The sequence below is a fragment of the Pseudomonas sp. MWU16-30317 genome, from assembly GCF_020515695.1.
In the GTDB taxonomy this organism is placed as follows: Bacteria; Pseudomonadota; Gammaproteobacteria; order Pseudomonadales; family Pseudomonadaceae; genus Aquipseudomonas.
Window position 1 is genome coordinate 168,489 of record NZ_JAIWJA010000002.1, and the last position, 57,671, is coordinate 226,159.

General features: G+C 60.2%; 49 protein-coding genes and 1 pseudogene (2 of these 50 cut by a window edge). 39 read left to right on the top strand and 11 right to left on the bottom strand.

The annotated features are described in order from the left end of the window. Both LIX93_RS05520 and yaaA read right to left on the bottom strand, forming a co-directional pair. Positions 1-729: the 5' portion of a nucleotide sugar dehydrogenase gene (locus tag LIX93_RS05520; protein WP_226503009.1), read on the bottom strand. Its footprint begins 588 nt before the window's first position; only the first 729 of its 1,317 coding nucleotides appear in the window; it begins with the start codon at positions 727-729; its stop codon lies off the left edge, out of view. A gap of 827 nt (positions 730-1,556) precedes the next feature. Next, complete coding sequence (gene yaaA / locus LIX93_RS05525; RefSeq protein WP_226503010.1) at positions 1,557-2,336, bottom strand: peroxide stress protein YaaA; 780 nt, start codon at positions 2,334-2,336, stop codon at positions 1,557-1,559. A 247-nt stretch (positions 2,337-2,583) separates the two neighbouring features. Here yaaA and LIX93_RS05530 point away from each other — a divergent pair, with 247 nt between their 5' ends. The 5 genes from LIX93_RS05530 to moaE all read left to right on the top strand — a co-directional run bounded on the left by LIX93_RS05530 (position 2,584) and on the right by moaE (position 6,783). Next, a complete protein-coding gene (locus LIX93_RS05530) occupies positions 2,584-3,699 on the top strand; it encodes a polysaccharide deacetylase family protein (protein WP_226503011.1) in 1,116 nt (371 codons plus the stop codon). 339 nt (positions 3,700-4,038) lie between these two features. Beyond that, on the top strand, positions 4,039-5,433 hold the full coding sequence (locus tag LIX93_RS05535) for a PhoH family protein (RefSeq protein WP_226503012.1): 1,395 nt from the start codon (positions 4,039-4,041) through the stop codon (positions 5,431-5,433). Positions 5,434-5,619: 186 nt separating this feature from the next. Then, positions 5,620-6,093 (top strand): cyclic pyranopterin monophosphate synthase MoaC, encoded by a 474-nt coding sequence (gene moaC, locus LIX93_RS05540; protein ID WP_226503013.1) that lies wholly within the window; start codon positions 5,620-5,622, stop codon positions 6,091-6,093. Then, positions 6,090-6,332, top strand: coding sequence for a MoaD/ThiS family protein (locus LIX93_RS05545; RefSeq protein ID WP_226503014.1), 243 nt, complete (start codon positions 6,090-6,092; stop codon positions 6,330-6,332). Before moaC ends, LIX93_RS05545 begins: the two co-directional genes overlap by 4 nt. Before the next feature lies 1 nt (position 6,333). Next, positions 6,334-6,783, top strand: a complete 450-nt coding sequence (gene moaE, locus LIX93_RS05550) for a molybdopterin synthase catalytic subunit MoaE (RefSeq protein ID WP_226503015.1) — start codon at positions 6,334-6,336, stop codon at positions 6,781-6,783. A 63-nt stretch (positions 6,784-6,846) separates the two neighbouring features. Here the strand turns inward: moaE and rhlB are convergent, their stop codons facing one another. Further along, on the bottom strand, positions 6,847-8,376 hold the full coding sequence (gene rhlB / locus LIX93_RS05555; RefSeq protein WP_260524684.1) for an ATP-dependent RNA helicase RhlB: 1,530 nt from the start codon (positions 8,374-8,376) through the stop codon (positions 6,847-6,849). Between the two features lie 146 nt (positions 8,377-8,522). Next, entirely contained in the window at positions 8,523-9,188 is a 666-nt protein-coding gene (locus LIX93_RS05560) for an alpha/beta fold hydrolase (protein WP_226503017.1), read from the bottom strand. 499 nt (positions 9,189-9,687) lie between these two features. On the opposite strand from LIX93_RS05560, the gene LIX93_RS05565 reads away from it, so the two are divergent. From LIX93_RS05565 to LIX93_RS05600, 8 genes and pseudogenes are all read left to right on the top strand, one after another. Then, on the top strand, positions 9,688-10,716 hold the full coding sequence (locus LIX93_RS05565; RefSeq protein ID WP_226503018.1) for an amino acid ABC transporter substrate-binding protein: 1,029 nt from the start codon (positions 9,688-9,690) through the stop codon (positions 10,714-10,716). A 67-nt stretch (positions 10,717-10,783) separates the two neighbouring features. After that, positions 10,784-11,962: an amino acid ABC transporter permease gene (locus LIX93_RS05570; RefSeq protein WP_226503019.1), complete on the top strand. Its 1,179-nt coding sequence runs from the start codon at positions 10,784-10,786 to the stop codon at positions 11,960-11,962. A gap of 10 nt (positions 11,963-11,972) precedes the next feature. Next, positions 11,973-13,070, top strand: a complete 1,098-nt coding sequence (locus tag LIX93_RS05575) for an amino acid ABC transporter permease (protein WP_226503020.1) — start codon at positions 11,973-11,975, stop codon at positions 13,068-13,070. A 10-nt stretch (positions 13,071-13,080) separates the two neighbouring features. Then, the gene (locus LIX93_RS05580) at positions 13,081-13,845 is read left to right on the top strand and encodes an amino acid ABC transporter ATP-binding protein (protein WP_226503021.1); all 765 of its coding nucleotides are present in this window, start codon (positions 13,081-13,083) and stop codon (positions 13,843-13,845) included. Between the two features lie 132 nt (positions 13,846-13,977). Continuing rightward, on the top strand, positions 13,978-15,324 hold the full coding sequence (locus LIX93_RS05585; RefSeq protein WP_226503022.1) for a CynX/NimT family MFS transporter: 1,347 nt from the start codon (positions 13,978-13,980) through the stop codon (positions 15,322-15,324). 209 nt (positions 15,325-15,533) lie between these two features. After that, positions 15,534-16,010, top strand: coding sequence for a nuclear transport factor 2 family protein (locus LIX93_RS05590; protein ID WP_226503023.1), 477 nt, complete (start codon positions 15,534-15,536; stop codon positions 16,008-16,010). A gap of 13 nt (positions 16,011-16,023) precedes the next feature. Then, positions 16,024-16,308 (top strand): annotated as a pseudogene (locus LIX93_RS05595) (GIY-YIG nuclease family protein); the annotation flags it as partial. A 215-nt stretch (positions 16,309-16,523) separates the two neighbouring features. Beyond that, on the top strand, positions 16,524-17,459 hold the full coding sequence (locus LIX93_RS05600; protein ID WP_226503024.1) for a glutathione S-transferase family protein: 936 nt from the start codon (positions 16,524-16,526) through the stop codon (positions 17,457-17,459). Between the two features lie 133 nt (positions 17,460-17,592). Here LIX93_RS05600 and yejK read toward each other — a convergent pair whose 3' ends face one another. Beyond that, complete coding sequence (yejK, locus tag LIX93_RS05605) at positions 17,593-18,594, bottom strand: nucleoid-associated protein YejK (protein ID WP_226503025.1); 1,002 nt, start codon at positions 18,592-18,594, stop codon at positions 17,593-17,595. Positions 18,595-19,024: 430 nt separating this feature from the next. Here yejK and LIX93_RS05610 point away from each other — a divergent pair, with 430 nt between their 5' ends. Continuing rightward, a complete protein-coding gene (locus LIX93_RS05610) occupies positions 19,025-19,306 on the top strand; it encodes an HU family DNA-binding protein (protein WP_226503026.1) in 282 nt (93 codons plus the stop codon). Between the two features lie 230 nt (positions 19,307-19,536). Here LIX93_RS05610 and rlmF read toward each other — a convergent pair whose 3' ends face one another. The 5 genes from rlmF to LIX93_RS05635 all read right to left on the bottom strand — a co-directional run bounded on the left by rlmF (position 19,537) and on the right by LIX93_RS05635 (position 26,031). Beyond that, positions 19,537-20,451, bottom strand: coding sequence for a 23S rRNA (adenine(1618)-N(6))-methyltransferase RlmF (gene rlmF / locus LIX93_RS05615; RefSeq protein WP_226503027.1), 915 nt, complete (start codon positions 20,449-20,451; stop codon positions 19,537-19,539). 96 nt (positions 20,452-20,547) lie between these two features. Beyond that, positions 20,548-23,394 carry a valine--tRNA ligase gene (locus tag LIX93_RS05620; RefSeq protein WP_226503028.1) on the bottom strand — a complete coding sequence of 949 codons (2,847 nt, stop codon included), beginning with the start codon at positions 23,392-23,394 and terminating at the stop codon, positions 20,548-20,550. 205 nt (positions 23,395-23,599) lie between these two features. Then, positions 23,600-23,998, bottom strand: coding sequence for a DNA polymerase III subunit chi (locus tag LIX93_RS05625; RefSeq protein ID WP_226503029.1), 399 nt, complete (start codon positions 23,996-23,998; stop codon positions 23,600-23,602). Positions 23,999-24,005: 7 nt separating this feature from the next. Beyond that, positions 24,006-24,434: a DNA polymerase III subunit chi gene (locus LIX93_RS05630; protein WP_226503030.1), complete on the bottom strand. Its 429-nt coding sequence runs from the start codon at positions 24,432-24,434 to the stop codon at positions 24,006-24,008. 112 nt (positions 24,435-24,546) lie between these two features. Further along, positions 24,547-26,031: a leucyl aminopeptidase gene (locus LIX93_RS05635; RefSeq protein WP_226503031.1), complete on the bottom strand. Its 1,485-nt coding sequence runs from the start codon at positions 26,029-26,031 to the stop codon at positions 24,547-24,549. A gap of 403 nt (positions 26,032-26,434) precedes the next feature. Between LIX93_RS05635 and lptF the strand changes: the two genes are divergently transcribed. Then, a complete protein-coding gene (gene lptF / locus LIX93_RS05640; RefSeq protein WP_226503032.1) occupies positions 26,435-27,556 on the top strand; it encodes an LPS export ABC transporter permease LptF in 1,122 nt (373 codons plus the stop codon). Then, positions 27,553-28,614, top strand: coding sequence for an LPS export ABC transporter permease LptG (lptG, locus tag LIX93_RS05645; RefSeq protein WP_226503033.1), 1,062 nt, complete (start codon positions 27,553-27,555; stop codon positions 28,612-28,614). Before lptF ends, lptG begins: the two co-directional genes overlap by 4 nt. A gap of 122 nt (positions 28,615-28,736) precedes the next feature. On the opposite strand, the gene LIX93_RS05650 is transcribed toward lptG, so the two are convergent. Beyond that, positions 28,737-29,219, bottom strand: coding sequence for an RDD family protein (locus LIX93_RS05650; RefSeq protein ID WP_226503034.1), 483 nt, complete (start codon positions 29,217-29,219; stop codon positions 28,737-28,739). A 905-nt stretch (positions 29,220-30,124) separates the two neighbouring features. Between LIX93_RS05650 and tssB the strand changes: the two genes are divergently transcribed. The 23 genes from tssB to LIX93_RS05765 form a co-directional block, all read left to right on the top strand. Next, a complete protein-coding gene (tssB, locus tag LIX93_RS05655) occupies positions 30,125-30,628 on the top strand; it encodes a type VI secretion system contractile sheath small subunit (protein WP_226503035.1) in 504 nt (167 codons plus the stop codon). Positions 30,629-30,662: 34 nt separating this feature from the next. Next, entirely contained in the window at positions 30,663-32,204 is a 1,542-nt protein-coding gene (gene tssC, locus LIX93_RS05660) for a type VI secretion system contractile sheath large subunit (RefSeq protein ID WP_226503036.1), read from the top strand. Positions 32,205-32,226: 22 nt separating this feature from the next. Further along, complete coding sequence (gene tssK, locus LIX93_RS05665) at positions 32,227-33,582, top strand: type VI secretion system baseplate subunit TssK (RefSeq protein WP_226503037.1); 1,356 nt, start codon at positions 32,227-32,229, stop codon at positions 33,580-33,582. Next, positions 33,579-34,259, top strand: coding sequence for a type VI secretion system protein TssL, short form (gene tssL / locus LIX93_RS05670; RefSeq protein WP_226503038.1), 681 nt, complete (start codon positions 33,579-33,581; stop codon positions 34,257-34,259). Before tssK ends, tssL begins: the two co-directional genes overlap by 4 nt. 8 nt (positions 34,260-34,267) lie before the next feature. Next, positions 34,268-35,995, top strand: coding sequence for an OmpA family protein (locus LIX93_RS05675; protein WP_226503039.1), 1,728 nt, complete (start codon positions 34,268-34,270; stop codon positions 35,993-35,995). Positions 35,996-36,010: 15 nt separating this feature from the next. Then, on the top strand, positions 36,011-36,502 hold the full coding sequence (locus LIX93_RS05680) for an Hcp family type VI secretion system effector (RefSeq protein WP_226503040.1): 492 nt from the start codon (positions 36,011-36,013) through the stop codon (positions 36,500-36,502). A 142-nt stretch (positions 36,503-36,644) separates the two neighbouring features. After that, a complete protein-coding gene (gene tssH / locus LIX93_RS05685; protein ID WP_226503041.1) occupies positions 36,645-39,293 on the top strand; it encodes a type VI secretion system ATPase TssH in 2,649 nt (882 codons plus the stop codon). 2 nt (positions 39,294-39,295) lie between these two features. After that, positions 39,296-41,701, top strand: a complete 2,406-nt coding sequence (gene vgrG, locus LIX93_RS05690) for a type VI secretion system Vgr family protein (RefSeq protein WP_226503042.1) — start codon at positions 39,296-39,298, stop codon at positions 41,699-41,701. Continuing rightward, the gene (locus tag LIX93_RS05695; protein ID WP_226503043.1) at positions 41,698-42,498 is read left to right on the top strand and encodes a DUF4123 domain-containing protein; all 801 of its coding nucleotides are present in this window, start codon (positions 41,698-41,700) and stop codon (positions 42,496-42,498) included. The genes vgrG and LIX93_RS05695 overlap by 4 nt, the downstream gene beginning before the upstream one ends. Beyond that, on the top strand, positions 42,495-43,025 hold the full coding sequence (locus LIX93_RS05700; protein ID WP_226503044.1) for a DUF3304 domain-containing protein: 531 nt from the start codon (positions 42,495-42,497) through the stop codon (positions 43,023-43,025). The genes LIX93_RS05695 and LIX93_RS05700 overlap by 4 nt, the downstream gene beginning before the upstream one ends. Continuing rightward, positions 43,013-45,331 carry a DUF2235 domain-containing protein gene (locus tag LIX93_RS05705; RefSeq protein WP_226503045.1) on the top strand — a complete coding sequence of 773 codons (2,319 nt, stop codon included), beginning with the start codon at positions 43,013-43,015 and terminating at the stop codon, positions 45,329-45,331. The genes LIX93_RS05700 and LIX93_RS05705 overlap by 13 nt, the downstream gene beginning before the upstream one ends. A 67-nt stretch (positions 45,332-45,398) precedes the next feature. Next, positions 45,399-45,902, top strand: a complete 504-nt coding sequence (locus LIX93_RS05710) for a DUF3304 domain-containing protein (RefSeq protein ID WP_226503674.1) — start codon at positions 45,399-45,401, stop codon at positions 45,900-45,902. Further along, a complete protein-coding gene (locus LIX93_RS05715) occupies positions 45,890-46,408 on the top strand; it encodes a DUF3304 domain-containing protein (protein ID WP_226503046.1) in 519 nt (172 codons plus the stop codon). The genes LIX93_RS05710 and LIX93_RS05715 overlap by 13 nt, the downstream gene beginning before the upstream one ends. Beyond that, positions 46,396-46,914, top strand: coding sequence for a DUF3304 domain-containing protein (locus tag LIX93_RS05720; RefSeq protein ID WP_226503047.1), 519 nt, complete (start codon positions 46,396-46,398; stop codon positions 46,912-46,914). The genes LIX93_RS05715 and LIX93_RS05720 overlap by 13 nt, the downstream gene beginning before the upstream one ends. 28 nt (positions 46,915-46,942) lie before the next feature. Next, entirely contained in the window at positions 46,943-47,200 is a 258-nt protein-coding gene (locus LIX93_RS05725) for a PAAR domain-containing protein (protein ID WP_226503048.1), read from the top strand. A gap of 71 nt (positions 47,201-47,271) precedes the next feature. Further along, entirely contained in the window at positions 47,272-48,330 is a 1,059-nt protein-coding gene (locus LIX93_RS05730) for a hypothetical protein (RefSeq protein ID WP_226503049.1), read from the top strand. A gap of 94 nt (positions 48,331-48,424) precedes the next feature. Continuing rightward, positions 48,425-51,679 (top strand): ImcF-related family protein, encoded by a 3,255-nt coding sequence (locus LIX93_RS05735; protein ID WP_226503050.1) that lies wholly within the window; start codon positions 48,425-48,427, stop codon positions 51,677-51,679. After that, positions 51,676-53,262, top strand: coding sequence for a type VI secretion system protein TssA (tssA, locus tag LIX93_RS05740; RefSeq protein WP_226503051.1), 1,587 nt, complete (start codon positions 51,676-51,678; stop codon positions 53,260-53,262). The genes LIX93_RS05735 and tssA overlap by 4 nt, the downstream gene beginning before the upstream one ends. Before the next feature lie 19 nt (positions 53,263-53,281). Beyond that, on the top strand, positions 53,282-55,051 hold the full coding sequence (tssF, locus tag LIX93_RS05745) for a type VI secretion system baseplate subunit TssF (protein WP_226503675.1): 1,770 nt from the start codon (positions 53,282-53,284) through the stop codon (positions 55,049-55,051). Next, positions 55,015-56,112, top strand: coding sequence for a type VI secretion system baseplate subunit TssG (gene tssG / locus LIX93_RS05750; protein WP_226503052.1), 1,098 nt, complete (start codon positions 55,015-55,017; stop codon positions 56,110-56,112). Before tssF ends, tssG begins: the two co-directional genes overlap by 37 nt. Then, positions 56,093-56,629 (top strand): type VI secretion system lipoprotein TssJ, encoded by a 537-nt coding sequence (gene tssJ / locus LIX93_RS05755; RefSeq protein ID WP_226503053.1) that lies wholly within the window; start codon positions 56,093-56,095, stop codon positions 56,627-56,629. Before tssG ends, tssJ begins: the two co-directional genes overlap by 20 nt. A 3-nt stretch (positions 56,630-56,632) precedes the next feature. Further along, positions 56,633-57,073, top strand: a complete 441-nt coding sequence (gene tssE, locus LIX93_RS05760; RefSeq protein WP_226503054.1) for a type VI secretion system baseplate subunit TssE — start codon at positions 56,633-56,635, stop codon at positions 57,071-57,073. A 23-nt stretch (positions 57,074-57,096) separates the two neighbouring features. Continuing rightward, a protein-coding gene (locus tag LIX93_RS05765) for a type VI secretion system ImpA family N-terminal domain-containing protein (protein ID WP_226503055.1) crosses the window boundary here: on the top strand, positions 57,097-57,671 show its 5' portion. It continues 571 nt past the right edge of the window; only the first 575 of its 1,146 coding nucleotides appear in the window; the start codon lies at positions 57,097-57,099; its stop codon lies beyond the right edge, outside the window.

A 57,671-nucleotide genomic window follows, 5' to 3' on the forward strand; every position in this document is an offset into this window, starting at 1 on the left:
GTCCATCACTTCGCGACCATCGACGCCGACCGCCTTGGCGATGTTGCCGATTTCGTTGGCGAAGGTGACCTTGGTGGCGTGCCACACGTTGCAGGTGTACTTGATCATCTCGGCCACTTCGATGTCCTTGCGGATGATCGGAGCGTCGAGTTCTTCGTACAGCGCCTGCAGGACATCGCCTGAAGCCTGGTCGAGTTGACCGATAACGGTCATCGGCGGCTTGTCGTAGTCCTTGATCGCCGTGCTTTCACGCAGGAACTCAGGGTTGACCGCGACGCCGAAGTCGACACCGGCCTTTTTGCCCGAGCAGTCTTCGAGAATCGGGATCACCACATTCTTGACGGTGCCCGGCAGCACGGTGCTGCGCACCACGACGGTGTGGCGGGTCGCTTTGTCACGCAGTACCAGGCCGATTTCGCGGCAGACGGATTCGATGTAGTCGAGTTCCAGGTCGCCGTTCTTCTTGCTAGGGGTTCCCACGCAGATCATGGAAAGGTCAGTAGCGCGGATGGCTTCGGCGAAGTCAGTTGTACCGCGCAGGTTGCCCTTCTTGATCCCTTGTTCCAGAAGTTCTCCCAGACCCGGTTCAACAATTGGCGATTTTCCGTTATTGATCAGATCGATCTTGGCTTTGGAGACATCCACGCCAACAACGTCGTGACCACGTGCAGAAAGGCAACCGGCGCAGACTGCACCGACATAACCCAGACCAAAGATGCTGATACGCATCGCATTCACCTCATTGTTTATCACGCCAGCTCTACTGACAGAGCCAGACTGGGGGTTTGAATAACCAGCAGTTTTCAGGCACTCGAAAGTGCAACAACTTAATGCTGCAAATCACGGCGCAGGCATAATTAAGAACCCGGTGCCCAAGAAGGTGCACCTAAGTTGGGCGCTCAGGACCCGTAGAACACGGGCTCGCCCTAGAATGTAGCCAGCCTTTATTACAATTAATCTCGTTGTTATTCTTGTACGTGTTTTCAGTCCGGTTATATACCTTGTGAATCAAGCACTTGAGACGTCATGTTTGAGCTCTGTAGTGCAGCTCGGGCTTGGCCAGATGCTGAGGATAATTGGGTGCGTTCTCTCCTGAGAATAACCTGCCGACCCGTTTGGGATCGACTGAGTCAACTTCTTCCGGCGCTGCCGCCGGTGCCCTTGCGAGTCGCTGTGTACGTCATCTCTCACACGCTGCAAGAGAATCGTTACGGGTGGTATGAGCGACATATCCCCTATGAAGTTCCTGAGCAGGATGACCGCTGGTGAATTTTTTTTCATCGCCACGATTATTTTGGGTAATGGCATTGAGCCACCAATGGCTGTTTCGTCCTTTAGAATTGGGCGGTTAGAGGGTCGCGATATTTTTGTGCCAGCACTAAAAAATATTTGGTGAAAAGGGTAAAAAAAATGTGAAGTGCGAGTGCTAATACAATTAGCAAGTGCACCAGTAATATTAACTTGGCGTCATGAAACTGTCAGTTGGGGGTTGTGCACGATGATTTTGCAGCAATAGGGCGGCGTGCCCGGGCGGCCACGCCGATGAGCGGTCACGATTATTCGTCGGGATGGTCGCGCAGAAACACCAGATTGTCGGCAGTGGAGTCCTTGGCGTTGAACCGGTAGCCCTGGCTGTCGAATGCCTTGAGGTGTTCAGGATCGTTTATGCGCTCGGTAATGACGAAGCGGCTCATCAAGCCCCGGGCTTTTTTTGCATAGAAGCTGATGATCTTGTATTGGCCATTCTTGAGGTCGCGAAACTCGGTATTGATCACCCGTGCTTGTAGCGCCTTGCGTTTGACCGCGCTGAAGTACTCGTTGGAAGCCAGGTTGAGCAGTACGTCGTCGCCTTGTGCGGCCAGAGCCTGGTTGAGCCACTCGCTGATGCGCTCGCCCCAGAAGGCGTAGAGGTCCTTGCCGCGCGCATTGGCCAGTTTGGTGCCCATCTCCAGGCGATACGGCATCATCAGGTCGAGCGGGCGCAGCAGGCCATAGAGGCCCGAAAGCATGCGCAGGTGTTGCTGGGCGTAGTCCAGCGCCTGCTCGTCGAGGCTGGTGGCATCCAGACCGGTGTAGACGTCGCCCTTGAACGCCAGCAGCGCCTGCTTGGCGTTGTCGAGGGTGAACGCCGGATTCCAGCTGCCGAAACGCGCGGCATTGAGGCCGGCGAGCTTGTCGGAGAGGTGCATCAGCTCGCTGATCTGCGCCGGGCTGAGGTCGCGCAACTGGCCAATCAGTTCCTGAGAGTGGTCCAGATACTGCGGCTGGGTGAAGCGCTGAGTCGTCGGCGGGGTGTCGTAGTCGAGGGTCTTTGCGGGTGATATCACCATCAGCATGTCGGTGTCTCCTTCGGGTCGTGACGGGATTCTAGGGAGATAGACACGCAAACTCTAGCTATAGGTGGGATAGAAGCTTTAGCATCGGGCAATAACGTTGCGGTGAATGCACCGGCTTCTTCGCCGCCGACCGCGCAACCTTGCCCCCTACAATGGATGTGTTTGCACCGTTGGAGCAAAGCTTGCTCGCGAAGACGATATTTAAAGCGCCACTGAACCCGATCCTTATATACCCGGAGAACTGCTTTTGCGTTTCGCCCTGTCGTTGGCTTTTTTACTGATCTGCCTGAACGTCGCCGCCGCGGAACCGCCGGCCGCCGTGCTTGATCGGGCCAATTGGCCCGAGGCACTCACCACCCCGGTGTTGTTCGACGTCGCCTCGCGTGCCGAAGTACTGGGTTTCGCCCGTGAACTGAGCGATACCGAGCTGCTGAGCGAGGAGGCTCTGGCCCAGCGCCTGGACCTGCGACAGATCAACATGGAGGCCATCAACGCCCTGCGCCAGCGCCTGTGGGATCGCCTTTGGGAAAACTACAACAACGCTCAACAAAGTTGCGAGCAGGACGCCTCGTTCTGTTACCTCATCGAGGATGAGACCGCGTTGCGTCGCGAAGCGGCGACGTTCCAGGTGGCCAACGATTCCTTTTATGCGAAGTGGCTGATACCCGGCAAGCAGTTCAACGTCGACTACATCGACGAGCTGCTGCACATGGCAGCGTTGTTTCCGCAGATCAGCAGCGAGGTGACGCGCTTCAACGATCAGGAACGCAATGGCGATGATTTCAAGGACCGGGTGTTCTTGCTCACCTTCGACGGCGGTCCCAGCCTGGCCCCGGGCGGGACCGACTGGATGACCGATTATCTGCGCAAGCAGAAGATGTCGGCGACCTTCTTCGTGCTGGGCAACAGCGTCGAGCTGCGCCGCGATCACCAGCCCGACGAGGATCTGCAGGCCATCTACGCCGATCAATGCGTCGGCGTGCAGGGCTGGCAGTATCGCTCGCACAGCCAGTGGAACGACTGGAAAGACTCGATCCAGCGCAGCGTTGCGCTGGTCCGGGCGCAATTGCCTGGCAGTTTCGTGCCGTTGTTCCGACCTCCGTATGGCCAGCGTCGTGCCGACAGCGGCGCCTTTTTTGCCGCGCAACAGCTGCAGGTGGCGTTGTGGAATATCGACTCGGAAGACGGCCAGTTGACTGCGGCGCAGTCAGCGGATCGGGTGATCACGTTGATGCTGTTGTGGCGCAAGGGGATCATTGCCTTTCACGATGTCCAGGACCGCGCCAAGGTGGCGGTGCCGTTGATTCTGAACCAGACGGTGGAAAGCGGAATTGCCTGGGAAGAGTGCCATCAGTTTGACTGAAAGCCACGTTCCATATGGCGTGCGCGGTTTTTTGCAGAAAAATATTCTGGCGGTGCAGGTGGGGTGGACTTCCGACTGTAGCGGCGCTTTGGGCTGACGCCAAGCGCTATTCGTCCCATCATCAAATAAACTTCAAAAAACTGTCAAAGTGCTTTTTATCGTCATGGGTTTTGCGGTATCAAGACGTCAGACCGCCGAAACCTGCAACACAGGTGGCGTCTTCAACCGGACCATACCTGGTTAGTGGTGCCCTGCCTCAAGGGCATCGTTCGGCGGCTACTTCGCGGCGCAGCACCGTTCAGGTCCTGCGTTGACTGGCTCCCACACAGGTGACCGAGTATGGATGATCAAGGACGCAGCACTTCCTCCACCCAGCCAATCCTTTATGTGCTCGATACCAACGTACTGATTCACGATCCCAACGCGCTGCTCAACTTTGAAGAACACCACGTCGCCATCCCGATGACCGTTCTGGAGGAACTCGACAAGCTTAAAAGCGGCAAGCATTCCGTGGCTGCCGAATGTCGTCAGGCCATTCGCCTGATCGACAAGACCCTCGGTGAAGCTTCCCCTGCGGACGTCGAAAAGGGCGTGCCGATCCAGCGCGGCAAGGGTGACCCCAAGGGGTTCCTGTCGATCCTCATGAACAAGCGTGCCGAACCGGACAGCCTGCTGCCCGAGCACCTTAACGACAACATCATCATCAACCAGTTGATCGACCTGCATGCAGCACAGCCGCAGCTCAGCGTGATCCTGGTCACCAAAGACATCAACATGCGCCTCAAGGCCCGGGCGTGCGGGATCGAGGCCGAAGATTACAGTACCGATCAACTGGTCGACGACGTGTCCTTGCTGTCGCGCGGCTATCACACCCTCACCGGATCGTTCTGGGATCGTGTCGCCAAGGTCGACACCCGCCAGGACCACGGCCGTACCTGGCACCGTGTACAGCTCACCGAAATGCTGCCAGCGGTCCACATGAACGAGTTCATCATTGACGAGCAAGGCTTCGTCGGCTGGGTCAAGGGCGTCAAGCCGGACGAGCTGCTGATCCTCGACATGCACCAGGAACCTTTGCTGCACCAGGAAGCCTGGGGCCTCAAGCCGCGGGATATCTACCAGGGCCTGGCGCTGTTCGCCTTGCTCGATCCGGATATCCATCTGGTCAACCTGTCGGGCGCAGCAGGCTCGGGTAAAACCATCCTGGCGCTGGCGGCGGCGATCGAACAGACCATGGTCACCAAGCGCTATCGGCGCATCATCGCCACGCGCAGCGTGCAGGGCCTGGACCAGGAAATCGGCTTTCTGCCGGGCACCGAAGCGGAAAAAATGGAGCCTTGGCTGGGGGCCATTACCGACAACCTCGAAGCCTTGCACATGGATGACGAGAACACCCATGGCAGCGTCGATTACATCCTCAGCAAAGTGCCGTTGCAGTTCAAGTCGCTCAACTACATCCGTGGCCGCAGCTTCCAGCAAAGCCTGATTCTGATCGACGAGTGCCAGAACCTCACGCCGCACCAGATGAAAACCATCATCACCCGTGCCGGCAGCGGTTCCAAGGTGATCTGCCTGGGCAACCTGGCGCAGATCGACACGCCTTACCTGTCCGCCACCAGCTCGGGCCTTACCTATCTGACGGAGCGCTTCAAGGATTTCCCGCAAGGCGTGCATATCACCCTGCAAGGGGTACCGCGCTCGATTCTGGCCGAATACGCCGAGTCGCATCTGTAACGAGCCTGGCTTGCCTGTGAGGGTGAGTTGGATGGCCTCTTCGCGAGCAAGCTTTGCTCCCACGGGTGTACGCCTGTGGGAGCAAGGCTTGCCCGCGAACGCGGCATTCGATCCGGCGCTATCTTACGATTCGCATCGACTTGGCATCGGGGGTAAAATCCCCCGACTTGCCCAGGAATACTCATTGTGCTCACTCATCTCGACGCCCAAGGCCGTGCCAACATGGTCGATGTCACGGATAAAGCCGTGACCCATCGCGAGGCCGTGGCCCAGGCCTTCATTCGTATGCTGCCGCAGACCCTGCAGATGATCGTCGACGGCGGCCACCCCAAAGGCGACGTCTTTGCGGTCGCGCGTATCGCTGGCATTCAGGCGGCGAAAAAAACTTCCGATCTGATCCCGTTGTGCCATCCGCTGATGCTGTCCAGCGTCAAGGTCGAGCTCAGTGCCGAAGGCAGCGACCGAGTGCGGGTGGTGGCGCGCTGCAAGTTGTCCGGGCAGACCGGCGTCGAGATGGAAGCCCTGACGGCAGCCAGTGTCGCCGCGCTGACGATCTACGACATGTGCAAGGCGGTGGACCGCGGCATGGTCATCGAGCAGGTCCAGTTGCTGGAAAAAGTCGGTGGCAAGAGCGGGCATTTCCAGGCGGATCCGCTGTGAGCATCAAGGTGCTGTATTTCGCCCGTTACCGTGAAGCGCTGGGGCTGGGGGAGGAGGTCGTCGAGGGCGACTTTGCCACGGTCGGTGCGTTGCGCGAGCATTTGCTTGGCCGGGGCGATCGCACGCTGCTGGGCGAGCGCACTCTCATGTGCGCGCGCAATGAAGAGCTGTGCGGGCTAGGGGAGCCGCTGACACCCGGCGATGAAGTGGCGTTTTTCCCTACCGTCACAGGGGGCTGAGATGGTGATCAGGGTGCAGAGTGCCGTGTTCGACCCCGGAGCCGAGCTCAACGCGTTGCACGCCGCCAATACGGGCGTGGGCGCCGTCGTCGGCTTCGTGGGCTATGTGCGCGACTTCAACGATGGTCTGGATGTGCGCGGGATGTTCCTCGAGCACTACCCCGGGATGACTGAAAAGGCCCTGGCGAAGATCGTCGTCGAAGCCGAGCAGCGCTGGCCGCTGCTCAAGGTAGAGGTGTTGCATCGGATCGGGGCACTGGCGCCGGGTGAGCCTATCGTCTTCGTCGGTGTCGCCAGCGCGCACCGGCAGGCGGCGTTCGAGGCGTGCGACTTTGTGATGGACTATCTCAAGACCCGCGCCGCGTTCTGGAAGAAGGAAGACACCGCCGATGGCCCGCGTTGGGTCGAGGGGCGGGACAGCGACAAGGCTGCGGCCAGGCGCTGGGACTGACCGCCCGTGTAGCGAGGGGCTTGCCCCCGACGCTGGATCAGCCCCCCTCGCTACAGGTTGGAATCAAGCGTCTGCGGCTGGCGGTGCCGGGCGCTTGCGCTCCACCGGCACGAGCAACTCGGCCGGCGGCGTTTCGCAGCTGATCTTGTGTCCCAGCAGCGCCTCGATGGACGGTAGCTGGTAGGAGTCGTCTTCTCCGGCAAAGCTGATCGACACGCCGCTGGCGCCCGCCCGACCAGTACGACCGATACGGTGCACGTAGTCATCCGGGACTTCCGGCAGGGTGAAGTTGATCACATGGCTGATGCCGTCGATGTGAATTCCGCGGCCCGCCACGTCGGTGGCCACCAATACGCTGATGCGGCCTTCGCGGAAATTTTCCAAGGTCTTGATGCGTTTGTGTTGCGGCACATCCCCCGACAGCTGCGCGGCATTGACGCCGTCGCGTACCAGTTTCTCTTCGATACGGCGCACTTCGTCCTTGCGGTTGGCGAAGACGATCACCCGTTCCCAGTTGTTCTGGGTCACCAGGTTGTACAGCAGGCGGTACTTGTCGGCCCCGGCCACGGCATAGACATGCTGCTCGACGGTGTCGCTGGCGACGTTCTCGGGCTCGATCTCGACGATGGCAGGGTCAGTGGTCCATTGCTTGGCCAGGTTCATCACGTCTTCGGTGAAGGTGGCCGAGAACAGCAAGGTCTGGCGTTCGGCCTTGGGCGGTGTCTGGCGGATGATCTGGCGGACTTGCGGAATGAAACCCATGTCGAGCATGCGATCGGCTTCGTCCAGCACCATGACCTCGACCATATCCAGGTGCACTTCACCACGCTGGTTGAAATCGAGCAGGCGGCCCGGGGTGGCCACGAGGATGTCGCAGTGGCGCGCTTCGAGCAGCTTGAGCTGCTTGTCGAACTCCATGCCGCCGACGAACGTCATGACGTTGAGGCCGGTGTACTTGGTCAGATCGGCCGCGTCCTTGGCGATCTGGACCACCAGTTCACGGGTGGGGGCGATGATCAGTGCTCGCGGCTCGCCCATGTAGCGTTCCTTGGGCGGGGGCGTCTGCTGCAGCTGAGTGATGATCGAGATCAAAAAGGCGGCGGTCTTGCCGGTGCCGGTCTGGGCGCGGCCGATGGCATCCTTGCCCTTGAGCGTAAAGCCAAGCACCTGCGCCTGAATCGGCGTGCAGTAAGGGAAGCCGAGGTCATGGATGGCATGCATCAGGTCGGCTGACAACGGGAAATCGTGAAAGCGGGTCTTGCCCTCTTGCGGCTCGACGGCGAAATCTTCCAGCTTCCAGGTGCTGGCCGCAGGTTTCGGCTGGCGTCGAGGGCGCTGCGCTTGGCGCGGCGCGTGGTCCGTCAGCAATGGGCTGGCGTGCACCACGTTGCTCTCTATCACGCTGCTCTTGATTACCGACGCGCTGACATCCCGGTGCCCGGCGGTCGGCAGCGCCGTCTCGGGCGCGGCGGCGACGTTCAGCTCGGCCGTGGTTTTGGGCACGTTCTCGGCGGGCTGATCAAGGGCAACGGGGGAGCGGGTGGAAGCAGTCGTTACGGGGGCGAGCGGCTCAGCCTCGCTTTTACCGAACATTTTCTTGAGTGCTTTGAGCACGGTCTTCTCATCGGTTGGTTAAGGAATGTACGCCGGGCAGTGTAATGCAAGAATCGGGCTCGGCGTAGTGGCTGGCGCATTGCGCTACAGCCACCGGGGCCATTGCTGCGATGCGGTACGGCGATTCAGCCTAACCGCGCGGCCAACCAGGCAGCGATGTCCTTGATTTCTTTGGGTAACACTTCATGGCCCATTGGGTATTCGTGCCAGGTAACGGTGACGTTCTGATCTTTTAGCCAGTCATGCGCCGTGCGGCCCATGGAATAGGGCACTACAGTGTCCTGTGTGCCGTGCAGGCAAAGCGCCGGAATGGCCCGTTGGCTTTCGGCCACTCTGCCGCCGGCGGCGAAGGTCGGTGCGTAGGTCGAGAGGGCGATGACGCCGCCGAGTGCCTGCTGTGCTTTCACGAAGGCCGTGTGATAGACCACGGCGCCACCCTGGGAAAAACCGGCAAGGAAAATCCGCTGGGGCTGGATGCCTGCCTGAATCTGATCTTCAATCAAGTCCAGGACGTGCTGCGCAGAGCCTTCCAGCTCGTCCTCATCAATGGCGCGGCTGCCGGGGCTCATGGCCTTGATGTCGTACCAGCTGGGCATTTCATAGCCGCCATTGACGGTCACTGCACGGGTCGGTGCCTGGGGCAGGATGAAACGCGTGGTGGTCAGGCTGGCCATCAGCATCTGAGCGACCGGCTCGAAATCGAACCGATCGGCGCCCAGGCCGTGGAGCCATATGACACAGGCATCGGCGGTGATCAGGTGCTTGGGTTGCAGGATAAGTGGCTCGGTCATGACTGCTCCTTATTGGTGCGCACGGCATTTTTGAGTGCGTTAGAAAAGTGCGTGCGGTATCGATTTGAAATGTTGACGTGTCAATTTGAAAAGAGAATGTCGCAAGGCTACAAGTTTTGCGCTTGACGCGCACTTAAACGCTTCGGCTCTCAACTATGGTATGCCCTTTGCTACACAACCCCTGAATGAAGGCGCGCTCCTCGTTGGTAACACCCGGCGGTAGAAGCCGCAGGGGGACGCATAACCCGTCATGCAGATGTTCTACCTTTGTCTGACGGATGGTTGCGAATGGCCGCTCACACAGAGTACCTGCGCTTCGGTCCGGCAAACGATAGGGAATGGTAAGTTTCAACCCGGCACGTAGTTTACGCGTTTCGGATTTTAATCTTGCTGGTTGCGGCGCTCGACCCAAAAAAAAGCCAGCACCGGTCGATTTCGCCTCATAAAGGTGCGGCGCAACTCAAGCTCAGACACAACAAGAGCACATTGGAGGTTTTGAATGAAGATGTTGAAATCCACCCTGGCCGTACTGACCGCTGCAACCGCCCTCGGCGTTGCCAGCTTCGCTCAGGCAGGGACTACCCTTGATGCAATCCAGAAGAAAGGCTTCATCCAGTGCGGTGTCAGCGATGGCTTGCCTGGTTTCTCGGTAGCGGATTCGACCGGCAAGATCAACGGCATCGACGCCGACGTCTGCCGCGCAGTGGCCGCCGCTGTATTTGGCGACGCCACCAAGGTCAAGTTCAGCCAGCTGAACGCCAAGGAGCGCTTCACCGCTCTGCAATCCGGCGAAATCGACGTGCTGTCGCGTAACACCACCTGGACCAGCTCCCGTGACGCAGGCATGGGCCTGGTGTTCGCGGGCGTGACCTACTACGACGGCGTCGGCTTCCTGGTGAACAAGAAGCTGGGTGTCAAGAGCGCCAAAGAGCTGGACGGCGCGACCATCTGCATTCAGGCCGGTACCACTACCGAACTGAACGTGGCTGACTACTTCCGCGGCAACAAACTCAAATATACCCCGATCACTTTCGACACCTCCGATGAAAGCGCCAAGTCGCTGGAAAGCGGCCGTTGCGACGTGCTGACTTCCGACAAATCGCAGCTTTACGCACAGCGCAGCAAGCTGGGCTCGCCGCAGGACTACGTGGTTCTGCCGGAAACCATCTCCAAGGAGCCCCTGGGCCCTGTGGTTCGTCGTGGCGACGAAGACTGGATGGCGATCGTCAAGTGGACCCTGTTCGCCATGCTGAACGCTGAAGAAGCGGGCGTCACCTCGAAGAACGTCGAGGAAGAAGCCAAGTCGACCAAGAACCCGGACGTGGGTCGTCTGCTGGGTGCTGACGGCGAATACGGCAAAGACTTGAAGCTGCGCAAGGACTGGGTCGTGCAGATCGTCAAGCAGGTCGGCAACTACGGTGAAGTGTTCGAGCGCAACCTCGGCAAGAGCACTCCGCTGGCCATCGACCGCGGTCAGAATGCCTTGTGGAACAACGGCGGTATCCAGTACGCACCTCCAGTGCGCTGATCGGCTGAACGCCCGGTAGCTTGAAGGCTACCGGGCGTTGCTCGTTTCATTTCTCCTGGGGCATTCAATGCAAAATCAAATCGGCGCACCCAAAGGGTTTTCCCTGACCGATCCACGTGTGCGTGCGTGGCTATTCCAGATCATCACGGTGCTCGCGGTGATCTCGCTGGGCTGGTTTCTGTTCGACAACACACAAACCAACCTGCAACACCGAGGCATCACCTCGGGCTTTGGCTTCCTGCAGAACAGTGCCGGTTTCGGTATTGCTCAACATCTTATTGACTACAAAGAATCGGACAGTTACGCACGGGTCTTCCTGATCGGGCTGTTGAACACTTTGCTGGTCACCTTCATCGGCATCATCCTGGCGACCTTGCTGGGTTTCGTGCTCGGTGTGGCGCGGTTGTCCAAGAACTGGATGATCAACAAGCTGGCGACGGTCTACATCGAAATCTTCCGTAATATCCCGCCGCTGTTGCAGATCCTGTTCTGGTATTTCGCGGTGTTCCTGACCCTGCCGGGGCCGCGTGCAGCGCATAGCATCCTGGGGTACTTCTTCGTCAGCAGCCGCGGCCTGAACATGCCGGCGGCGATTCCTGCTGCGGGTGTATGGCCCTTCGTGATCGCCGTGGTCATCGCCATCGTCGCGATCGTGGTGATGTCGAAATGGGCCACCAAGCGCTTCGAAGAAACCGGCGTGCCGTTTCACAAGTTCTGGACCGGTCTGGCCTTGATCATCGTGATCCCCGCGCTGAGCACGCTGATCTTTGGCGTGCCGTTGCACTGGGAGCTCGCCCAGCTGCAAGGTTTCAACTTCGTGGGTGGCTGGGTGATGATCCCCGAGCTGCTGGCGTTGACCTTGGCGCTGACGGTATATACCGCGGCCTTCATCGCCGAAATTGTGCGTTCGGGTATCAAGTCGGTCAGCCATGGCCAGACCGAAGCCGCGCACTCTTTGGGGCTGCGCAATGGTCCGACGCTGCGCAAGGTCATCATTCCGCAGGCGCTGCGGGTGATCATCCCGCCGCTGACCAGCCAGTACCTCAACCTGGCGAAGAACTCGTCGCTGGCCGCCGGTATCGGTTACCCGGAAATGGTCTCGCTGTTCGCCGGTACGGTGCTCAACCAGACCGGTCAGGCGATCGAAGTGATTGCCATCACCATGAGCGTCTACCTGGCCATCAGTATCAGCATTTCCTTGCTGATGAACTGGTACAACAAGCGCATTGCGCTGATCGAACGGTGAGGATGCGCCCATGAGCACTCATAATTTCAAACCTGACATGCCGCCACCGGGCAAGGTCTTCGGGCCGATGGCCTGGATGCGCAACAACCTGTTCGATGGCTGGTTCAATACGCTGCTGACACTGGTCGCGGTGTACCTGATCTACCTGATCATCCCGCCACTGCTCGAGTGGGCGATCTTCAAGGCCAGCTGGGTCGGTACGACCCAGGCCGATTGCAACAAGGAAGGCGCGTGCTGGGTGTTCATCATCCAGCGCTTCGGTCAGTTCATGTACGGCTACTACCCGGCGGAATTCCGCTGGCGCGTCGACCTGACCGTGGTCCTGGCAATCATCGGCGTGGTGCCGCTGTTCATCGCCAAGGTGCCGAAGAAGGGCTACTACGGGCTGGGCTTCATCATCCTGTACCCGATCATCGCGTACTTTCTGTTGCACGGCGGCGCTTTCGGCCTCGAGAACGTCGCGACCAGCCAATGGGGCGGCCTGATGCTGACCCTGGTGATCGCCGTGGTCGGTATCGCCGGCGCCTTGCCGCTGGGCATTCTGCTGGCGCTGGGCCGTCGTTCGAACATGCCGGCGGTGAAGGTGGTCTGCGTGACCTTCATCGAGTTCTGGCGTGGCGTACCGTTGATCACCGTGCTGTTCATGTCTTCGGTGATGCTGCCGCTGTTCCTGCCTGAAGGCATGAACTTCGACAAACTGCTGCGGGCACTGATCGGTGTGATCCTGTTCCAGTCGGCCTACGTTGCCGAAGTGGTCCGTGGTGGCATGCAGGCCATTCCCAAGGGGCAGTACGAAGCCGCGGCCGCCATGGCGCTGGGCTACTGGCGCACGATGGGCCTGGTGATCCTGCCGCAAGCCCTGAAGATGGTGATCCCGGGGTTGGTCAACACCCTGATCGCGCTGTTCAAGGATACGAGCCTGGTGATCATCATCGGCCTGTTCGACCTGCTCAACAGCGTCAAGCAAGCGTCCGCCGACCCTAAATGGTTGGGCATGGCGACCGAGGGCTATGTATTCGCCGCCCTGGTCTTCTGGATTTTCTGTTTCGGTATGTCCCGCTACTCCCAGTATCTGGAGCGCAAGCTGGACACTGGCCACAAGCGTTAGGAGTTATCCCATGAGCGAAGCGATCAAACAGCCAGCGGGCGCCCCGGGCATCATCCAGATGCAAGGCGTCAACAAGTGGTACGGCCAGTTCCACGTACTGAAAGACATCAACCTCAATGTGCAACAGGGTGAGCGGATCGTGCTGTGTGGGCCTTCGGGCTCGGGCAAGTCGACCACCATCCGTTGCCTCAATCGTCTGGAAGAACACCAGAAGGGCACCATCATCGTCGACGGCGTCGAGCTCACCAACGATCTCAAGCAGATCGAGTCGGTGCGTCGTGAAGTCGGCATGGTGTTCCAGCACTTCAACCTGTTCCCGCACCTGACCATTCTGCAGAACTGCACCTTGGCGCCGATGTGGGTGCGCAAGATGCCCAAGCGCCAGGCTGAAGAAATCGCCATGCACTACCTGCAGCGCGTACGGATTCCGGAGCAGGCCCACAAGTTTCCGGGGCAGCTGTCCGGCGGCCAGCAGCAGCGTGTGGCGATTGCCCGAGCACTGTGCATGAAGCCCAAGATCATGCTGTTCGACGAGCCGACTTCGGCACTCGATCCGGAGATGGTCAAAGAGGTACTGGATACCATGATCGGCCTGGCCGAAGACGGCATGACCATGCTCTGCGTGACCCACGAAATGGGCTTCGCGCGCACCGTGGCCAACCGGGTGATCTTTATGGACAAGGGCGAAATCGTCGAACAGGCAGCGCCTAACGACTTCTTCGATAACCCGCAGAGCGACCGTACGCGGATGTTCCTCAGCCAGATCCTGCATTGATTGGTTGAAGCGCATCGTCATGATAAGCCCGGGCTCAGGTCCGGGTTTTTTTCGGCCCGTTAAAACAGCTCGGGTTGACCGGGCAGGGTGCAACTGCCACAGTTGATTGCTAGCCATTCTTGCGAGCCCCCCATGTCGATCCAACCCCAGCAGGCCGCCTCGGTCCCCGAGCCTGTGTCGATAACGACCACTGAAGGCCCTTTGCCTGCCACTGCATCTACTATTGCTTCTGAACCTGTCACGACTCCTGGGTCTGCTCCCGTGGAAGCGAGCTCTGCCTGCGAAACCCTCCCTGCAAACCCGATAATTTCCCGCCGCTGGCTGCTCTTGCTCGGCCTGGTGCTGGTCGCGCTCAACCTGCGTCCGGCGCTGTCGAGCATGGCGCCGCTGCTGGGCGAAGTGTCTGCCGCCTTGGGGCTGTCTGGCACCCAGGCGGGTTTGCTGACCACTCTACCCGTGCTGTGCCTGGGCCTGTTCGCGCCGCTGGCACCGTTGCTGGCCCGGCGCCTGGGCAGTGAGCGGGTAGTGCTGCTGATCTTGCTGGTACTGGCGGCGGGCATCGGTTTGCGCAGCCACTTTGGCGTGGCCGGGCTATTCGCCGGCAGCCTGGTGGCCGGGGCCAGTATTGGGATCATCGGCGTGTTGCTGCCGGGCATCGTCAAACGCGACTTCGCCCGGCAGGCCGGGATGATGACCGGCGTCTACACAATGGCCCTGTGCCTGGGGGCGGCGTTGGCGGCAGGCAGCAGCGTACCGATCAGCAAGGTGCTTGGCGGGCATTGGCAGTTGGGGCTGGGTTTCTGGCTGCTGCCGGCGCTGTTGGCGGCGGTGGTGTGGTGGCCGCAGACGCGTACTCTGCATGCCTCGCACCAGGTCGCCTATCGGGTGAGCGGGCTGTTAAAGGATCCGCTGGCCTGGCAGGTGACGCTATTCATGGGCCTGCAATCCTCGCTGGCCTATATCGTCTTTGGCTGGCTGCCGTCGATTCTGGTGGGCCGTGGCCTGTCGGCTGAGGACGCCGGGCTGGTGATGTCCGGGTCGATCATCGTGCAATTGGCCAGTGCGCTGACGGCGCCGTGGTTCGGCACCCGCGGGCGGGATCAGCGGCTGGCGATCGTGGTGGTGATGGCGCTGTCCATGGCCGGCCTGTTCGGTTGCCTGTATGCGCCGCTAGGCGGTTTGTGGGGCTGGGCGGTGGTGCTGGGATTGGGGCAAGGCGGGGTGTTCGCTCTGGCGCTGACCTTGATCGTGCTGCGCTCCCGTGATGCCCATGTGGCGGCCAATCTGTCGAGCATGGCGCAAGGCGTTGGCTACACCATCGCGTCCTTGGGGCCGTTCGCGGTGGGCCTGGTGCATGACGTGACCGGCGGCTGGAGCTCGGTCGGGTGGGTATTCGCGTTTATCGGTATCGCGGCGACGATCGCTGGCATGGGCGCCGGGCGGGCTTTGCAGGTGAATGTAAGCAGCGAGCGGGTGTGATTCTACGGTTGATTGGGTGTTGAAGTTGCTGGCCTCTTCGCGAGCAAGCTTTGCTCCTACAGGTGCAGGACTCAGGATCTGCTCGCACTGTGCAAGCAAGGTTGCGTGTTCGGCCGCGAAGAGCCCGGTGATATCGACACAAATAATATGGCAATCCCTGCGCCGCACCTGCTAAAACTCCCCGCACAACAACTGCTGGACGACCCCTGATGAGCGAAGCCCTGATCCGCGAATTCTATACGGCGTTCAGCCGCCTCGATGCCGAGGCCATGTGCGCCTGCTACAGCAAGGATGTGCTGTTCAGCGATCCGGCTTTCGGTACCTTGCGCGGCGACGATGCCAGGGACATGTGGCGCCTGTTGGCGTCCCGCGCCCAGCAGTTTTCCTTGAGCTTCGATCAGGTCCGCGGCGATGAGCGCGCGGGCGCGGCCCATTGGGTGGCGACGTACCTGTTCAGCCAGACCGGCCGCACGGTGGTCAACGATATCCAGGCGCGCTTCGTGTTTCGCGACGGCAAGATCAGCGAGCATCACGATCAGTTCGACTTCTGGCGCTGGTCGCGTCAGGCGCTGGGAACCCCGGGGCTGTTGCTGGGTTGGACGCCGATGTTGCACCGCAAGGTCAACCAGCAGGCGCTTAAGGGGCTGCGCAGCTTCCAGGCCGGGCGCGCGGGCACTGCGCTCTGATATCCTTCGCGGTATGACTGATCCGATCTGCGCGGCGTTGGCTGCGCCCTCTCCCAAACCCTGGGCCGTGTATCTGGTACGCGCGGCCAACGGTGCCCTGTATTGCGGCATCAGTGACGACCCGCAACGCCGCTTCGCCAAGCATCAAAGTGGCAAGGGCGCACGGTTCTTCGCCTCCAGCCCGGCGGTGGCGCTGGTGTACGTCGAAGTGTGGCCCGACAAGGGCGAGGCGTTGCGCCAGGAGCGGCTGATCAAGCGCCTGCGCAAGAGTGCCAAGGAGGCGCTGGTGGCGGCCTACAGTATTGATCCCGATGGCCCCTTCGCGGGCAAGCCCAGCTCCCACAGGGGGACGACCCCAGAGCCGGCTCCACTGTGGGAGCAAATCTTGCCCGCGAAGAGGCCGGAACAGCCGGTAAATACGCCAGACTGAGCTCGTATCCAATCCCATGGGTAGGCCGATGCTCCGCACGCGGGTAAGCTGAGGAAACAACTTCCAACAGCGGACCGCTGCCCATGTCAGAGCTCATCCTCCACCATTACCCCGCTTCGCCTTTCGCCGAAAAGGCCCGCCTGATGCTCGGCTTCAAGGGCTTGTCCTGGCGTTCGGTGGTGATCCCGCCGATGCTGCCCAAGCCCGATCTGATGCCGTTGACCGGTGGCTATCGCAAGACGCCGGTGCTGCAGGTCGGCGCCGACATCTACTGCGACACGGCGCTCATCGCCCGCCGCCTGGAGCAGGAAAAGGCCCAGCCCGCGCTGTTCCCGGTAGGTCAGGAAATGATCACCGCGACTTTCTCGGCCTGGCTCGATTCGTTCGCGTTCGCCAACTGTGTGGCCCTGATATTCCAGCCGGAGTCGGCGGCACTGCGGTTTGCGCGCTTCTCGCCTGAAGCCCGGCAGGCGTTTATCGAGGACCGCATGAAGCTGTTTTCCGGCGGCACGGCGGTGCGCGTCGCCGTGGAACAGGCCAAGCAGCAGTGGCCGGTGATCATGGCGCGCTTGGAGCAGCAGTTACAGCGCGAGGCGGGCGATTACCTGTTCGGCGAGCCGAGCATCGCCGACTTCTCCATGGCGCACCTATGCTGGTTCCTCAAGGGCACCCCGGTCACCGCACCGCTGGTCGACGCCTATCCGGCCGTGAGCGCCTGGTTCGCGCGAGTTCAGGGCTTCGGCCATGGCGCATCGAGCGAGCTGAGCGCCGAGCAGGCCCTGGATATCGCGCGGGACGCATCACCAGCGCCGTTGCCTGCCGAGCCGTTCGATGACCCTAACGGCTTGCAGGCTGGCGATCTGGTGACGATCGCGGCGGTTGATTACGGTGTCGATGGGGTGGAAGGGGAACTGGTGTATGCGGGCGGTGAGGAATTTATCCTCAAGCGCCAGCATGATCGCGTTGGCACTGTGCATGTGCACTTTCCGCGGCTGGGCTTTCGCGTCGAGAAGCGCTGAAATGTGCGTCGCTTGAACCGGCCTCTTCGCGGGCAAGCCTTGCTCCCACAGGTGTAGGGCTCAGGAGCGGTTAACACTGTGGGAGCAAAGCTTGCTCGCGAAGACGGCAGTCAGACCGCCGCTTATGTCAGTCTTAGCGGCGCTTTAGCTGATCGGTCAGCTGAGTCGGCAGGCCTTTAATGATCAAGGTGCCGGCCTCTTCGTCATATTCGATCTTGGAGCCCAGCAAGTGGGCTTCGAAACTGATCGACAAGCCCTCTGCGCGGCCGGTGAAGCGCCGGAATTGATTGAGCGTACGCTTGTCCGCCGGGATCTCCGGTGACAGCCCGTAGTCCTTGTTGCGGATGTGATCGTAGAAGGCCCGCGGACGCTCCTCGTCGATCAGCCCGGAAAGCTCTTCCAGGGCCATCGGTTCGCCCATTTTCGATTGGCTGCTGGCGTAATCCACCAGGGCTTGGGTTTTCTCTCGGGCGTCTTCCTCGGGCAGGTCCTCGCTCTCGACGAAATCGCTGAAGGCCTTGAGCAGGGTGCGGGTTTCGCCCGGCCCGTCGACGCCTTCCTGGCAGCCGATGAAGTCGCGGAAGTACTCCGACACCTTTTTGCCGTTCTTGCCTTTGATGAACGAGATGTACTGCTTGGACTGCTTGTTGTTCTGCCATTCGGACAGATTGACCCGTGCCGCCAGGTGCAGCTGCCCCAGGTCCAGGTGCCGCGAAGGGGTGACGTCGAGCGCGTCGTTCACGGCAACGCCCTCACTGTGGTGCAGCAGGGCGATGGCCAGGTAGTCGGTCATGCCTTGCTGGTAGTGGGCAAAGACCACGTGGCCGCCGGTGGAGAGGTTGGATTCCTCCATCAGTTTTTGCAGGTGCTCGACGGCGGTGCGGGTGAACCCGGTGAAGTCCTTGTCGCTGTCGAGGTATTCCTTGAGCCAGCCGCTGAATGGATGCGCGCCGGATTCGGCGTGGAAAAATCCCCAGGCCTTGCCCTGCTTGGCGTTATAGCTTTCGTTAAGATCGGCGAGCATGTGCTCGATGGCTTGCGAGGCCTGCAGCTCGGTGTCGCGGGCATGGAGCACAGCGGGGCTGCCGTCGGGTTTCTTGTCGATCAGGTGGACGATGCAATGACGGATCGGCATAGGCTTCTCGGCTGATGAAAAGGGTGCCAGCGTAGCGGGGCGGGCGCTCGCTGCAAAGTCGCCAAGTGTAGCGCAATGGGGAGTGAGACGGTCCATGACCGCCCGGCAATAGGGCCCGGAGCGACACTTTTGGATGTTTTTTGGCCAAATGATCAATAAACCTGACTATTTGCGCCATCAGTGGCGGATATTTATCCGTTGCTGTGCTAGTTTTGCCCGGTCTTGCGCCCTGTTCGGTATCGAACATCGACTGAGCGGCGCGCATCACTCGCAGCTAACTGCTGTCAGGTCGAACCAAACGCCGATTTGCGTATCTACAGTTGCGATTGGCGTGGCATCAATACCCTTGCCAGGCCCCTGCCGGGTCTGGTCCGACGACCGACATTGCACACTGCAATCCAAATGAATTTGATAGGGAAGGAACACCACCATGGCATTAACCAAAGACCAACTGATCGCCGACATTGCTGAAGCCATCGACGCGCCTAAAACCACCGCGCGCAATGCTCTCGAGCAACTGGGCCAAATCGTTGCTGATCAGTTGGAAAATGGCAGCGAGATCACTCTGCCTGGTATCGGCAAACTGAAAATCACCGAGCGTCCAGCTCGCACTGGCCGCAACCCTTCGACTGGCGCTGCCATCGAAATCGCTGCCAAGAAGGTCGTCAAGTTCGTGCCAGCCAAAGTGCTGACCGACTCTGTTAACAAGTAATTGTAAACAGGCTTTCAGAGACCGCGCCGTGGGGTGACCCCGGCGCGGTTTTTTATTGTCTGGTGAAAAGATCAAAAGCTTCGCGGGCAAGCCTTGCTCCTACAGGCGCACGACTCTGGATCGGCAAAACCCTGTGGGAGCCACCCTTGCTCCACAGGCGTACGACTCTGGATCGGCAAAACCCTGTGGGAGCGAGGCTTGCCCGCGAAGAGGCCGGCAAGACTGGCAAATCACTCCGTCTGAAACGTCCAGGCGATAAACCGGCTCTGCTTCTGCCCCTGACCCATCTCGACGACTTTGCTGTTCACCGCCCCGACTTTTTTCAACGCCGCTTGAATGCCCGGCAGGTTGGTGGCCTTCGACACCAGCGTGCTGAACCAGCGCACTTGTTGGCCGAACGCCGCGCTCTCGGCCACTAGTTGGCTGGTAAAGCGAATTTCACCGCCCTCGCACCACAGCTCGTTGTTCTGCCCGCCAAAATTGAGCACCGGCAGTTTGCGCTTCGGATCGGCCTTGCCCAGCGCCCGCCACTTGCGTTCGCTGCCTTTGGTAGCCTCGGCCAGGGAGGCGTGGAAGGGCGGATTGCACATCGTCAGGTCAAAGCGTTCGTCAGGCTGGATAAGGCCCTTGAGGATATGCCTGGGGTCGGCCTGGCGCAGGCTGATGGCTTTTTCCAGGCCGTTGGCCTTGACGATCGCCTTTGCTGAGGCCAGCGCCACAGCGTCGATATCGGAGCCGACAAACTGCCAGCGGTAATCGCTGTAGCCCAGCAGCGGGTAGATCACGTTCGCGCCCACGCCGATATCCAGCACTCGTACGGCGTTGCCGCGTGGGATTTCGCCGCCCTGTTCGGCTGCCAACAGATCCGCCAGGCAGTGCAGATAGTCGGCCCGGCCGGGAATCGGCGGGCACAGGTAGCCTTCGGGAATGTCCCAGTGCTGGATGCCATACAGTGCCCGCAGCAGGGCGCGGTTGAACACCTTGACCGCCGCCGGGTTGGCGAAGTCGATGCTTTCCTTGCCATAGGGATTGATGATCATGAACGCCGCCAGCTCGGGGCTGCTTTTGATCAGTTTGGGGAAGTCGTAGCGGCCCTGGTGGCGGTTGCGCGGGTGCAGGGTGGGTTTGGCGGGAGGGGCAGTCATGGAGAGGTCCGGTGTCTGGGTGGACCTCTTCGCGGGCAAGCCTTGCTCCTTCCTGTGGGAGCGAGGCTTGCCCGCGAAAGGGCCCTCCAGATGTAATTACAAGCTACTGATCCGCGCGTGCTGCTCGGCCAGTTTGCCCAGCGCCTGCTCGGCTTCGGCCAGCTTGGCGCGTTCTTTGTCGATGACCGCAGGCGGCGCCTTGTCGACGAAGGCCGCGTTCGACAGCTTGCCGCCGACGCGCTGGACTTCGCCCTGCAGACGCTGGATTTCCTTGTCCAGGCGCGCCAGTTCGGCGTCCTTGTCGATCAGCCCGGCCATCGGCACCAGCACTTCCATCTCGCCCACCAGCGCGGTGGCGCTCAATGGCGCTTCGGCGCCCGCGTCCAGCACGGTGATCGACTCGAGCTTGGCCAGCTTCTTCAGCAAGGCTTCATTCTCGAGCAGGCGGCGCTGGTCTTCGCTGCTGGCGTTCTTGACGAAAATCTGCAGCGGCTTGCCTGGGCCGATGTTCATTTCGCCACGAATATTGCGAGTACCCAGCATCAGGCCCTTGAGCCATTCGATGTCATCTTCGGCGGCTGCATCGATACGCGACTCGTTGGCCACGGGCCACGGCTGCAGCATGATGGTCTTGCCCTCGGCACCGGCCAGCGGCGCCAGGCGCTGCCAGATTTCCTCGGTGATGAACGGCATGAACGGATGCGCCAGGCGCAGCGCCACCTCAAGCACGCGCACCAGGGTGCGACGGGTGCCGCGCTGGCGTTCGACCGGCGCGTTCTCGTCCCACAGCACCGGCTTGGACAGCTCCAGGTACCAGTCGCAGTATTGGTTCCAGATAAACTCGTACAGCGCCTGGGAGGCCAGGTCGAAGCGGAATTGATCCAGTTGGCGGGTCACTTCAGCTTCGGTGCGTTGCAGCTGCGAGATGATCCAGCGATCAGCCAGCGACAGCTCGTAGGCCTCGCCGTTCTGGCCGCAGTCCTCGCCTTTGTCGAGCACGTAGCGAGCGGCGTTCCAGATCTTGTTGCAGAAGTTGCGATAGCCTTCGACGCGCCCCATGTCGAACTTGATGTCGCGGCCAGTTGAGGCCAGCGAGCAGAACGTGAAGCGCAGGGCGTCGGTGCCGTAGCTGGCGATGCCCTCGGCGAACTCGTCGCGGGTCTGCTTCTCGATCTTCTTCGCCAGCTTGGGCTGCATCATCCCCGAGGTGCGCTTTTCCACCAGGGCTTCGAGCTCGATGCCGTCGATGATGTCCAGTGGGTCAAGCACGTTGCCTTTGGACTTGGACATCTTCTGGCCCTGGCCATCACGCACCAGACCATGCACATAGACGGTCTTGAACGGTACCTGCGGGGTGCGGTCTTCGTTCTTGATCAGGTGCATCGTCAGCATGATCATCCGGGCGACCCAGAAGAAAATGATGTCGAAGCCCGTCACCAGCACGTCGGTGGAGTGGTACTTTTTCAGGAATTCGGTCTGCTCCGGCCAGCCGAGGGTGGAGAAGGTCCACAGCCCCGAGCTGAACCAGGTGTCGAGCACGTCGTTGTCCTGGTTGAGTACCAGGTCATCGCCCAGGCCGTGCTTGGCGCGCACTTCGGCCTCGCTGCGGCCGACGTAGACTTTGCCCGATTCGTCGTACCAGGCCGGAATCCGGTGGCCCCACCAGAGCTGGCGGCTGATGCACCAGTCCTGGATGTCGCGCATCCACGAGAAGTACATGTTTTCGTACTGCTTGGGCACGAATTCGATGCGGCCATCTTCCACGGCGGCGATGGCCGGTTCGGCCAGCGGCTTGGTGGACACGTACCACTGGTCGGTCAACCATGGCTCGATGATGGTGCCGGAGCGGTCGCCCTTGGGCACCTTGAGGCCATGGTCGTCGACGCTGACCAACAAGCCCAGTTCGTCGAAGGCGGCGACGATCTGCTTGCGCGCTTCAAAACGGTCCAGCCCGACGTATTGCGCGGGGATGTTGCCGACGATGCTCTCGTTGAGCTTGCCGTCCAGATTGAACACCTGGCAGGCCGGCAGCACGGCGGCATTCTTGTCGAAGATGTTGAGCAGCGGCAGGTTGTGGCGCTTGCCGACTTCGTAGTCGTTGAAGTCGTGGGCCGGGGTGATCTTCACGCAGCCGGTGCCGAACGCCGGGTCGCAGTAGTCATCGGCGATGATCGGGATGCGGCGGCCCACCAGCGGCAGCTCGATGAACTTGCCGATCAGGGCCTGGTAGCGTTCGTCGTTGGGGTTCACGGCCACGGCGGCGTCGCCGAGCATGGTTTCCGGTCGGGTGGTGGCGACGATCAGGTAGTCATTGCCTTCAGCGGTCTTGGCGCCGTCGGCCAGCGGATACTTGAGGTTCCACAAGAAACCTTTCTCGTCGTGGTTTTCCACTTCGAGGTCGGAGATGGCGGTGTGCAGCTTGGTGTCCCAGTTGACCAGGCGCTTGCCGCGGTAGATCAGGCCGTCTTCGTGCAGGCGCACGAAGGCTTCCTTGACCGCTTCCGACAGGCCGTCATCCATGGTGAAGCGCTCGCGGCTCCAGTCCACCGACGAGCCGAGGCGGCGGATCTGACGGCTGATGTTGCCGCCGGACTGGTCCTTCCACTCCCAGATCTTGTCGAGGAATTTCTCGCGGCCCAGGTCATGGCGACTCTGGCCCTGTGCCTCGAGCTGACGTTCTACCAGCATCTGGGTGGCGATACCGGCGTGGTCGGTGCCCGGCTGCCAGAGGGTGTCGCGCCCCTGCATGCGGCGGAAACGGATCAGCGCGTCCATGATCGCGTTGTTGAAGCCGTGGCCCATGTGCAGGCTGCCGGTGACGTTCGGCGGCGGGATCATGATGGTGTAGGACTCGCCCGCGCCTTGCGGGGCAAAGTAGTTCTCGGACTCCCAGGTCTGGTACCAGGAAGTTTCGATGGCGTGCGGCTGGTAGGTCTTATCCATGCGCGGCGGGACCCTATAGGCATTAATTCAGGAAAGCCGACAAGTATAACGCCAATGGCTGGTCGTGTGGGAGCAGGGCTTGAAGGGAGGGCGAGCTTGCGGACGCCTTCGCCGCCGAACGCGCAGCCTTGCTCCCACAGCGTGAGTAGGCTCCTGTGGGAGCGAGGCTTGCCCGCGAAGAGGCACCTGAGGTCGCTGATATGGCTCAGTTACCCAGCAAACGCTCCAGACGCGCTTCGAGGCGGCGTTTGACTTCGGCTTCTATGTGCGGGGCAAAGTCGTCGATCACGTCTTGCATGATCATTTGCGCCGCAGCACGCAGTTCGGCGTCCAGATGCAGCAAGGTGTCCTGGCGGTTGCGCTCGTGCTGCAAGTCGTCGGCCAGCGGCGCGGCGGCAGGTGGTGCAACAGGCTCGGGGATGGACTGGGCGGCGCCAGGGCGCTCGTCAGCCAGTTCGAACAGCAGCGGGATCTGTTCGTCGTCATGTTTGACCGTTTCGGTCAGCAGCGGCGGTTGCAGGTCGTCATCGCCGAGCAGTTGACGGATCGACTCGAGGTCGTCCAGCAGGTGCGCGGATTGTGGCAAGTTGTATGGTTTGTCCATCGTCGGCTCAAAGTCGCGTCAAGCGGTGATCTTGCAAAGGATAGCCCTTCTCCCGGTACAAACGGAAACTCTCCCTGGCGGCCTGGCGAATCGCCGGGTCTTCGACCACGATCTCGGCAACGCGGGCAAAGCGCGCGAAGTCGGTCGGTATGCTCAGGCCAAGGTTGACCAGCAGGTCGCTGTGCTCGCCGCTCTGGTCATTCAGGCCCAGAACGATCGGTGCGTCGTCGGCGTCCTCGACCAAGCTGTGGGGCACGAAGCTCTCGCCTTTGAAGCTCCACAGGCGCGCATCCAGCGCTTCGCGTTGTGCGTCGTCGGCGCACTGCAGATAAACCCGGTGGCCAAGGCGCCAGGCTTTTTCCGTGAGTTTGCAGGCGAAATCCAGGCGTGCATCAGGGGAGGGACTTGGGAGTATGTAGAAGTCGATTTTGGTCATGGTCACTCAATCGGGCGCTCACCCTCGATCTCTGTGGGAGAGCAGGCTCTGCCCGCGAAGCCGTTGACAGCTTCGCGGGCAGCGCCCGTTCCCTCAGGGGTGGTGTCAGCCTTCAGACCGCTGCGCGATCCAGCAGGTATTGCGTCAGCAGGGGCACTGGACGGCCGGTGGCCCCTTTGTCCTTGCCGCTGACCCAGGCCGTGCCGGCGATATCCAGGTGCGCCCAGTTGTACTGTTTGGCGAAGCGCGACAGGAAGCAACCGGCGGTGATGGTGCCGCCTTTAGGGCCGCCGATGTTGGCGATGTCGGCGAATGGGCTGTCGAGCTGCTCCTGGTATTCGTCGAACAGCGGCAGTTGCCAGGCGCGATCGTCGGCAGCCTTGCCGGCGGTCAGCAGTTGGCCGACCAGTTCGTCGTTGTTGCCCATCAGGCCCGAGGTGTGAGCGCCCAGCGCAACCACGCAGGCGCCGGTCAGGGTGGCGATGTCGATCACCGCCTGTGGCGCGAAGCGCTCGGCATAGGTGAGGGTGTCGCACAGCACCAGGCGGCCTTCGGCGTCGGTGTTGAGGATTTCGACGGTCTGGCCGCTCATGGTCTCGACGATATCGCCAGGGCGCGTGGCGCCGCCGCTCGGCATGTTCTCGGCGCAGGCCATCAGGCACACGAGGTTGATCGGCAGGTTCAGCTCGAGCACGGCACGCAGGGTGCCGAACACGCTGGCGGCGCCGCACATGTCGTATTTCATTTCATCCATGCCGGCAGCGGGCTTGATGCTGATCCCGCCAGTGTCGAAGGTGATGCCCTTGCCGACCAGCACGAAAGGCTTGTCGGACTTTTTTCCGCCCTGGTAGCTGAGCTCGATCATGCGCGGAGGCTGGTCGCTGCCCTGGGCCACGGCCAGGAAGGCGCCCATGCCCAGTTCCTTGAGTTTTTTCTCGTCGTGGATAACCACCTTGAGGTTCTTGTGCGACTTGCTCAGGCTCTTCGCGGCTTCAGCCAGGAAGCTCGGGTGGCACAGGTTGGGCGGCAGATTGCCCAGGTCCTTGGTGAAGCTCATGCCGGTGGCGATGGCCTTGGCGTGAGTCACGGCGCGTTCGACTTCAGGCAGGCTGGCCTTGGTGGTCAGCAGGGTGATTTTCTTCAGGGCGCGGGGTTCGGCCTTCTGGCTCTTGAAACGATCGAACACGTATTCGCCGTCCAGCAAGGTTTCGCTCAGCAAGCGCGCCTTGCCATAGGCGTCGCGGCCTTTGACGGTCAGTTCGTCGAGGGCCACCACGGCGTCACCGCCACCCAGGCCCTTGAGCACACCGAGGATGCTGCTGGCGATCTTGCGAAACGGCCGGTCGCCCAGCTCTTCCTTGCCTACGCCGACCAGCAGGATGCGCTCGGCCTTTACACCGCTGGGGGCATGCAGCACCAGCGTCTGGCCGGGCTTGCCAGCCAGGTCGCCACGTTTGAGCACTGCGCTCAGGGCGCCGTTGGTCAAGGTGTCGATTTTTTGCGCGACGGTGCCCAGGGCGCCGCCTTCGCTGACCGGCACGACCAGGGTGGCAGTCTTGAGGGTGTCGGCGTTGACGCTTTTTACAACCAGTTCCATATTTCGAATCCCTAATTGGTCTGTCGAGTGTGGCGCCGGGTCTGGGCCCTGCGGCGGCCGTGGGTGCGCTGCGCATGCGCATATCGCGGCAAAGCATGCAGTTTGACCCTAGGCGACGGATGCTGACAACCCTCGGTACTCGCCTCTTGGGGGAGTGGGCCCGGCCCGCGCAGGCCGCAGCGCGGTGTGGCGCCAGGCGCTTTCGGTGGCAGAACCCGCTCCCACAGGGCGAGAACGCCTGAAAAATCGATACCTTGAGCGCACCAAGTGACACGGAAGGTCAATCACAGGATAATGCGCCGACTTTTTTCGTTGGCGTGCCCCGGCATGCCGGCCACCGCTGTCTTGACTGCTGCGTTCAATTGTTCGGCTGCCTGAGCCTGACAACCCTGGAGTGTCTGGTTTGATCGTCTTCCGTTATCTATCCCGCGAGGTCATGGTGACCATGAGCGCCGTCAGTGCGGTGCTGCTTGTCATCATCATGAGCGGTCGCTTCATCAAGTACCTGGCCCAAGCGGCGCAGGGCATCATCGACCCGGGCGTGCTGTTCCTGATCATGGGCTACCGCTTGCCCGGCTTCTTGCAGTTGATCCTGCCGCTGGGCTTGTTCCTGGGCATTCTGCTGGCGTACGGCCGCCTGTACCTCGAAAGCGAAATGACCGTGCTGGCCGCCACCGGGATGAGCCAGCAACGTCTGTTGGCCATGACCATGGGCCCAGCCACCGTATTGTTCGTCATCGTTGCCTGGCTGAGCCTCAGCCTGGCGCCGCAGGGCGTGGCACAGTGGATGAAAGTGGTCGACCAGCAAGACTCCATGACCGAGTTCGACACCCTGGTGCCTGGGCGCTTCCAGATGCTGCGCGACGGCTCGCGAGTTACCTATACCGAGAAGATGTCCGACGATCGCGTCAATCTGAGCGGCGTGTTCATTTCCGAGCGCCATGACGTGCAAGCCGGCAAGAAAGACCCCGGCATCGCTGTGCTGGTCGCCGAGAATGGCCGCCAGGAAGTGCGTCCCGACGGCAGCCGCTACCTGATCCTGCAAAACGGTTATCGCTACGACGGCAAGCCGGGCCAGCCCGATTACCGTGCGGTCAAATACGACACCTACGGCGTCTTGCTGCCCAAGCCGGATATCGCCGAAGACTTGTCAGAGCGCGAATCGATTCCGACCTCGCAGCTTTTGGCCAGTACCGATGACCCGCGCTCGCGCGCCGAGCTGCAATGGCGTCTGTCGCTGCCGTTGCTGGTATTCATCGTGACCCTGATGGCGGTGCCGCTGTCGCGGGTCAACCCGCGCCAGGGTCGCTTCCTCAAACTGCTGCCGGCGATTCTTCTGTATATGGCTTACCTGACCATCCTGATCGCCGCCCGTGGCGCCCTTGAAAAAGGCCGCCTGCCGGCAGCGCTGGGGCTGTGGTGGGTGCACGCGATCTTCCTCGCCATCGGCGCCGGCCTTATGCTCTGGGAGCCGATGAAGCTGCGCCGCGCCAGCCAGAAAGCCGTACGGGGTGTGGCACGATGAAAAAGCTCGATCGCTACATCGGCAAGAGTGTGCTGTTCGCCATCCTGGCGGTACTGGGCATCATTCTTGGTCTGGCCTCGCTGTTCTCGCTGATCGACGAAATCAAGGACGTCAGCGATAGCTACACCTTGCTCAACGCCCTCAGCTATGTGGGCCTCACGGCGCCGCGGCGCCTGTACGACATGCTGCCGATGGCCGCGCTGATCGGCTGCTTGATCGGCCTGGGCAGCTTGGCCAGCAGCAGTGAGCTGACCATCATGCGTGCGGCCGGGGTGTCCATCGGCCGTATCATCTGGGCGGTGATGAAACCCATGCTGCTGCTGATGGTGATAGGCGTGCTGATCGGTGAATACGTGGCTCCAGTTACCGAGAGCCAGGCGCAGGCCAACCGCGCCCTGGAGCAGGGTGGCGATCAGGCGCAGACCGGCAAGTACGGCTTGTGGCATCGTGAGGGTGAGGACTATATCCACATCAACGCCGTGCAACCCAATGGCCTGCTGTACGGTGTGACCCGTTATCACATCGATGCAGAGCGCCATATGCAGACTGCCAGTTTTGCGCGCAAGGCTCAGTACGCAAAAGATCACTGGATGTTGAGCGACGTCACTACCACCCACTTCATGGGTGATCACACCGAGATCAAATCCGCGCCCGAAGAGCGTTGGGACGTGTCGCTGACCCCGCAGTTGCTGGCGACGGTCATCCTCACGCCTGACTCGCTGTCGATTACTGGCATGTGGCGCTACATCCACTACCTCGCCGATCAGGGCTTGAACAATGGTCAGTATTGGCTGGCGTTCTGGACCAAGGTCACCCAACCGCTGGTGACGGCGGCGCTGGTATTGATGGCCATTTCCTTTATCTTCGGGCCGCTGCGCTCGGTGACCTTGGGCCAGCGGGTATTCACCGGTGTGCTGGTGGGTTTCACCTTCCGTATCGTGCAGGATCTGCTCGGGCCGTCGAGCCTGGTGTTCGGCTTCCCTCCACTGCTGGCGGTGCTGGCACCGGCCACCGTGTGTGCGCTTGCGGGTCTGTGGTTGATGCGCAGGGCGGGTTGATCCCATCGGCTGCGGGCGCGGCCGATAAAGCTTTCGCGAGCAAGCTTTGCTCCCACAGGGCAAGTCATTCCTTAGGCGGGTGCTTGTGGACGCAAGGCTCACCCGCGAAGAGGCCCTTGCGTTTAACCTCTACGCGGCAACCGCACGATCTGCGATGCCGAGTAGATGTCGTGCCAGCTGCGCTTTTGTCGGTCGACCACCACCCAGATAAAACCCAGCCCCAGGCATAGCCAAGAAGCTATCGCGATCATGAAGCGCAATAGCGCTTGCCACACGCTGATGGCGCTGCCGTCTGGATTCTGCACTCTGATCCCCCATACCTGCATGCCCAGCGTCTGCCCGGCGCGGGTCCAGAACGTGGCAAAAAAACCGAACAGTACGAACACCAGCAGCGTCGACAGCAGCGGGTCGCCATCGAGCGCGCCGGCGTCCGATAATTGCCGCAGGCGCGCTTCGCCGAAGATGGCCATGGACGCCAGTTTGTACAGCAGGGTGGTGACCATCAGCAGGGCGATGCACAGCAGCAGGTCGTAGGCTATGGCGGCCAGGCGGCGGCCGAGTCCGGCGGCGGGGAAGGGGCCTGCGGGATTGAGCAGAGTAGGCACGGTGGCGGAATCGACAATGGCTTTGATGATCTGCCACTTTATCCCCGCTGGCGCCTTGTAGCGAGGGGCTTGCCCCCGATCACAGTGTGTCGGGCATGATGATCGACGCTGGTAAGCACCGTCAGGGGCAATCCCCCTCGCTAAAGGGGCAGGTTAGGCCTTTGCACCCGAGTGTAAAAAGCCACGCGGCGTAATTCCGAAAAAACCACGATATTGCCGGCGTGATCGACGCTGCCCGTGCCAGCAGCCCCATCGATCCTATACCTCCCTCCCGGAACCAAAACTTGTCTATTGAGAAGCGGCTATTCAGCAGAGGAGTGTTTTTTTCGAAGTTGGCGTCGTTATCTTGTAACTAAATGAGTCTGCTTGCGTTGGTATTGCGATGTAGATGGTCCAGTGAGAATTTCTGAGTCTTGCTGAAACTGTTGAGGCTAAACCTGCTCCATAAGCATTGTTGATAGGGATTAGTTAAGGATTATTCTGAAAAAGGGTTAGAGAGTCAGATGCTCGGGGCCTTATCGATTTTGCACTTAGCAATAAAGCTGGGCTTGGCGATATAGGACAAGTCCTAAAATAATGTAGAAATATGTTCAATATCTTCCGTTGTTGTGCTTGGATCACGTCAATGAGCTGACGTCAACTCTTGACGTTTCTTTGGGGTGGATGCACTCTTGACTCATCTGGCGCTGACGGTGTTGGAGAGTGGCGTCGCCGATAAGTATTACTTTGGAGGTTATTGTTTTTTAAATAGCATGTGCTCCTTTCTGTAATGCTGTTTTCTTTTAAAAATACTTATGGTTTGTGTCTGGCAGGCAATAACTTTATGTCTTCTCAGAGCATGATTTCAGCGTGACCTTTTTCTCGCGTTGCAGTAGTGCTGCGCGTAACCAGTACATGGAGGGCGTATGGCGTCAAATAGTTTTCAGAATGAAGTACCTAAGGCGCGAGTCAACATCAAGCTTGATCTGCATACCGGTGGGGCACAGAAGAAGGTAGAGCTGCCTCTGAAGTTGATGGTCATGGGTGACTACAGCAATGGCCGGGAGCAGCGGTCGCTGTCAGAAAGAGTCAAAGTTGATATCAACAAGAACAATTTCGATAGTGTTCTGGCCGAATTTTCCCCTGGTCTGAAGCTGGCGGTTGAGAATACTTTGGCCGATGATGATACCGACACCCCAATCGCCTTGACGTTTCAGGCCATGAAAGACTTCGAGCCTGAGCAGGTAGCGCGGCAGATTCCGCAGTTGCGTGCGCTGCTGGCTATGCGCAATCTGCTGCGTGATCTCAAATCCAATCTGCTGGATAACGCGACTTTTCGCCATGAGTTGGAACGCATCCTCAAAGACGACGCACTGAGTGACGAGTTGCGGGCTGAACTGGCCGCTTTGGCTCCGCAAGTAGACCGGTAATTAGCGTCGTCCCGATAATAAGGAAGTTTCCATCATGTCCGTAGAACAATCACCTGCAGTCTCGCAGCACACTCAAGCCCCTGGCGTAGAAGGTAGCCAAAGTGTCTATGGCGCTTTGTTCGCGAAGATCAACCTGAGCCCCGTGGCAGAGCTGAGCGGTATCGAAGCCTTTCAAAGCGCCGAGGCGCTGTCCGAAGCCTCTACTGATGAGAGGGTAACGGCGGCAGTCAGCGTATTTCTGAACCTGCTCAAGCGCTCTTCGAACAAAGTCGAGCGCCTGGACAAGACTCTTCTGGATGAACATATCGCGTCTTTGGATACACAGATCAGTCGTCAACTTGACGCGGTCATGCATCACCCTGATTTTCAGCGTGTCGAGTCGACCTGGCGCGGCGTGAAATCGCTGATTGATCAAACCGATTTCCGCCAAAACGTGCGCATTGAATTGCTGGATGTCAGCAAGGATCACTTGGTACAGGACTTCGAGGATGCACCGGAAATAGCCCAAAGTGGCCTGTACCTGCATACCTATACCCAGGAGTACGACACCCCGGGTGGTGAGCCCATCGCGGCAGCCATTTCCAATTACGAGTTTGATCGTGGGCCACAAGATGTCGCCTTGCTACGCAACATTTCTAAAGTAGCGGCTGCCGCCCACATGCCGTTCATTGGTTCTGTCGGCCCGGAATTCTTCGGTAAGCAGACAATGGAGGAAGTCGCCGCGATCAAAGATATTGGCAATTATTTTGACCGTGCCGAATACATCAAGTGGAAGGCGTTCCGCGACAGTGATGACTCCCGTTACATCGGCCTGCTCATGCCGCGCGTCCTGGGGCGCCTGCCTTACGGGCCGGACACCATTCCGGTACGCAGCTTCAACTACGTCGAAAACGTCAAGGGCCCGGACCACGACAAATACTTGTGGACCAATGCCTCGTTCGCCTTCGCGGCCAATATGGTCAAGAGTTTTATCGCCAATGGTTGGTGCGTGCAGATTCGCGGGCCGCAGTCAGGCGGCGCGGTAACCGATCTGCCGATCCATCTGTACGACCTGGGGACCGGCAGCCAGGTGAAAATCCCTTCCGAAGTGATGATCCCGGAGACTCGGGAATTTGAATTTGCCAATCTCGGTTTTATTCCGCTTTCCTACTACAAGAACCGTGACTACGCATGCTTTTTTTCCGCCAATTCGGCGCAAAAGCCAGCCCTGTATGACACTGCCGACGCAACGGCCAACAGCCGCATTAATGCGCGCCTGCCATACATCTTCCTGCTGTCGCGAATCGCGCATTACCTGAAGTTGATCCAGCGCGAAAACATCGGGACTACCAAAGATCGCCGTTTGCTGGAGTTGGAACTGAACAGGTGGGTTGGCGGCCTGGTGACTGAGATGACTGACCCTAGCGACGAGTTGCAGGCGTCCCATCCGCTGCGTGATGCCAAGGTGACGGTAGAAGATATCGAGGACAACCCCGGTTTCTTCCGCGTCAAGCTGTACGCCGTACCGCACTTCCAGGTCGAAGGCATGGACGTCAACTTGTCTCTGGTCTCGCAGATGCCCAAGGCCAAAGCCTAAGCCACCCGTAGGGAATGCTGTCATGAAGATCGACCGCCCCCTGTGGGCTGCGGGGGCGTTACTGTCGCCGCAACAATTCCAACAGCAAGCACGCTGGGAGGCATGGGCCAACCAGAGTCTGGCCCACCTGTCTCTTGCACACCCGTGGGGTGTTCAAGGGGTGGCGTTCGACCTGCAAGCCTTGCGCCTGGGCAAGCTCAAGACCACTCAGGTGCGGGTGCGCATGCCTGATGGCACGTTGATCGACACCGACCACGTAGACTCCTTACCACCGGCTCTGGAGTTGACTAGCCTGCTGCCCGATGACACCCAGGGCGCTACGTTATTGCTGGCGTTGCCGTTGGAGCAAGCCAACGGCAACAACTGTGTGTTCGACGGATCGAGAGCCGACCGGCCCACTCGATACCGGCAGAAGTGGCGTCAGGTGCAGGACGTTTACGCAGACGATGTGCAATCCATTGGTGTGCTGGAGTACGCCTTGACCTTGCGCATGGCTGACGACGATAACGCGGACTACCTGACTTGCCCGCTCGCGCGTCTGCAGCGAGACGGGCAGGGCGCTTGGCACCTTGATCCTCAGTATGTGCCGCCGCTGCTCAGTTTCGCGGCTCATCCAGGGTTGTTGACTCAACTGGACAACCTGCTGACCCAGTTATCTGCCAAGCGTCAACGACTGATGGGTATGCGCCGTGAGAGCAATCAGCGCATGGCTGACTTTGCCGTGGCTGACGTGTCGCTGTTCTGGTTGCTCAACGCATTGAACACCTATCAGCCGGTACTTGCCGACTTGAAAGCTCACCCAGCGCGGCATCCCGAACAGGTGTATCAGCAACTGATCAAACTGGCTGGCAGCTTGCTGACCTTCTCGCTGGAACACGATATCGACAAGATTCCCGCATACCGGCATGACCAGCTCGAAACTGTATTTCCCCCTTTGATAGGCACTATCTCGACCTTGCTGGAAGCGAGCCTCCCGTCGCGGGTGATCGCTCTCGTACTGGAAGAAATAGGCGCAAATCGCTGGCAGGTCACCCTTCATGACGCTCGCCTACGCGAGCCAGACGGTGCCGATTTCTATTTATCAGTACGTTGCCGGATGCCCGCGGCTCAGTTGCAAAGCCAGTTCCCGCGCCTGTGCAAGGTAGGGTCGCCAGACGATGTCGACCACCTGGTCAACGCTGCGCTGGATGGTGTTCCGTTGCAGCCGCTCAGTCATGTGCCAGCGGCTATTCCCTTGCGTTTGGAGAATCAGTACTTCGCTCTCGATCTTGGCCATCCCAAGGGGCAGGCAATGCTGGCTGCTGGAACCTGCGCCTTCTATGTACCAAGCACCTTGGCTGATATGAAACTCGAACTGTTTGCGGTACTTCGCGCATGAGCATGACCACCAGGAACAAGCGCATTTTCAACACGCAGGATCTCGACGCGCTCTTGCAAGGGACCTACCTGTTAGTTGTTGAATTGCGTCACGGCGCATCGGTGCAAGACAGCCCAGACCTGTGGCGGCGCTGCGAAAATCAGGTTGAGGAGGTTCAACAGCGCCTTAACGATGCGGGAGTGACCACGCGCAGCGTCGAGCTCATCACTCATGCCCAGTGTGCCTTGCTCGACGAGACGGTGCTCAGCGTTGCCAAGGGTGAGGCCCATGCAAAGTGGGCCAGCGAGTCCCTGCAAGCTAGATTCTTCAGTCGTCACCAAGCGGGTGAGTTTTTGTATGAGGACATGCGTGAATCTCTGCGCCAACCTTCGCCAGACTTGTTGGTACTGACGATATTTCAGCGGGTCCTGATGCTCGGCTTCAAGGGGCGATACCGCGACATCAACGACCCAGAGCGCGGGCAACTGTTGGACGAGTTGAATACACAGGTCATGCCCTTTGAACTCGATAAAACATTGAAGACAAAAAGTATCGGCCAGCGGATGCACCCCCTACGCTCAATGCGCGCGCCGTTGGTACATATCTTGGCCGCAGGGCTATTGCTGATCGCTATTTGGTGGGGCCTCGATCACTGGCTTAGCGGCGTGATCACCACGCTTGCGCCGGGCCAGGCGTGAGAAATGTGATGACGGCCAAAATGATACAAAGCCTGTGGCTGTGGGCCGGCACGCTCGCGTTAATGCTTCTGATGGTCATACCGGCTGCCGACTGGATGACAATCGTGGTGGGCCTGATCGTTGTGATCTCGGTGGCCTGGGCGTGGATTCGAGTGGGCCGCCGATCTGCACGGCAGGGTCAACACCTGGTAATGACTGGCGATACATCCTTGCCACCGCCTGAGTACGGCCAATCAGTAGTACTGGTCTGTGGCAATGGCCTGGCGGGGTTGTTTGGGGCTATTCCCGCTGAACAGCTGGCGCTGCGCACCACCCCACAAGGCTGCTATCTGCGCGTATCCGCCCTCGATCAATTGTCGGCGGTGACCGACGCTATACAAGCCTTGCGCCCGGACTGGGGCGGGCAACTAAGCGTGATGTTCAACGTCAACCCCGGCGAGCACACCGACGCCGAAGCATTGGCCGGCCAGGTACGCGCTTTGTGCAATCAGATCGCTGTAGTGCGCAAGCGCGGTATTGCGCTGCCGCTTATGGTGGTGTGCTACCTGCAGGCCGAACAAGGCGAGGGTACGTGGTTCAGTTGGGAAGCCGGTCAAACCAATCCCCATGTGCGTGACGCCGGTGCTTGCTTGAACGTTGCAGACTGGCAGCGACAGACGATCGATGGCGCAACTCGCGCCGCCCGCTTTTGCAATGTCGTACAGGTCAGTAGCGCGGCAACTTGGCTGAGAGAAACCGTCTGTACGCATTTCGAAACCCGCTACTGTCAGCCTCCGCTGATCTATGCCATCACCCTGGTAGCGGTTTTGCCGCAGCAAGTTGCTGGCAATCTGTGGCAGCAATGGCTGCGTGAAAAAGTAGGGTTGAATGTCGCCGAGCAGCCTGTGTCGACGACTCTCTCTGCCTTGCCGTTTCCCGATCCATTGCTGAACCTGTTGCCGCTCCAGGCTCGACGCTCCCCAGTGGTAGGGGCGGGTGTCGTAGCGATGTGGTTGTTCGCAGTGGCCGGTGTCCTGGCCCTTATCAGCTCAGCCTGGCAGAACACCCTGTTACTGCGTCAGGTCAGTGACGACATGCGGCGCTACGCGTTCATTCCTTCCGCGGAGCGCCGTGACCAGCCTCAATTCATCTTGCGTGAAGATGCCGTAGCGGTTCTGCGCCAAGACGCCGGCCGCCTAGACGCCTATTACCGGCAGGGTGCACCTCTGGCGCTGGGGCTTGGCCTGTACCGAGGTGAGCGGTTACGGCTGCCGTTGCTCGCGACCATTGCGAGCCATCGGCAGCCTCTCCAGCTTCCGCCGCTCGCAAAAATTCCCCAAGCGGTACGGCTGGACAGCCTGTCGCTATTCGCGCCAGGCAGTGCCGAGCTCAAGCCAGGCTCGACCAAGGTGCTAATCAGTGCCCTGGTCAATATCAAGGCCCAGCCGGGCTGGCTGATCGTCATCGCCGGGCATACCGACATCACGGGCAATCCCGAAAAAAATCTTGAACTGTCACGCACCCGCGCAGCTTCCGTACGCGACTGGATGCAGCGCATGGGTGACATCCCCGACAGTTGCTTTGCCGTCCAGGGCTTTGGTGCCAGCCAGCCTGTGGCCAGTAATGACACCGACGGTGGGCGTGCTGCCAACCGTCGCGTCGATATCCGCCTAGTGCCGGAGGCGGGCGCCTGTGTGCCGCCTGCCACAGCACTGGGCAGACACTCTCTGTCGCATCGTGCGGCATTTGAATCTTGAGAAAAGGAGCTTCACATGGCTATTCCCGTTTACCTATGGCTGAAAGACGACGGCGGTACTGACATCAAGGGGTCCGTGGATGTTCAAGGCCGCGAAGGCAGCATCGAAGTGATCGCTCAGGATCACAGTGTTTCCATCCCTACCGATAACAACACCGGCAAGCTGACCGGTACGCGGGTTCACGCCCCGTTCATGCTTTTGAAGGAAGTCGATGCTTCCAGCCCGTATCTGTACAGGGCAGCCACAAGTGGCCAGACCCTCCAGAGCGCCGAGTTCAAGTGGTATCGCATCAATGAGGCTGGCCAGGAGGTCGTCTACTTCACCACCAAGCTGGACAAGGTAAAGCTCGTAAAAATTGCGTCGAAAATGCACGACATCAAAGACCCAAGCAAGGAAAAGCACAATCACCTGGAGGAGGTTGAGCTGCGCTACGAGACGATCACCTGGACGTTTGTAGAGGGCAATATCACTCACACCGACTCCTGGACTACACGCCCTAGCACTTGAAGCAAAAGAAGCGGCAGATGGTTTTCCGTCTGCCGCTTCCTGGTGTGCTGGGCTCAGCATCTGTGCGCGGATCCTGAGCCAAACACATCGCGTTGCATTGCCCTTGACGATCTTCCAGTACCCAGAACAGGGATGTACACCCGTGGCCCAAGATTCAACTCGTTTACTTCGCCGTCTCAATCCGTATTGCGTCCAGGCACTAAGCGCGGCGGCGTCCTTGTGCCAAAGCCGTGCTCACGGTCTTATCAGCATCGAGCATTGGCTGCTCAAATTGCTGGAGCAGGGTGAGGGCGACCTGACGCTCATTGCCCGTCGTTATGAATGGGATATGGATGCAGTCTGGGGCGGTCTGCTTGCCCACCTCGATACCTTGCCCCACAGCCTGCAAGGCAAACCGCAGCTGTGCGGCAAGCTGCAACAACTGATCAAGAATGCCTGGCTGCACGCCTCGCTGGACGACAACAACGACACCTTGCGCTCGGCCCATCTGCTCGGTGCGCTGCTGGAGACGCCTGGCCTGCTTGCCTGTGAAGCGGCGTGGCCACTGCTCAGCATCAGTGACACGCAGTTGAAGCGCTTGTTTGCCGTGCTCGACCAGCACTCCGAAGAACGTCCCCAGGTGCAGCAGCACGCCGCACTCGCGCGTCCTGACGAGCTGTCCGCATCCGGCACCGACAAGAGCGATGCCTTGCTGGCTGTTCTGAACAAATTCACCCTGGACCTCACCGAAAAGGCCAAGGCAGGGCAGATCGACCCGGTGTTCGGCCGTGACGATGAGATCCGCCAGGTTATCGACATACTCAGTCGTCGGCGCAAAAACAACCCGATCCTGGTCGGCGAACCCGGGGTAGGCAAAACCGCCCTGGTCGAAGGACTGGCACTCCGCATCGCCGAGGGCAATGTTCCCGACAGCCTCAAACCGGTCAGTGTACGCACCCTGGATCTAGGGCTGTTGCAAGCCGGCGCCGGGGTAAAAGGCGAGTTCGAGCAACGCTTGAAAAACGTCATCGACGCTGTGCAGCAGTCTCCTCACCCGGTGCTGCTGTTTATCGATGAAGCTCATACTCTGATCGGCGCCGGTAACCAGGCTGGAGGCGCCGACGCGGCGAACCTGCTCAAACCGGCCTTGGCGCGGGGCGAACTGCGTACCATCGCCGCCACCACCTGGAGCGAATACAAACAGTACTTTGAACGCGATGCCGCCCTGGAAAGACGCTTTCAGATGGTCAAGGTGGACGAGCCAGACGATGCCAACGCCAGCTTGATGCTGCGCGGCCTCAAGGCACGCTACGCCAGTCACCACGGCGTGCATATCAAGGACGAAGCGATACAGGCCGCCGTCTCCTTGTCGCGGCGTTACCTGACTGGCCGCCAGCTGCCGGACAAAGCTGTCGACCTGCTCGACACCGCCAGTGCGCGGGTACGCATGAGCCTGGACTGCGAGCCTCAGGCGCTGGTCCGCGTCAGGGCGCGGCAGACGGCTCTGGAGTTGGAGCGAGAGGCGCTTGAAACAGATCAGCAATTGAGCGGTACTCCGGCAGGCGACCGCCTGGCAATCATTGCGGTGCAGCACGCCGAGCTGCACGGGCAACGACTGGTGCTAGAAGAACAGTACCGCTATGAACTCGACCTCACCCGGCAGTTGCTCGATGCTCGACAGGCCGAACCTGCACAACTGGATGCCTGCTTGCAACTGCAACAACGACTGAGCGATACCCAGGGCAACCAACCGCTGTTGTCTCTGGATGTCGATGCGCGCAGCGTGGCCGAAGTCATTGCCGATTGGACCGGTGTGCCCCTGGGTAGCTTGCTCAAGGACGAACAAGCCAACTTGCTCGAGCTTGAACAGCAACTGGGCCAACAGGTGATCGGCCAGGATCACGCCCTGAGCGCCATGGCCCAGCGCCTGCGTGCGGCCAAGACTGGCCTGACAGACGACAAGGCGCCGTTGGGCGTATTCCTGCTGGTGGGCACCAGTGGCGTCGGCAAGACCGAGACCGCCCTGGCCCTGGCCGACACGCTTTTCGGTGGTGAAAAGTCCCTGATCACCATCAATCTGTCGGAATACCAGGAAGCCCACACCGTCAGCCAACTCAAAGGCTCGCCGCCGGGTTACGTCGGTTACGGTCAAGGCGGTGTGCTCACTGAGGCCGTGCGTCAACGACCCTACAGCGTGGTGCTGCTCGATGAAGTGGAGAAGGCACACCGCGACGTCCTCAACCTGTTCTATCAAGTCTTCGACCGAGGCTGCATGCGCGATGGCGAAGGGCGAGAAATCGACTTTCGTAACACCGTCATCCTCATGACCTCGAACTTGGGCAGCGATGAACTACAGGCCTGTCTGCAAGAATTCCCCGATGCACCGGATAGCACCCTGCACGAACTGCTCCGCCCGATCCTGCGCGAGCATTTCCAGCCAGCCCTGTTGGCTCGGTTTCAGACCCTGATCTACCGGCCATTGCAAGCCGATGCCTTGCAGAAAATCGTCGCGATCAAGCTGGCCAAAGTGGCCAAGCGCTTGCAACACCATTACGGCCTGGAATGCCAGATCGACGCCGCGCTTGATCAGGCTCTGGTGGCCGCGTGCCTGCTACCCGACACCGGGGCACGCAACATCGACAGTCTGCTCAACCAGCAGATCCTGCCGGTGCTCAGTCAACAACTGCTGCAACGCCAGGCTGCTCGCCAGAAAACCTCCGGTGTGACCTTGGGCTACAGCGATGAGGAGGGTATCGCGCTGTATTTCACCGACGCCCAAGACGCAGCGTCGCCCATCGCCACGGAGGCCTGAACATGTCCCAGAAAATACTAGGCGCGTTCTTCGACCACAGCCGCCACAAACTTCAGATTCGCAACGTCGACGCACTGCTCGACGTCCTCTGCTTCGAAGGCACCGAGGCTCTGAGCCAACCCTTCAACTACCGCATCGAATTTACCTGCCTCGACCGCGATATCGCCGCCGACACCCTGCTCGGCAAAAGCGCCAGTTTCAGCCTCCACGAAGCGCCCCACAATTTGCCCCCGACCTTCCTCGGCCTCCCGGTACCCGAGATCAAGCCATTACGCGTGCTAAACGGCGTAGTCACTGCCTTCAAACGCCTGTCCGGCTCTGTCGACGAAGCCCGCTACGAAATCACTCTTGAGCCGCGCTTGGCCTTACTGGGCCGAGGCCAACAATTCCGAATCTACCAACACCAATCCGTCCCGGAAATCGTCGAAAGCATCCTGCGCAGCCGCCACGAATTCCGCGGCCAGGACTTTCTCTTCGAACTGGTGCGCGAATACCCCAAGCGCGAACAGGTCATGCAGTACGGCGAAAGCGACCTGGCGTTTATCTCGCGGCTGTTGGCGGACGTCGGCATCTGGTACCGCATCACCCGTGACGAACGTTTGAACATCGACGTGGTGGAGTTTCACGATCACCGGCGCTACTACCAGTTCGACGTCAAAATGACCTATTACCCGGAATCGGGGTTGAGCAGCAGTGGCAAAGACGCTGTATGGGCGCTGCAATCCAGCCACCAGGTCGTAGAAAAGAACGTCAATGTCCGCGCTTATCACCACCGCTTCGTCAACGTACACCTCGATGCTGACATCGATCGAACCCGTGGCGCCACCACCACCTATGGCGAGGCCTATCACTACGCCGAAGCCTATACAGCACTGGGCGACCCCTATGCTTATGACGACGACCTGGAAGCCGAAAGCGGTTATTTCTACGGCCGAATGCGGCATGAGCGTTATCTCAATGGCCAGACGCAGCTGACCGGTATCAGCAGCAGCGCCACCCTGGCCCCCGGTCAGCAACTGAAAATTTCCGGTGGTGCGCCACACGCCTTCGATCCTGGCGCAGTCATAACCCGCCTGACGGCCCGCGCCGCGCGGGACAGTAGTTTGGAAGTCAACTTCGAGGCGATTCCCTACTCGGAAACCGTCTGTTTCCGCCCCCCGTTGCAAGACAAACCGAAAATCGCCGGCACCGTCCCCGCCCGTGTCACCAGCAACCGCAAGGACGACCCGTTTGGCCATATCGATCTGGAAGGGCGCTACAAGGTCAACTTCCTGTTCGACCGCGATACCTGGAAGCAAGGTATGGAAAGTGTCTGGCTGCGCCTGGCGCGTCCCTATGCCGGCGACACCCACGGTCTGCACCTGCCGCTGATCGCCGGCACTGAGGTGGCGATCGCCTTCGAACAAGGCGATCCGGACCGGCCCTACATCGCCCATGCCCTGCACGACAGCAAGCATCTCGATCATGTGACCTTGCGCAATTACAAACGCAATGTCCTGCGCACCCCCGCCAATAACAAACTGCGCATGGACGACACGCGCGGGCAGGAGCACGTCAAGCTCAGTACCGAGCACAGTGGCAAGAGCCAGCTTAATCTGGGGCATTTGGTGGATGCCGAGCGACAAAAGCGCGGCGAAGGCTTTGAGTTGCGCACCGATGGATGGGGCGCGATTCGGGGTGGGAAGGGGCTGTTTATCAGTGCCGATGAGCAGGCCAAGGCCCAAGGTGACATGCTCGCAATGACGCCAGCCACACATCTGATCGCAGATGCAAAACAGCAAGTCGCCGACTGGCAGGACATCGCCCAGGCTCACCACAGTCGTCCGCCAGCCCTCGACGGTTTGCAGCAATTTCAGGACAGCGCCAAGGACCTCAGTGCTTCAGCCATTGTGCTCAGTGCGCCCAAAGGCATCGGTGCGGTGACCCCGGCCAGCCTGCTGCTCAAAAGCGGCGGCGCGCTGTACGTGCAAAGCGAAGACGAGATCAACCTGGCGGCCGCTAAACGCTTGTCCGCCCATGCCAATCAAGGCATCTCCTTGCTGGCCCAGCAGGAAGGCATGCGCCTTGTCTCAGGCCAGGGCCCACTTGAAATCGAATCCCACGGCGACCTGTTGAACCTGACTGCTCAGCAAGACATCACCGTGCAATCCGTACAGGGGCATGTGCAGTTGACGGCCAAAAATGGCATCACCTTGGGGTGTGGTGGCGCTTATATCCGTATTACGCCGCAAGGCGAGATTCAGATTCACGGTCCGGGGCTGATCAGCATCAAGGGGCAACATCGCCTGAATACGGCCACCAGTGAAGACTTCCCGCTCCCGGAGTTACCCGGCTCGGTGTGCAAAGAGTGCTTGAAGAAGGCACAGGCCGCTGCTCAAGGTTTCGTACCTCGGGAGGCACAGGTATGACTAATGACTTGCGTCGTACCTGGATCGAGCTGTTGGAAGTGTCCTGCGCACAAGTGCCTATCACCTGCCTGGATATCATCATTGATCAAGCCGGCAGCGATTCTCCATTGCTGCCCAGTGTTCTCAGTATCGAGCCCGCTCTGCCTTGCTACTCATTGTTCACAGGGCTGCCAGAGGCCGGTGCCGATGAACTGGCGCCGTTACTGGTACGGGTTGACTTGGGGCAGCCCCTGCAACGTCAGTGGCTGGTTGGTCTGATGCAGGCTCTGGATGGCCGCTCGCAATTATTGGTGTTGGCCTCGCTCTGGCCATTTCAGGCCTTGGCACAGCACCTCAGCCGATGCCTGGAAGCGCGTCATGGCGGATACCTGGGGTTGTTGCGGTATTACGATCCGCGGCTGTTCCCATTGCTGTTTAGTCATGTGCTTGAGCCAGAACAACAGCAGCCGCTGTTGCGCCCGGCGGTTTTCTGGAGCTGGCTGGACCGTGACGGCCTGCCCAGACGGCTTTCGGGTGTCGCCGATACGCACGAGGTGCCCGACGACATCACCGTTCTCGAACTCTCCGATAGTCAACTGGAAACGCTTAGCTGTGCCAGTGATGCCACGGTGGCGATGGTGAGTCTTGCCGAGGCATTGCCTTCTGATTGGAGCGCCGAGCAGCATTTTGACGCGTGCTATGTGGCGATGCTCGATGCCACCGAAGCGGGGTTGCTACTTGCTCCCGAACGTGAGGCTCACACCCTCGAAAGATTACGCAGTGCCTGCGCGGCACCTCATAGCGAAGACAGGAAATGAACGTCATGCCCAACTCCATGGACGGCAGGTATCGCCTCGCCCTAGTCGGGACACTGGTTGGTGTATTGCTCGCGCAAACCGCCTCGGCCAGCACGCTTGAAGCCGTTAACCACACGCACTGGGCGATCAACCGCTTTAGTGTCGATGGTCGTTCGGGGATCGACATCATCGGGCCGTACCAGAGGGGTGGAGGAGGTTGTTGTTATATCGCGCCTTCCAACTGGAAGTCGGGGATGACTGTGCGTGTTGATTGGGAAACTGGTGTGGCTTACTCCTATGACAATCCTGGTCTTGCAGATGAGGCGAAATACGACGCTTGGCTGGACAAAATAGATGCACAAAAGCGCCAACACAGCAAAGTAGTCCCCGTCCCCGACTACACCGGCCAAAAAGCCTGCGGGCTCACCGTGCACTTCCTGCCCTGCGATGAGCTCCAGGTCACCACCTCCTGCTACGCCTACGGCAGCCCCGAATACCCGATCAAGACCCCGCTGCACCTGCCGGAGGCTCAGTCATGTCCGAAGTGAAACATGCCAGTGTCTGGCTGCCGCCGCCATTTCCAGCAGAAGGTCGTTTGCCCCGGCGCGTCGAACAGGTTCAGCAAAATATCCTGCGCCAATGCGAGCTTGAGCGCGGCTACCAGGATGCATTGTGTCTAGCGGCCGGTTACCGAGTGACGCCACCGTGCTGCAAGACCTTGCATATCAGCCTGTTTTTCGACGGTACCGGCAACAACCTGAACGATGACCTGTACCAGTCCAGCGTGGCGCACCCCACCAACATCGCGCGCTTGTTTCGCGCCACCATCGGTGATGGCTATGCCGGTGGCACAGGGCACGGCGACCACGCCCAGCGACTGATCGACGCAGCCGGGACTGGCAATGGTCAGTACTTCAAGTACTACATGCCCGGCGTCGGTACGCCATTCGCGGAAGTAGGTGACCTGGATTACTCGTGGGCCGGGCTGGGCGCTGCCTGGTTCGGTGAAGAGCGGATCAACTGGGGCTTGTTGATGCTCATTGATGCGCTACGGCGCACGTTGGGCCTGCCGCGGCTGGACAACGCGAGTCTCAAGGCGGCAGTCGGTGCAATGGGCACGGTGTTGGGAATGGAATCCATCATGGGGCCCGCCAACCGTGCCCTGGAGTTCAGCAAGCAGCTCAAGGCCATTGAAAAACCGTTGCGCCTGGCGCTGGCACAACCTAATCCCGGTACCTCGAAGCTGTTGGGTATCAAGGTGTATGTCTACGGGTTTTCCCGTGGCGCGGCGGCGGCGCGGGCCTTTGTCAGTTGGTTGAACCAACTGATGCGCTACCGACCGTTCCTCAAATCGGCTGATCTGCAGATTCCGCTGAGCGTCGAATACCTCGGGCTGCTGGATACCGTGGCCTCCGTGGGCATCGCCGATATCTTGCCAGGGGCGAGAGGTCACATGGCCTGGGCGGATGGCAATCAGCAATTGCCCGGCGGTGGGCTGGTCAAACGTTGCCTGCACCTCGCGGCGAGCCATGAGCAGCGCCTATGTTTTCCGCTGGAGTCGATTCGCCGCGAGAGCGGCAGTTATCCGGTGAATAGCGTGGAGGTGATGTATCCGGGAGTGCACTCGGATTTGGGGGGAGGGTATCCGCCGGGGGATCAGGGGAAGGCCAACAGTAAGGGCAGTGTAGAGGGGGACGGTCTATTACTGTCACAGATCGCATTGAATGACCTCTACGCTGATGCATTAGCTTATGGAGCACCTTTAAAAGTTCTTGGCAGTACCTTGCCAATCGGGTTACGTCATGAGAAGTGGCGGGCGATGGACATCGAGTTGGCACAACAATTCGAAGTTGCGCCGATGCTTGTCAAGCGCTTCAACGCCTGGCGTCAAGTAACCCTAGGCCTACCTCCTGTTACCCAACCGTTACCTACCGAGCAAATTGAACGCTATCAACCCCTCACGTCCACCACCACGCTGGAGCAGGCAGCTCGCGCACAACTCGGCTGGATCACTGCGTGGCGCATCGACCGATACGCTTTCGCCAGCCTGAAGCAGCAAAAATTCTACCTTCATGCGACCGATACCCATGCGGACGAATCAAAGCGTGTTAAGGCCAAGGATGCACGAAACATAAATCAGAAAGCGGTCGAAAAACGGCGCCGCCAGCAACTGGCCAAAGAGCGCACAGGCCAAACCCCGAAAAAGCCACCGGAGCCTGGGGTCAAGGATTTCGATGCGGACATGGCGCAAACCCAATTGCGCGAAGCCGCCGAGGAGTTCGGCACGGCGTACCGTGACCCTGACCATCTGGCCTCCAGCCTGAGTCGAGTGCTGCCGGCCAACGCTCCGCCCCTGGTGGTGCTGCGCGTCATCACTGCCGACGCACGGGTCGAAGGCCGGCAGATGAAAGCGGCCGGACGGGCAAGAGTCAGTCAGTTGTTTCCGCCCCCCGCCCGTTACAGCAACCATGCAGATGAAAATACCCGCGGCCTCGTGGATGAAACCCTCAACGCGATGCAGCCGGTAGGGCTCTTGCGCGCATTGTTCGATGACCACGTTCACGATTCCCGCGCCTGGTTTCTTTACTCGTGGGGACGTGAACCTTTGGGCAGCTATTTCCGTGAACGCATGGTGTTTTTCGGTGAGGCCAGCCGACGAGAGCTTGCCCTCAATCCTGAGGCCAAAGCGACGATGCTTGCCGGGGGCAAGCCTTTGCCAACCTCGGGGGCTACGGTTGCCGCGCAACCTCCTGCCATGGATGCACAGCATCTGGCCAAGGCTCAGCAAGCCATCGATGCCCATTGGGAAGCCTTTTACGCCAAGGTCAGCGAGGCAAACAATGCGCCAGCTTGATTCCGTCTTTCGAAGCCCTGCCTCAGGAGTAACACCATTGTTCACTTCTGTTTCTCGCCGAGTGCTGATGGGTACCCTTTGCGGGCTGTTTGTGGCCGTGTTTCTGAATAGCAGCTTGGCTGGCACTCTTGAAGCCATCAACCACACGCACTGGGCGATTAACCGCTTTAGCGTGGATGGCCATTCGGGTATCGACATCATAGGTGCCTACCAAGGTGGCGGAGGGGGTTGCTGTTATGTAGTTCCGTTGCGTTGGAGCCCAGACATGACGGTGCGTGTTGATTGGGAAACGGGCGCTAGTGCCATGAGTGAACTCGCTGATGAGTTCCCCGGTTTCGGGAATTGGCCTAAGTATTTAGCCTGGAAACAAAAAGCCAATGCACAAAAACGCCAGCACAGCAAAGTAGTCCCCGTCCCCGACTACACCGGCCAAAAAATCTGCGGGCTCACCGTGCACTTCCTACCCTGCGATGAGCTCCAGGTCACCACCTCCTGCTACGGCTACGGCAGCCCCGAATACCCGATCAAGACCCCGCTGCATCTGCCGGAGCCTCAGTCATGTCCCAAGTAAAATGTCGGGTCCTGGTAGCGACGCTCTGGGGTTTGATCGCGGCTGTCTTTGCGCAGAGTACCCAAGCCAGCACGCTTGAAGCCATTAACCATACGCACTGCGCGATCAACCGCTTTAGTGTCGATGGTCGTTCGGGGATCGATATCATTGGTCCGTACCAGAGGGGTGGGGGAGGTTGTTGTTATATCGCGCCGTCGAACTGGCAGCCGGGGATGACGGTGCGTGTTGATTGGGAGACCGGAGTAGGATACGCGGATGATTCTCCTGGCTATGGCGATTGGCCTAAATATTTGGCCTGGGTTGAAAAAATCGACGCCCAAAAGCGCCTACACAGCAAAGTAGTCCCCGTCCCCGACTACACCGGCCAAAAAGTCTGCGGGCTCACCGTGCACTTCCTGCCCTGCGACGAGCTTCAGGTCACGACGTCCTGCTACGCCTACGGCAGCCCCGAATACCCGATCAAGACCCCGCTGCACCTGCCGGAGCCTCAGTCATGTCCCAAGTAAAATGCCGGGTCCTGGTAGCGACATTCTGCGGTTTGATCGCGGCTGTCTTTGTGCAGAGTGCCCAAGCCAGCACGCTTGAAGCCGTTAACCACACGCACTGGGCGATCAACCGCTTTAGTGTCGATGGTCGTTCGGGGATCGACATCATTGGTCCGTACCAGAGGGGTGGGGGAGGTTGTTGTTATGTGGCGCCGTCGAACTGGAAGTCGGGGATGACAGTGCGGGTCAATTGGGAAACTGGAGTGGCTTATCCCGATGGCTTTCCCGGATTTGCGGACGAAGATAAATACGAAGCGTGGGCGGTAAGATTAAGAGCACAAAAACGCCAGCACAGCAAAGTAGTCCCCGTCCCCGACTACACCGGCCAAAAAGTCTGCGGGCTCACCGTGCACTTCCTGCCCTGTGACGAGCTTCAGGTCACCACATCTTGCTACGCCTACGGCAGTCCCGAATACCCAATCAAGACCCCGCTGCACTTGCCGGAGCCTCAGTCATGTCCCAAGTAATGTGCGGCCTGAATATGGAGATGTGCAGATGAAGCCTGTGATTCGTCTGGGAGATACGTTGGCAGAGTTTGGTGGTGAAGTGCTGGAAGGACACTACGAGTGCGATGGCAAGCCCATGGCCTGTCAGGGCGATGCGGTGCACTGCGACCTGCACGGCCGCACCGTGATCGCCGAAGGCACCGACCTGCTGCACATCGACGGCCGACCGGCGGCGCTGCACGGTCATCGTTGCAAATGCGGGTGCACGCTGGTCAGCTCGTTGCCCGACACGCAGGTGGCGTTTTGATTGCCGCGCCGAAGTTTGCCGCTTACCCCTTGGTTCAGGCCCCGGCATACTCGCGATGGATAGCTAGTGGTGTGGCCTTGCCGGTTGTTCTGGGCGGTGTAGGCACGGGCTTGAGATCGGTCATTGAACCGCAACTGGCATTAAGCGCAGTGGCTTGTGTCTCGCTGGTGTGGTTGCTGGCACTGCTGTTGCGCATCTTGTATTTCAGGCTCAACCGCCATAACGCTGAAAGCTATCGGCAGGCGACCGAGCAAGTCAGCCAAGCCTGGTGGAAGCACCACCGGCAGACGGTAGGGCTGGTCGAGTCCGTGCTGGTTTCAGCGGCATGCACCACGCATGAAGATGGGCAGCTGCTTTTCACCTCGGACCATCAGCCACCCACACCACAGGCAGCGCATGAAGGGCGCGCGATTCATCTCGTTCAGGTATTCGGGAATGATATCGGCGAGCGTGAGCGCAATCTAGCGATCTTGCTCGCCCTGCAATGGCATCAACAACGAGATGAGCCTTCAGCCGTGCAACCGCTACGTTGCTACTGGCAGGGCTCATTGCCGGCCTGGCAAGCATTCGTAGAACAGATGGCACTTTGCTCTCCCTTGGTCCAACTCCCCGAGCAGCCCGAGCCGTGGGAGGGCATCCGTACCCTGGATACGGTTATTGACCAATTGCAGGGCGCACCTGCAGCGACCCGGGTCCTCTGCGCGGGTTGCCAATCCTCGCCTATCCAGCGGGACGATCACTTGCCAGCAGGAGAAGCGGCGGTGCTGTGGTTATTCGGCCCAAACGGCAATGTGCGTTTTTCGCGGGGTGAGTGGTTTTCAGCTAACGCCGAGCAGCTTTCTGCGGTGGCTAAGCGCGCTTTACGGCAGCGCGGACTCACGACTCCCACAGACGTATGCGTGTCGTTCTCTCAACCGGATGTACCTGAGCTTCCGGCGGCTGGCTGGAACATCAAACAGCATGTGCAAGATGCCAACTTCGGCGCCTTGGAGCGTTTACAGGCCATGGTCGTACAGACCTTGGCTGCCTGGTACGCAGAGCAGCACCAAGTGCCCTGCGCTTGGTTAGCGACCGATCCTCATCACACCTTGGCCCTTGGAATTGTGGAATCCGATGACTCAGCTAGTTGAATCTCCGAAAATATCCTCTGGCAAGACGGCGTTATTACTGGCGGGAATCCTGGCCGTGCTTGTCGCAGCGGGCGCTGGGATTTGGTGGTTATTGATGGAGCCTCGTCTTCTCAGCCGTGCCATGGTGCGTGATGTCTTGCTCAAGGGCGTATTGCTATGGGCAGTGTTGTTCGGCATGGCGCTGGTGGCTTGGCAGATTGTCCAGAAGGGAATTCGCAATCTGGTACTTGGTTCTTGGGCGCCACCCCAATCATCTTCTGGTGAACCCGATGAGCGGCCGGACCTGGCAGATATAGTCGGACGCTTGCGCGAGCACTACGGCCTCTTCTGGCGCCGCAAAGTCCGCCTGCTCCTGATCATCGGCGAACCCAGCGAAATCGCAGCCATCGCCCCCACCCTGGCCGAGAAATACTGGCTGGAAGGCCAAAACACCGTCCTGCTCTGGGGCGGTAGCGCCCAATCCAACCTGGAACAAACCTTCCCAACCCACTGGCGAGGCCTCAGCCGCTGGCGCGCCCTGGACGGCGTCGTCTGGGCCCTCAACCCAACCCAGGCCGCCGACGATGCCGCGATGGGCGCAGGCGTGCGTGAACTGCAACGCCTGGCCCGCGGCCTGAGCTGGAAGCTGCCGTTGCACCTGTGGCAAGTCTGCGACAGCGCCTGGCCGCAATCCACCCGCAAAACCGAGCCGGTCGGTTGTCAGTTGCCCGAACGCTTCACCGCCGCAGCGCTGGACACCGCGCTCGCCAGTCTGCTCGAACCGTTACGCCGTCAGGGCCTGGCGCAGATGAACACCGACATGACCCATGACTTCCTGTTGCGCCTGTCTCGGGATCTGCAGGAAGAAGCCATCGCGCGCTGGCGTCACACGCTGGCACCCCTGGCCAACGAGTTCGCCCGTGGCGTGCCGTTGCGTGGGCTGTGGTTCAGCCTGCCGGTGCCACCCACCCCACATGATTTGCAACACCACTGGCCGATCATTAAGGTGTGGAGCGGCGTACTGGACGACCACCCCAACCCCCAGCGGCTGGGCTGGAGTGTCCCGCGAGTCGCCTACACAGCGACCCTGGGCCTGGCAACCCTTTGGAGCGCAGGCTTGCTGATCTCGTTGGTCAGCAACCAAGTGCAGATCGCCCAGGTACAGACCTCGCTGGCTGCCCTGGAGCAACCCGGCAACGGCGATGCCCAACTGCATGCACTCAACGACCTGGTACGCGAGCTGTCCCGGCTCGATTATCGCGCCGAGCACGGCGCGCCCTGGTATCTGCGTTTCGGCCTGAACCAGAACCAGCGCCTGCTCGAGGTGGTCTGGCCGCGCTATGTCGAGGCCAACGACCGCCTCATTCGTGACCCCGCAGCGGCCACTCTGCAACGCCAACTCAACGCATTGATCCGCCTGCCAGCGGGCAGCGAGCAACGGGCCGAACGCGCCCAGAGCGCCTACGAGCCACTCAAGGCCTACCTGATGCTGGCCCGCCCGGAAAAAGCCGACGCCACCTTTCTCGCCACAGCCATGACCCACGCCGAGCCGACGCGCAACGGTATATCGCCAGGGCTGTGGCAAGGCCTGTCACCTACGCTCTGGCAATTCTACGGCGAGCACCTCGCGGCGCACCCGCAGTGGGCGATCAAGGCTGATGCCAAGCTAGTCGCCTTGACCCGCCAGGTGTTGCTCGGCCAGTTGGGTCAGCGCAACGCCGAAACCAGCCTCTACCAGCAGGTCCTCGACCTGGCCGCCAATCAGCACCCGGACATGGACCTGCAAAGCATGGTCGGTGAAACCGACGCCCTGGCCCTGTTCTACAGCGAAGCCAGCGTGCCGGGCGTATTCACCGGTCAGGCCTGGGAAGGCCAGGTACGCCGCGCCATCGACGATATCGCCGAGGCTCGCCGCGAGGAAATCGACTGGGTGCTCAGCGATCAGCAAGCCGATATCGCCGCCGAACTGACCCCCGAGGTGCTCAAGGAGCGCCTCACCGAACGCTACTTTCAGGACTACGCCAACGCCTGGCTGGATTTCCTCAACGGTTTGCGCTGGCATCAGGCCGACAGCCTGTCCGAGGTGATCGACCAACTGACCCTGATGAGCGACGTGCGCCAGTCGCCGCTGATCGCGCTGATGAACACCCTGGCCTATCAGGGCCAGGCCGGCACCCGCAGCCAGGCGCTGGCGGACTCGCTGATCCAGTCCGCGCAACAGCTGATCGACCGGGACAAGGTGCCGGTGATCGACCAACAACGCCTGACCCCACGCAGCCCACTGGACGCCACCTTCGGCCCGCTGTTGACCCTGCTCGGCAAAGACCCCGACGCCAAGGCCGATACCGATCGCCTGAGCCTGCAGGCCTTCCTCACCCGCGTCACGCGGGTGCGCTTGAAACTGCAGCAAGTCAGCAACGCCCCTGACCCCCAGGAAATGACCCAGGCCTTGGCCCAGGCGGTGTTTCAGGGCAAGAGCACCGACCTCACGGATACCCAATCCTACGGCAGCGTCATTGCCGCCAGCCTGGGCGCGGAATGGGCAGGCGTCGGCCAGACGTTGTTCGTGCAGCCGCTGCAACAGGCCTGGCAGCGCGTGCTGCAACCGTCGGCGGCGGGCCTCAATCAGCAGTGGCAACGGGCGATCGTCACCGACTGGCACAGCGCCTTCGCCGGCCGCTACCCCTTCGCCAAAACCACCAGCGATGCCTCGCTGCCCATGCTGGGGCAGATGATCCGCGCCGACTCGGGCCGCATCGAGCAGTTCCTGCAGCGCCAGCTGGGCGGCGTATTGCGCAAGGAAGGCAGCCGCTGGGTGGCCGACCCGCGGCACAGCCAGGGGCTGCGCTTCAACCCGCAGTTCCTGGCGGCCATCAACCAGCTCAGCCACCTGGCGGACGTGATGTACACCGATGGCGGCATGGGGCTGGGTTTCGAGCTGCGAGGCAAACCGGTGCGCGATGTGGTGCAAACCACCTTCATCCTCAATGGCGACAAGCACCACTACTTCAACCAGCGCGAATTCTGGCAGCGCTTCAACTGGCCGGGCCGCAGCGATCATCCGGGCGCGAGCCTGAGCTGGACCAGCATCCACACGGGCGAACGCCTGTTCGGTGACTTCCAGGGCACCTGGGGCCTGATCCGCCTGCTGGAAAAAGCCAAGGTCACGCCATTGGACGATAGCGACAGCCACTACCGCGTGGTGCTCAAGGCGCCGGACGGTATACCCCTGACCTGGAACCTGCGTACCGAGCTGGGGGCAGGGCCGTTGGCGTTGCTGAAATTGCGCGACTTCAGGTTGCCGCAGCAGATATTCCTGGGCGACGGCGTGGCGGATGTGCCCTATGCGCAGAATGGGAGTTTTGAATGAGTCTGCGTACTTTGATCGATCATTGCTTGGGCAAACGCGATGCCCTGACCTTGGGGCGCAGCCAGGCCGAGCGCTGGGAGCCTTTGCTGCAACCAATCAGCGATGCCTCGCCCGTAGGGCAAGATCCAGGGTATGACGATGACTTCCAGCACATGCGCGAGGAGGTCAACAAGTTGTCTGGAGCGGATGCCGAACGGGTGGTTCAACTGGCAGAAAAGCTGCTTGTCCAGACCTGCAAAGACTTGCGGGTAGCGACCTACTATTTGTGGGCACGCCTGCAGATGGATGGCGAAGCCGGACTGGCTGATGGGCTTACCCTGTTAGCGGCGTTAGTGGAGCGATACCCCGCCGATGTGCTGCCGGCTCGCGCCAATAGCCGCAAGATGGCTCTGGAATGGCTGGCCAGCAGCAAGGTGCTGGACAGCCTGTCGCTCTACCCGGAGGTGGTACGCAGCGAGGCGGAGCGTACCGTAGCGGCGCTGGCCTGGCTGGAGCGCGGGCTTGAGGCCTGGCCCCAGGACCAGCGTCCCGCCTTGGGCGCACTGTATGGCGCGTTGTCCACACGGTTGAACCAATCTGGCGGGGTGGATGCGCTGGTGCCGCAGCACAGTGCCAGTCATGACGCGAACGCGCACGGGGCATTGTCATCATCCCCGGCGATCAAATCAGGGCGGGACCTGTTGGACAGTGGCCGATCACTGGCGGGGTATTTGCGCGAACAGTCCCAAGGGTGGCTCGCGGCTCATCGTCTGATGAAGAGCCTGCGCTGGGACAGCTTGCACCAGTCGCCGCCCGAGGATGCAAACGGCAACACGCGACTGGCGCCGCCCCGTAGCGAATATCGGGCACAGCTCAAACGCCTGTACCTGCAACAGAGCTGGACCGAATTGCTCGATCTGGTCGAGCGGGTGTACGCCGAAGGGGTAAACCATTTCTGGCTGGATTTACAGTGGTACCTGTACCAGGCGCTGAGTGAACAACCGGTGCCACTAGACGGCTGGGCGGACATCGTCAAGCGTGATCTGGGTATGTTCCTCGAGCGCTTGCCGGGCCTGGAACTGTTGAAATGGAGTGACGGCAGTCCATTCGCTGACGAGACCACCCGTGACTGGATCACCCAGCACGTCAGCGGCAATCGGCCGGAACAATGGTTGCCGGCTCCCAAAGCCGCATTAGCCACGGCAGACACCGAAATTCTCGCACTGGAAGACGAAGCTTTGGCCCAGGCCGACAGTGATGGCGTTGAGGCGGCGTTGACTTGGCTGGCGCAGAGGCCCGGCGTGCACAGCGGGCGTCAGCGCTGGCTGCTGCGTCTGCTGATGGCGCGGGTCGTTGAACAATATGGCAAGAGCGATCTGGCCGTGCACTTGCTGGGGGAGCTGGACACGACTGCGCAGCAGCACGTCTTGCAGACATGGGAGCCGGAGCTGAATTTCGAGGTCAAGGCTCGATTGCTCAAGCTGCTGCGTTTGAAAGCGCAACGCAACGATGCCGACAAACCCGCTCTGGCCCGGCGTACCGAGGCACTGCTGGCCGCGTTGGTGGCAATTGATCCGGTACGCGCCGCAGTGCTCTGCGCTTGACATCATCCATCAGGAATCTATCAGCTTGGACAATTTAACACTGCGCTACTTCGACGCCGAAATGCGTTACCTGCGCGAAGCCGGCAAGGAGTTCGCAGAAGCATTTCCGGATCGGGCTGCGCAGCTCAATCTGGATAAACCGGGCGCACAAGACCCGTACGTGGAGCGCCTTTTCGAGGGATTTGCCTTCTTGATGGGGCGCTTGCGGGAAAAGCTCGACGATGACCTGCCAGAGCTGACCGAGGGGCTGGTCAGCCTGCTGTGGCCCCACTACTTGCGCACTATTCCTTCCTTGTCCGTGATCGAATTGAGGCCCGAACTGGCGCAGATGAAGGGTAGCGAGCCTATCGGCAAAGGCTTTGAAGTGCTGTCCCAACCTATTGGCCCCCAACGTACCCGCTGTCGTTACACCACCACCCAGGATGTGAGGTTGCAACCGCTGGCCTTGGAGTCAGTGCGCGTGGCCTACGAGCCAGACGGCCGCTCGCTGCTGCGCCTGCGTTTCGCCTGTGGTGTGTTGACAGACTGGAGCCAGACCGATCTCAGCTGCCTGCCGCTGTACCTTAATGCCGATGGGCCGCTGGCCAGTGCATTACATCAAGCGCTGACCCTGAATACCCAAGCGCTGTATGTGCGGTCTTCGAGCCAGCAGGAACGCAAGCGTTTGGATGGCCATTTTGCGCCCAAAGGGTTTGCCGACGAAGATCGCTTGTGGCCCAAGGGCGACAGCGCGTTCAGCGGCTATCAGTTGCTGCTGGAGTACTTCACCTTCCGCGAAAAATTCATGTTCGTGACTCTCTATGGTCTGGAACAACTGGACCTTGGCGCAGGTACTTCCTGGTTCGAGTTGGACGTAGTGCTGCGCGAAGCATGGCCGCAAGAATTCAGCGTGAGCAGCGAGCACGTTCTTCTACATGCGGTGCCTGTAATCAATCTATTCCCGCTGGAGGCCGATCCGCTCGCCTTGGCCTCGCTGCAAACCGACTACCTGCTGCGGCCCATGCGTTTACAGGATGGGCACACCGAAATTTATTCGGTTGACCAGGTCACCGCCTCCAGCAGTGGCGTGCGCCAGGACTATGTCCCATTTACAAGCTTTCGTCACAAGGGCGGCATGCTGCGCGACGATGCACCGGAGCGTTACTTCCACACTCGTTTGAAGCGCTCGGCGAAAGGCTTGCACGACACCTGGCTGATCCTGGGTGGCGATGGCTTTGACAAGGATCGACTGCTTGGCAGCGAAAGCTTGTCACTGAGCCTGACCGGCACCAATGGATTGCTACCGCGTAAAGCGCTGCAAAGCACCTTGCTCGATACCCCGATGCAGGCCACCCCAGTAAGTGTGCGGGTACGCAATTTGTGCGCGCCGAGCTTGCCGCAGTACCCGCCCAACCGTGATCGTTTTCATTGGCGGGTACTCAGCCATCTGGGGTCGAATTTCTTGCCAATGCTTGATAACGCCGAAGTGCTACGCGGTACCTTGGCGCTGTATGACTGGACAGGCAGTGAACTGAACCGCCGTCGCCTGGAGGCCATCGCCGACGTTCGCCATCATCTGGTTCAGCGCTTCGAAAGGGGCTTTCTGCTGCGCGGGGTGGATATCGAAGTCACCTTGGATGCGAACGGTTTTTCAGGAGAGGGCGACATCAGCCTGTTTGGCGAGATGCTCCATCGCTTCTTTGGCCTCTATGCCGATATTCATTTGTTCAACCAGCTCACGCTGATCCTGCAACCTACTGGAAAGTGCCTGCGATGGAACGAAAACCACAGTCAGCGTATTCCCGGCTGAAGGCCGCGGGATTGCTGGAAGCGCTTGACGGGCGGGTCGCCGAGGCCAACCTCTACCGTTTCTGTCAGTTGCTGGAACAGGCTATACCCGGCCATCCGCCCTTGGGCAGTACCACGCACCCTGCTAATGACTCGGTGCGTTTTCGGCCCGATCCCAGCATGGCTTTCCCTGCAGGGGAGTTGAAGGCCATAGAGATCGACGAAGATCATCCTGAACGTCCGGCCACGGTGCGTACTCGTCTATTGGGCCTTTACGGAGTCGATTCACCGATGCCGACAGCCTTCCTGGACGATATCGCTCAGCGTCGCGAAGGCCACGAGGCGCTGGAAGCGTTCCTCGATATATTCAACCACCGAATATTCACTCAGTTCTATCGCATCTGGCGCAAGTACTCCTATCCGGCGACGTTCGAGGCAGGGGGTAGCGATGCCACTTCACAATGCCTGCTGGGGCTGATTGGCCTGGGCATTCCAGGCACCGCCCGGCAGATCGCCACGCCGATATCGCGCTTTCTTGCGCTCCTCAGCGTGATGCGCCTGCCGACGCGCAATGCCGAAGGCATCATGGCGTTGGTCAAGCTGCTGGCTCCCAATACCAGGACCCGAGTGACGCCACACTGGCCGCAGACAGTGACTTTGGCGCAGCCGGCCAGTTTGTCGAGGAGCCACCCTGTGAGCTTGTCCCAGGGCACGCCTTTAGGCAGCGCGGGCTCGGATGCCAATAGCCAGTTGCACCTGGCACTGTTCACCGAAGATCCGATTGAGGCCCGTGACTGGTTGCCGGGCAATCAGTTGCACAACGATCTATTGGTTCTGCTGCGGGTGTACCTGGGCTGGCGCTGCAGCGCAAAACTGCAGTTAACGCTGCCCATGCACAGCCTGCCCAAACCGGTGCTGGGCGATCAGCCGGTCCTGCTGGGCATGACCGGCGTGCTAGGCCTAGGCAGCGAGGTCGGGCAGATCGGCGATCAGCGAACTATCACCATCAACCTGGGCCGATACCAAGGTCTGCACAGCAACCCCCAGTACAGAGAAGCACAGCATGTCGCCTATCGTTTTTAATCTATTGCAGCTTACGGTGTTGAGTGCACTGCTGGGAGGGTGTGGCTTGACCCAGACCGTGACCGACACCAGCACATCTACCGCCAAAGCGATCTTCTACAAGCAAGTGAAGACCCTGCATCTGGACCTTACCGGCCGAGCGGCGCTGAACACCGACATGACCAACATGACAGGGTTGTCCGTGCCCACCCTCGTGAGGGTGTATCAGTTACGCGATAACAAAATCGTCGACAGGGCCACCTATGACAATCTGCTGAATAATGCCGACAACCTGCTGCGTACTGATCTGTTGGACCAGCACACCGTGCTGATCAAGCCCGGGGAAGGGGCCCAAATGGACGTGCCGCTGAACAGAGACGCGCAGTTCGTGACCGTGGTGGCGTTATATCGCACGCCCGACACGCAGGAGAACACTTGGCGCCTGACATTGTCCCGTATTGACCTGGAACCGGACCGCGCACGGGTCATTGAACTGGGTAACAGCCGACTGACCCTGCAACCGTTGACGAAGGAGTAGGTCGTGAGCGAGTTGAATCCTTCGCTGTACGAAATGCTTCTGCAAAACTTTGACGGCGAGCTGGATCTGTACTGCGTCCGAGAGGAGGACCAGCACCTCTTGTCGGTGCTGGACAACGTGCAACGCATTCTCAACAGCCGGGCCGGCACCCTCAGCCATTTACCGGACTACGGCCTACCGGACATGGGCCAGATCCTGCAAGGCTTGCCGGCCGCTGCCCATGGGTTGATGAGCACCCTGACCCATACCTTGCTCAAGTACGAGCCGCGACTGGCAGCAGTGAATATCGGACTGTTGCCACAGGCTGAGCCCGGTCATTTGGAGTACGCCTTGGACGTACAACTCAAAGACGGAGCGCAGGTGACCTTTGGTGCAACTCTGGCCCCGGAAGGCAAAGTGTTAGTGCGTCATCTCAGACGGCAGAACTATCTGTCCAAGTCGTAAACCTGCAAGGGAAAGGAAGCTGGATGACGGCGTTATTTGAAATGCGAATCCGGATCGGCGGTGACCCGCGCGGCTTCGGCGAATTTACCGCGTTGCGCGAGGAGTTGGCCAAATTGAGCCATCCGGCATGCCCGGATATCGACTGGGCTCAGGTCGAGCAGCTGTGCCTGACGTTGTTCCATAACAACGGCGCAGACCTGCAAACCGCAGCGTCCTTTGCATTAGCCCGCTGTCAGCGCCACGGTTTGGAAGGTATGGCGCAAGGCGTGACGGTGATCGAGGCGCTGTGCAGCGAGTGGTCCAATGTATGGCCGCCCATGGCGTCATTGCGCATGGACATCCTAGCCTGGTTGTTCGCCCAGTTGCCGCCTTTGCTGAGGCGCTTGGAGGTTGATACATGGACATTACCCGCGCTCTCACGTTTGGACACTGAGCTGGAGCGGCTGGCTACGCAGTTGGCGCGCCAGCGGCAGGTTCCTCTGGTTACGCTACAGGCGCTGCGTCATCAGATCGGTGGATTGATGGGCCGAGTGGCGCGTAACGGTGCTTCGGCCGATAGATTGCCTATGCCTACCCGGGGCCGGGAACCGGCGTTCGT

Excerpts from the sequence above, each read along its gene's own strand:
- LIX93_RS05625 (WP_226503029.1), bottom strand. The coding sequence starts at position 23,998 with ATGGACAAACCATACAACTTGCCACAATCCGCGCACCTGCTGGACGAC.
- LIX93_RS05560 (WP_226503017.1), bottom strand. The coding sequence starts at position 9,188 with ATGACCGAGCCACTTATCCTGCAACCCAAGCACCTGATCACCGCCGAT.
- LIX93_RS05565 (WP_226503018.1), top strand. The coding sequence starts at position 9,688 with ATGAAGATGTTGAAATCCACCCTGGCCGTACTGACCGCTGCAACCGCC.
- tssC (WP_226503036.1), top strand. The coding sequence starts at position 30,663 with ATGTCCGTAGAACAATCACCTGCAGTCTCGCAGCACACTCAAGCCCCT.
- LIX93_RS05700 (WP_226503044.1), top strand. The coding sequence starts at position 42,495 with ATGAACGTCATGCCCAACTCCATGGACGGCAGGTATCGCCTCGCCCTA.
- rlmF (WP_226503027.1), bottom strand. The coding sequence starts at position 20,451 with ATGACTGCCCCTCCCGCCAAACCCACCCTGCACCCGCGCAACCGCCAC.
- tssL (WP_226503038.1), top strand. The coding sequence starts at position 33,579 with ATGAGCATGACCACCAGGAACAAGCGCATTTTCAACACGCAGGATCTC.
- LIX93_RS05535 (WP_226503012.1), top strand. The coding sequence starts at position 4,039 with ATGGATGATCAAGGACGCAGCACTTCCTCCACCCAGCCAATCCTTTAT.
- LIX93_RS05675 (WP_226503039.1), top strand. The coding sequence starts at position 34,268 with ATGACGGCCAAAATGATACAAAGCCTGTGGCTGTGGGCCGGCACGCTC.
- tssB (WP_226503035.1), top strand. The coding sequence starts at position 30,125 with ATGGCGTCAAATAGTTTTCAGAATGAAGTACCTAAGGCGCGAGTCAAC.
- LIX93_RS05725 (WP_226503048.1), top strand. The coding sequence starts at position 46,943 with ATGAAGCCTGTGATTCGTCTGGGAGATACGTTGGCAGAGTTTGGTGGT.
- LIX93_RS05630 (WP_226503030.1), bottom strand. The coding sequence starts at position 24,434 with ATGACCAAAATCGACTTCTACATACTCCCAAGTCCCTCCCCTGATGCA.
- LIX93_RS05590 (WP_226503023.1), top strand. The coding sequence starts at position 15,534 with ATGAGCGAAGCCCTGATCCGCGAATTCTATACGGCGTTCAGCCGCCTC.
- vgrG (WP_226503042.1), top strand. The coding sequence starts at position 39,296 with ATGTCCCAGAAAATACTAGGCGCGTTCTTCGACCACAGCCGCCACAAA.
- LIX93_RS05610 (WP_226503026.1), top strand. The coding sequence starts at position 19,025 with ATGGCATTAACCAAAGACCAACTGATCGCCGACATTGCTGAAGCCATC.
- tssA (WP_226503051.1), top strand. The coding sequence starts at position 51,676 with ATGAGTCTGCGTACTTTGATCGATCATTGCTTGGGCAAACGCGATGCC.
- LIX93_RS05635 (WP_226503031.1), bottom strand. The coding sequence starts at position 26,031 with ATGGAACTGGTTGTAAAAAGCGTCAACGCCGACACCCTCAAGACTGCC.
- LIX93_RS05575 (WP_226503020.1), top strand. The coding sequence starts at position 11,973 with ATGAGCACTCATAATTTCAAACCTGACATGCCGCCACCGGGCAAGGTC.
- LIX93_RS05735 (WP_226503050.1), top strand. The coding sequence starts at position 48,425 with ATGGAGCCTCGTCTTCTCAGCCGTGCCATGGTGCGTGATGTCTTGCTC.
- LIX93_RS05710 (WP_226503674.1), top strand. The coding sequence starts at position 45,399 with ATGGGTACCCTTTGCGGGCTGTTTGTGGCCGTGTTTCTGAATAGCAGC.
- LIX93_RS05705 (WP_226503045.1), top strand. The coding sequence starts at position 43,013 with ATGTCCGAAGTGAAACATGCCAGTGTCTGGCTGCCGCCGCCATTTCCA.
- LIX93_RS05620 (WP_226503028.1), bottom strand. The coding sequence starts at position 23,394 with ATGGATAAGACCTACCAGCCGCACGCCATCGAAACTTCCTGGTACCAG.
- lptG (WP_226503033.1), top strand. The coding sequence starts at position 27,553 with ATGAAAAAGCTCGATCGCTACATCGGCAAGAGTGTGCTGTTCGCCATC.
- rhlB (WP_260524684.1), bottom strand. The coding sequence starts at position 8,376 with ATGTTCGGTAAAAGCGAGGCTGAGCCGCTCGCCCCCGTAACGACTGCT.
- LIX93_RS05580 (WP_226503021.1), top strand. The coding sequence starts at position 13,081 with ATGAGCGAAGCGATCAAACAGCCAGCGGGCGCCCCGGGCATCATCCAG.
- LIX93_RS05715 (WP_226503046.1), top strand. The coding sequence starts at position 45,890 with ATGTCCCAAGTAAAATGTCGGGTCCTGGTAGCGACGCTCTGGGGTTTG.
- LIX93_RS05680 (WP_226503040.1), top strand. The coding sequence starts at position 36,011 with ATGGCTATTCCCGTTTACCTATGGCTGAAAGACGACGGCGGTACTGAC.
- tssK (WP_226503037.1), top strand. The coding sequence starts at position 32,227 with ATGAAGATCGACCGCCCCCTGTGGGCTGCGGGGGCGTTACTGTCGCCG.
- yejK (WP_226503025.1), bottom strand. The coding sequence starts at position 18,594 with ATGCCGATCCGTCATTGCATCGTCCACCTGATCGACAAGAAACCCGAC.
- LIX93_RS05600 (WP_226503024.1), top strand. The coding sequence starts at position 16,524 with ATGTCAGAGCTCATCCTCCACCATTACCCCGCTTCGCCTTTCGCCGAA.
- LIX93_RS05695 (WP_226503043.1), top strand. The coding sequence starts at position 41,698 with ATGACTAATGACTTGCGTCGTACCTGGATCGAGCTGTTGGAAGTGTCC.
- tssG (WP_226503052.1), top strand. The coding sequence starts at position 55,015 with ATGGAACGAAAACCACAGTCAGCGTATTCCCGGCTGAAGGCCGCGGGA.
- moaE (WP_226503015.1), top strand. The coding sequence starts at position 6,334 with ATGGTGATCAGGGTGCAGAGTGCCGTGTTCGACCCCGGAGCCGAGCTC.
- LIX93_RS05720 (WP_226503047.1), top strand. The coding sequence starts at position 46,396 with ATGTCCCAAGTAAAATGCCGGGTCCTGGTAGCGACATTCTGCGGTTTG.
- tssJ (WP_226503053.1), top strand. The coding sequence starts at position 56,093 with ATGTCGCCTATCGTTTTTAATCTATTGCAGCTTACGGTGTTGAGTGCA.
- yaaA (WP_226503010.1), bottom strand. The coding sequence starts at position 2,336 with ATGCTGATGGTGATATCACCCGCAAAGACCCTCGACTACGACACCCCG.
- LIX93_RS05570 (WP_226503019.1), top strand. The coding sequence starts at position 10,784 with ATGCAAAATCAAATCGGCGCACCCAAAGGGTTTTCCCTGACCGATCCA.
- LIX93_RS05585 (WP_226503022.1), top strand. The coding sequence starts at position 13,978 with ATGTCGATCCAACCCCAGCAGGCCGCCTCGGTCCCCGAGCCTGTGTCG.